This is a genomic window from Pelomicrobium sp. P1, assembly GCF_052805615.1.
In genome coordinates, this window is record NZ_JBRBEM010000013.1 from 1 (window position 1) to 55,122 (window position 55,122).

Genomic DNA, 55,122 nt, shown 5'->3' on the forward strand with positions numbered 1-55,122 from the left:
TCGTCAGCACCCCGAAAGGCCTGTTACCGTTCGACTTGCATGTGTAAGGCATGCCGCCAGCGTTCAATCTGAGCCAGGATCAAACTCTCCAGTTCAATTCCGATCCGCCCGACATCCCCACCCCCCCAACGGGGAGGCGGAAACTGCGGGCCAAGGCTCATCCCACTCAAAGTCCTCGAAAACCCCCCTCTACTCCAACCTCAAAGGAGGCTCCCGTGACAGAACTCCTCGGCATGAGCCCAAGCTTCAGGGTCCTTCAAAGCCGCTGCTCAAAAGCGCACCCCACGACCCCTCTAACCCGTGCCCACACCGATCGGCTGTTCGATTGTTAAAGAGCAATGGTTGCGGGGGAAGGATTTGAACCTACGACCTTCGGGTTATGAGCCCGACGAGCTACCAGACTGCTCCACCCCGCGCCCGAAAGAGAAAAGAATTGTAGCTTGCAGTGGTGGAGAGAGTCAACGCTGCCACGGCAGGGGAAAAATTTAGCCGCTCCCGACCTCCCGCCCCCTTCACAACAATATTTTCTTCAATGAAACAAAAAGATACAAAAAATCTGCGTGCTTTCCGCAAGCTTATCGGAAAAACCGTTCGCTACTACGGCATTCCCTACATCGTGGTGGAAATCCTCGAGGAGGGGCCCGCTCTGGTCCTAGAACCCCAGCAAGGCGGAGAGTCGATCCAGCCGGACAGCTACGGCCGCCCCCGGCGTACGGCCCCGGAACCTGTCGTGGTGGAGCTTTCCGCCGGTTTCTGGACGAAAGGACGGCTACCCGAGGGATTGGAGCTTCCATGAAGCTCCTCCGGAAGCCACAAAATTCCCTTTTATCCATCAATAAAATAAATGCATCAAGCCGTGAGGGGCACCATGCTATTTTCCTCTGGCGAAAAAAACAGAGAAGCTTGGCCAGGAGGCGGAGAAAATGCCCAGGTTGGTGAATCCCCACGGAGGGGGAGGTCTTAAGCCCCTGTTGCTCCCCGACGAGGCTCGCGAGGAAGAACTAAAGCGGGCGCGGAGTTTGCCCGCAGTCCGCCTTTCTTCCCGGGAAAAAGGCGACCTCATCATGCTCGGGATCGGCGGCTTCACGCCCCTGGACGGGTTCATGACGCGGGCCGATTGGGAAGGGGTATGCGACGGCTACAAGACCGCCAGCGGCCTCTTCTGGCCCATTCCCATCACCCTCTCCACCGACGAGGTCACGGCGCAGAGCATCCGAGCTGGCATGGAAATCGCCCTGGTGGACGGGGACGCCGGCGCCATCATGGCGACCATGAAGGTCACCGAGAAGTACACCATCGATAAGGCCCACGAGTGCATGATGGTGTACAAGACCACGGACCCGGAACACCCCGGGGTAAAAATGGTGATGGACCAGGGGCCGGTGAACCTGGCGGGTCCAGTGAGGCTGCTTTCCGAAGGCGACTTCCCGGCCCGGTACCCGGGCATCTACATGACCCCCGCCCAAACCCGGGCGATCTTCGAGAAGAAGGGGTGGGCGACGGTGGCGGCGTTTCAGACCCGCAATCCCATGCACCGTTCTCATGAATATCTGGTGAAGATCGCCATCGAGGTCTGCGACGGCGTCTTGATCCACAGCCTGCTCGGCAACCTCAAGCCGGGAGACATCCCGGCGGAGGTTCGGACGCGGGCGATCGCCGCCCTCATCGATAATTACTTCGTGAAGGACACGGTCGTTCAGGCGGGCTATCCCCTCGATATGCGCTATGCAGGCCCCCGCGAGGCGCTGCTGCATGCCGTCTTCCGTCAGAACTACGGGTGCTCCCATCTCATCGTCGGGCGAGACCACGCCGGGGTCGGAAGCTATTACGGCCCCTTCGATGCCCATCGAATTTTCGACGAGATTCCTCGAGACGCCCTGGAGATCAGGCCGCTCAAGATCGACTGGACTTTCTGGTGTTACCGGTGCGGTGGCATGGCTTCCGCCCGCACCTGCCCCCACGAAGACCGGGATCGGTTGCTGCTGTCGGGCACCAAGCTGCGCAAAGCCCTATCCGAGGGGCTGGAGATTCCGAACGAGTTCAGCCGGCCGGAGGTATTGGCCATCCTCCGCGAATACTATAGCGGCTTGAAAGACGAGGAGCGGGTAGAAGTGAAGCTCAGCGGACACTCGGCGCGCTGAGCGCGTTTTGAACCGAGGGGAGAATCCCTTCCCATAGTTTCATCAACCGGGAGATCGCGATGCCAACCTACGTGCGAACCGACAAGTGCGACGGATGCAAGGGCCAGGACAAGACCGCCTGTATGTACATCTGTCCTCACGATCTGATGCTGCTCGACAAGGACGGCTCCCTGACCGGCCACGCGATGAAGGCCTTCAACCAAGAGCCGGAGCAGTGCTGGGAATGTTATTCCTGCGTGAAGATCTGCCCACAGAACGCGATCGAGGTCCGGCATTACGCGGACGTCGTTCCCTTGGGCGCTTCGGTGCAACCGCTGCGCGGCACCGACTCGATCATGTGGACCATCAAGTTCCGCAACGGTACGGTCAAGCGCTTCAAATTTCCGATCCGCACCACTCCCGAAGGCTCGATCGATCCCTATGCCGGCAAACCCGCGGCCAACATGGCGGAAATCGAGGATCACGGCTCGCTCTTCACCCACGGGACCCACAAGTGCGACATGAGCCAGTTCGTCCATTCCTGATGGAGTGCTGGCGAAAGCAAAAGACGGGACGCGGCTGACCGACCCGGCCGCAGGCGGTCGGGCACAGGGGATTACGAAAAGGCACGGGACACATGGCTAACGAATACGTATTTGGCAATCCGGAAATCATCCAGGAGGAAGTGGACATCCTTATCATCGGCGGCGGCATGGCGGCCTGCGGTTGCGCCGTGGAAATCATGCGCTGGGCCGAGGGGACCGGCCTCAAGATCAAGCTGGTGGACAAGGCGGCGCTGTCGCGTTCCGGCGCGGTGGCCCAAGGGCTGTCCGCCATCAACACTTACGTGGGCGAGAACGACCCGGCGGACTACGTCCGCTACGTGCGCAACGACCTCATGGGCATCATCCGCGAGGACCTGGTGTACGACATCGGCCGGCATGTGGACGACTCCGTGCACCTGTTCGAGGAATGGGGCCTGCCCATCTGGAAGCAGCCTGGCGACGAGGACAAAAAACTCACCGAGGGCGGAAAGCCGGTGCGCTCGGGCCGCTGGCAGATCATGATCAACGGGGAGTCCTACAAGTGGATCGTCGCCGAGGCCGCCAAGAAGGCGCTCGGCATGGAGAACATCCAGGAGCGGGTGTTCATCGTCCGGCTGGTAACCGACAAGAACGATCCCAATCGGGTCGCCGGCGCCGCCGGCTTCTCGGTGCGGGAGCACAAGCTGTACATCTACAAGTTCAAGTGCTGCCTGCTCGCGTGCGGCGGGGCGGTGAACGTGTTCCGGCCGCGCTCCGTGGGCGAAGGGACGGGGCGCGCCTGGTATCCGGTGTGGAACGCGGGATCCACCTACGCCATGGCGGCTGAGTGCGGCGCCGAAATGACGATGATGGAGAACCGCTTCGTGCCGGCGCGCTTCAAGGATGGCTACGGCCCGGTGGGCGCCTGGTTCCTGCTGTTCAAGGCCAAGGTGATGAACGGCCTGGGCGAGGATTACAACACGGCCAACGCGGGCGAGATCAAGGACACCAAGCGCTTCGGCAAATACGGCCAGGGCGTCCCGGGAACCTGCCTGCGCAATCACCTCATGCTCAAGGAGATGCGCGAGGGCCGGGGCCCGATCTTCATGGACACGCCCACGGCCCTGGCAAAGCTCGCCGAGAACATGACGCCTAAAGAAATCAAGCACCTGGAGGCGGAGGCATGGGAGGACTTCCTCGACATGACCATCTCCCAGTGCGGGATTTGGGCGGGCGAGAACATCGAGCCGGATAAAAAGCCCTCCGAGATCATGCCGACCGAGCCGTATCTCCTGGGATCCCACGCCGGCTGCGCCGGTATCTGGGTCTCGGGGCCGACCGATCTGCCCGGGGTTCCGAAGGAATGGTCCTGGGGCTACAACCGCATGACCACGGTGAAGGGACTTTTCACCGCTGGCGACGGCGTCGGAGCTTCCGGCCACAAGTTCTCCTCCGGCTCCTTCACCGAGGGCCGGATAGCCGCCAAGGCGATGGTGAAGTTCGCCCTGGACAACAAGGACTGGAAGCCGGAGCTGTCGCGCAGCGTGGATGAGCTGGTGGAGGAGGTCTACCGGCCGGTGAGAACCTACCTCCAGTACAAGGACTACACCACGGCCATCGACGTCAACCCCCATTACATCACACCCAAGATGTTGCAGTTCCGTCTGCAGAAGATCATGGACGAGTACGTGGGCGGCGTTTCCACCTGGTACCAGACCAACGCCAAGATGCTGGAGGTGGCCGAAGGCAAGCTGGAGATGCTCAAGGAGGACTCCCTCAAAATGCGGGCCAAGGATCTCCACGAGCTGCTGCGGGCGTGGGAGAACTACCATCGCATCATCGCCGCAGAGTGCCACATGAAGCATATCCAGTTCCGCCAGGAGACCCGGTACCCGGGGTACTACTACCGGACCGACTTCAATTACGTAGACGACGACAACTGGAAGTGCTTCGTCAACTCGACGTACGACCGCCAGACTAAGAAGTGGGCCCTTAAAAAGGTGCCCTACGTTCAGTTGATCAAGGACTGACCGCGGTCGTTTCGTGAGCTTCCAGGGGGTCCCGGGGGGTCAGCGTCTCCGGGACCCTTTTGCTTTGATACTTTTCGTGCCATGAGCGAATTCCACGAGCCGCAACCATCGAGCCCCATCGTGCCGGTACAGCTCGGGCTGGACGATAAGTTCCGGTTCCGCTGCCATCGCGGCATCGCCTGTTTCAACAAGTGCTGCGAAAACATCGACATCCTGCTCACGCCTTACGACATCCTGCGCCTCAAGAACCGCCTTGGCCTCACCTCGCGGGAGTTCATCGAGCGCTACACCGTGGATTGCACGCTGGACGCCCACGGCATGCCGGGGTTGAAGCTCAAGACCCGGGAGGCGAGCACTGCCTGCCGGTTCCTGGCGCCCGAGGGCTGCAGCGTGTACGCTGATCGCCCCGCCGCCTGCCGCTACTACGCCCTGGGGCTCATGGCCATGCGCAAGAAGGACTCTCCCGTGGAGGAGGACTCCTATTTCGTGGTCAAGGAGGCCCATTGCCTGGGGCACTTCGAGCCGAAAGTGCAGACCGTCCGCGAATACCGCGTCGAACAAGGGGTCGACGTGTACGACGAGATCAATCGCGAATGGAAAAGCATCATCCTCAAGAAGCGCTCCAGCGGGCCCACCCTCGGGCGTCCCTCCCAGCGCAGCTTCGAGCTCTTCTTCCTCGCGAGCTACGACGTGGACGGATTGCGGGAATTCGTGCAGAGCCCGTCGTTTCAGGAGGTATTCGACATCCCGCCGCAGGAATTGCAGGAGATCGTGGCCGGCGACGTGAAACTGCTGCAGTTTGGCTTCCGCCTGCTGAAACAGGTTCTCTTCGGAGAACGGACCATCGCCATCAAGCCCGCCGCGGTGGAAAAGCGCCGGGAGCGTTACCAGCGCAAGCTCCGGGAACAGGCTGAGCGAAAGGCGCAGCAACTGGCCGAGGAGCAGGATCGGGTTTACGACAGCCTCGATTGAGCCCCGTGCATGCCAATGATTTCGCCGCCGAATCGCTGCTGATCGAGCAAGAGCCCTACTATCAACCGGTCGGCAGCGAAATCGCCCTGTTCGAGGCCGCCTACGCGAGCCAGATCCCCGTATTGCTCAAGGGGCCGACCGGCTGCGGCAAAACCCGCTTCGTGGAGTACATGGCTTGGCGGCTCAAGCGGCCCCTGATCACGGTCTCCTGCCACGACGATCTCACCGCCTCCGACCTGGTCGGACGCTATCTCATCACCAACAACGAGACCGTGTGGATCGACGGCCCCCTCGCCCGGGCGGTGCGCTGCGGCGGCATCTGTTACCTGGACGAGATCGTGGAGGCGCGTAAGGATACTACCGTGGTCATTCATCCCCTCGCCGACGACCGGCGCTGCCTGCCGATCGAGAAACGCGGCGAGGTGCTGAAAGCGCCCAGGGAATTCGTACTGGTGATCTCCTACAATCCGGGTTACCAGAGCGTGCTCAAGGAGCTCAAGCACAGCACCCGCCAGCGGTTCGTGGCCATCGAGTTCGCTTACCCGGAGCCCGAGCTGGAGAAGACGATCCTCATGCGGGAGGCCGGGATCGACGGGCAAACGGCGGAAAAGCTGGTCAAGCTCGCGGCCATGACCCGCAGCCTTAAGGGCAACGGGCTGGACGAGGGGGCGAGCACCCGGCTGCTGGTCCACGCCGGCAAGCTGATCGCCAAGGGTGTGGATCCCCGGGCCGCCTGCCGCGGCGCCGTCGCCCAGGCGCTATCCGACGAGCGCGACATGCTGATCGCAGTCGATGAGCTCATCTCCACCCTCTTCTGAGCCGCTGCCGCGCGCCGCGCTGGAGGAGCGGCTGGAGGAGCAGCTCAACCCGGTTTTGACTTCCCGCCGCACAGCCGCGGGTCTCGCGGCGGCGCTGGCCTCCCTCGGCGTGGAACAGCAGGACTTCGTGCTGCATTGGGTCACCGTGGTCGCTAAATGCAACGCGGAACTCGCCTACCAGTTCGCGGCGCTGGCGCCCCAGGCCCTGGCCCTGCTGGGGCCCGAAGGCACGGAGGAGTGGCTGATCGGCGCCATGGACGTCTACGACAGGCAGGGCTTGTATTCCGCGTCCGCGACGCTGAAAGCGCTCCCCTCCTTCGTCGAACGCCATCGCAGCCGGGAGCGGTGCGCCCGGCTCGAGGAGGTGGCGCCGGTGCTGGAGCTGTTCCTGTGCGGGCTTTCCGGCCGGCGGCTGCGGGTGGCGGCGGCCGAGGTCGCCACCACGGACACAGAAACCGTCTACCTGCCCCCCTTTCTCGCCCGCTTTCCGACCCGAGCGGAGAATTTCCAGCTCTACAAGGCTACTGCGGCCCATCTGTGGGCACAGTCCCGGTTCGGCACCTTCAACCTGCCGCGTAAGGCGTATCCGGCGGGAGAGCATGCCCTGAAACTGCTCAACGTGCTAGAGGCGATCCGCCTGGGGGCCTGCATCACCCGCAGCTTCCCCGGTTTGGGCCGCCTTTTGGAGGCGTTAAGGGCGCGCGAGCCCCTGGCGCCGGTCCCGGGCCTGGAGCGGCTCGCGGTGCCGGGGGCCACCGTGGCCGACAGCCTGGCGCTACTCGCGAGCGCTATCCATCACTTGGACGATCCCGGTTGGTGCTACCTGGGACGGCTTCAACCGGAGCGTGCCTTCGCGGTCCGGGAAGCGCGCCTTGCGCGGGAGCGGAAAGCCTTGCAGCGGGCCCTGGCCCGGCTCGCCTCCGAACAGTCTCCGCCGAGGCCGACGGCCGCCCGCCGGGCCCCGCCCCGATGGTCGGTGCGCATCGAGGATGAAGGGATGAAGTTCGACGCCCGCGTGGAGCTGGACGGGATGCCCGTTAACGTCCCGCCCGAAGTGCACAACCTGATCCAGTCCATCGTCCAGGACCTGGGCGAGCTTCCCCCAGAATACATGGTACCGGCGGGAGATGCCGGGACCCCCAGAGGAGCGCTCCGGCGCTTCGAGGCGGCCGGGAAAGCGCCGGAAGCGGTCCAGGGAGAGAAGGTCTATCTCTACGACGAGTGGGATTTCCGCCGCCGGCACTACCGGCGGGAGTGGTGCACCCTGCGGGAGCTGGACGTGCATCCGGCGACGCCCGAGTTCGCCCAGGCCACCTTGGAAAAATATCGGCACCAGGTCGCCCAGCTTCGACGCACGTTCGAGGCGTTGCGGCAGGAGCAGCGGCGCCTGCGCAAAGAACCCTTCGGGGACGACGTGGACCTCGACGCGCTGGTGGAATCCTTCGTCGATCTGCGCCAGGGGCTGGAGCTGCCGGCGCGGCTGTTCGTGGAGCACCGCCGCGCCGACCGCCATGTGGCGGCGTTGTTCGTCGTGGACATGAGCGGCTCCACCAAAGGCTGGATCAACGACGCGGAGCGGGAGGCCCTGGTCATGCTGTGCGAGGCCCTGGAGGCACTGAGAGACCGCTACGCCATCTACGGCTTCTCCGGCATCACCCGCAAGCGCTGCGAATTCTACCGGGTCAAGCGCTTCGACGAGCCCTACGGCGAGGCGGTCAAGTCCCGCATCGGCGGCATCATTCCCCTGGACTACACCCGCATGGGACCGGCGCTGCGCCACGCCGCCCGCCTGCTGGAAGCAGTGGAAGCCCGAACCAAGCTCCTGATTACCCTCTCCGACGGGAAGCCCGACGATTACAGCGACGAGTACCGGGGGGAGTACGGGATCGAAGACACGCGCCAGGCGCTCCTGGAAGCGAAGCGCTTGGGCATCTATCCCTATTGCATCACCATCGACAGGGAGGCGCGGGACTACCTGCCACATATGTACGGCGAAGTGAACTACACGGTGGTGGACGACCCGGGGAAGCTCCCCCTCAAGGTGGCCGACATCTACCGCCGGCTCACCTTCTGAACCACCTCAGCGGCCCCCGCGCACCCAGTCGATCACCGGCCTCCATTGTTCCGTGTCCCGCTCCGCCAGGTAGCGCGGGAGGTCGAAGACGCTCTGCCCCAGGAACGCGGCGTTGGTATAGATCACCGTGTCCCGGAGGATGGCTAGGATGGGTAGGTCGTACTGCTTGAGGAACGCTTCCAGCGTGGCGGCGGCCCGGGTGCGGGGATCCACCCGCACCCCCACCACTCCCACCGGAAGCCTGCGGCCGCGCATCGCCTTCTCCGAGAGCAACGCGTCCAGAAAGTCCCGGGTCGCCGCCATGTCGAACACCGAGGGCTGGACCGGGATGAGCACCTTGTCGGCCAGCCGCAGGGCGTGCTCCAGATTCTTGCCGTGGAGCCCGGCCGGCGTGTCGATCACCACCCAGCTCCGGTCGCCCGAGTCCCGGTCTTTCGGGTCGCCACCGTCCAGCCGCGCCACCCGGGGCAGATGGTCGGGCCGGATCGACAGCCAGGTCAGGGCCGACTTCTGCCGGTCGATGTCCCAGAGGTAGACCCGCTCCCGGGCGGCGGCGAGACCCGCAGCCAGGTTGGTGGCCACGGTGGTCTTGCCGCTCCCTCCCTTCGGATTGGCCACCAGGATTGCGCGCATGGCCCGTTGCCTTTCAAGCGACCCGCTGCGCCCGCTCGGGGGAGGGGACTTCCTGGGCAAGGGGATCTTCGGCCGGTACTTCTTCCGCGGCTGTTTCTCCGGGTCGAGCCTCGGCCGGGAGAGAATCGGCGCCGCGCTCCACCAGCCCTGCCAGGTCCTCCAACGGCGGCAGCTCCTCCAGGGAGCGCAAGTCCAAGTCGTCGAGAAACGCCTTGGTGGTGCCGAACAGGGCCGGCCGCCCAGGCACGTCCCGATGGCCCACCACCTCGATCCAGCCCCGCGCCTCCAGGGTCTTGATCACCTGGGGCGAGACCGACACGCCCCGGATCTCCTCGATGTCGCCCCGGGTCACCGGCTGCCGGTAAGCGATGATGGCCAGGGTCTCCATCACCGCCCGGGAGTACTTGGGCGGTTTCTGGGGATTGAGCCGGTCGAGATAGCGCTGGTACTCGGGGCGGGAGCGAAAACGCCAGCCGCTCGCCACGCAAGTGAGCTCCACGCCTCGGCCAGCCCAGTCCTGGCGCAACTCTTCCAGCAGCTTGCGGACAAGATCGGCCCCGAGGTCCTCGTCGAAGAGCCTGCGCAGCTCGGAAATCCCGAGGGGTTCGCCCGCCGTGAGCAGCGCCGTCTCGAGGATCTTCTTGATCTCGGCGAGATTAATCGGGGGTGAGGAAGTTGATGGTTCGGACATAGATGTTCCCAAAGGCCTCTCGCTGGGTGACCTCCACCAGGCGCTCCTTGGCCAGCTCCAGCAGGGCCAGGAACGTGACCACCAGCACCGGAACGCCCGCCTGCGGGTCGAACAGCGACTCGAATTCGACGAAATCCCGTCCCGCGAGCTGCCGTAGGATGCGGGTCATGTGCTCCCGTACCGACAACGCCTCCCGGGTCACGCGATGATGCCGGGAGAGCTTCACCCGGTTGAGCAAGGCGAGCCAGGCGTTGCGCAGATCGTCCACGTTCACCTGGGGCAGGCGCTTGACCGCCGCCTGCTCGATCCAGACCTGGACCAGGGCGAAATCGCGCAGCGCCCGCGGGATGCGCTCCAGCCGCTGGGCCGCCAGCTTGATCTGCTCGTACTCCAGGAGCCGGCGCACCAGCTCCGCCCGGGGATCCTCCGCAGCCTCCTCGACCCGGGGCGGGCGCGGCAGCAGCATGCGAGACTTGATCTCGATCAGCATGGCCGCCATGAGCAGGTACTCCGCGGCCAGCTCCAGCTGGGTCGCCCGCATCAACTCCACGTATTCCATGTACTGGCGCGTGAGCTCGGCCATGGGGATGTCGAGCACGTCCACGTTTTGCTTGCGGATCAGGTACAGGAGTAGATCCAAGGGGCCCTCGAAGGCTTCCAGAAAGACTTCCAGCGCGTCCGGCGGAATGTACAGGTCCTTGGGTAGCTCCTGCAGGGCCTCCCCATAGAGCCTGGCGATGGGGCCGCCGTCGATCATCGTGCTCATGGGGTGCCGGCCTGGCGCGGCGCGGTCGCCGCTTGGTCGGATGGCATGGGGGAGTACACGCGTCTACCGTCTTCCCGAGGATGCAGGAGGTGGATTCCCGGAGCGCCCTTCTGCTGTTCGGAGCTGGGCCGGCCGCCCAGGCGACGCTAACTTTCTCACGGATCGTCCCCTGGGGCAACCCGCCCCCTCCCGCCCGGCCCGCTCAAACGTAATCGAGCCCCATGACCTCCCGCACCTCCCGCATGGTCTCCTGGGCCAGCTTGCGGGCTTTTTCGCAGCCGTCCGCGATGATGTTGCGCAGGAGCGTGGGATCCTCCTGGTAGGGCCGGGCGCGCTCCAGCATGGGCTTCTGCTCCGCCAGGATCGCGTCGATGACCGGCTGCTTGCATTCCAGGCAGCCGATCCCGGCTGTCGTGCATCCTTCCTGGACCCATTTGCGCCGTGCGTCGTCCGAATACACGAGATGGAACTGCCACACGGGGCAGCGGGCCGGATTGCCCGGATCCTGGCGCCGCACCCGCGCGGGGTCGGTGGGCATGGTACGGATCTTCTTAGCGATGCTGTCGGCGGCTTCCCGTAGGCCGATGGTGTTGTCGTAGGACTTGGACATCTTCTGCCCGTCCAGGCCCGGCAGGCGGGAGGCCTCGGTGAGGAGCGCTTCGGGCTCCGAGAGGATCATCTTTCCGCCACCCTCCAGGTAGCCGAACAGGCGCTCCCGGTCTCCCAGGCTGAGGTTCTGCGCCTCCTCCAGCAATGCCCGTCCGGCGGCAAGCGCCTCGGTATCGCCCTGCTCCTGGTAGCGGGTGCGCAGCTCCAGGTACAGGCGGGCCTTCTTGGCGCCCAGCTTCTTCACCGCCTTGAGCGCCTTTTCCTCGAAATTGGGCTCGCGCCCGTAGAGATGGTTGAAGCGGCGGGCGATCTCCCGGGTGAACTCGATGTGGGGCACCTGATCCTCCCCCACCGGAACCCGGGTGGCCCGGTAGATGAGTATGTCGGCGCTCTGCAGCAGCGGATAGCCCAGGAACCCGTAGGTGGACAGGTCCCGGTCGGAGAGCTTCTCCTGCTGGTCCTTGTACGTGGGCACCCGTTCCAGCCAGCCTAGGGGCGTCACCATGGAGAGCAGCAAGTGCAGCTCCGCGTGCTCGGGGATGTGGGACTGGATGAACAAGGTCGCCTGGGCCGGATCGACGCCTGCCGCAAGCCAGTCGATCAGCATGTCCCACACGCTGTCGGCGATCACCTGGGGCTCGTCGTAATGGGTGGTCAGGGCATGCCAGTCGGCGACGAAGAACAGGCATTCATACTCGTGCTGGAGCTTCACCCAGTTTTTCAGCACGCCGTGGTAGTGGCCCAGGTGCAGGCTGCCGGTGGGCCGCATGCCGGAGAGGACGCGTTCGGGAAACATGGTCAAGGGCGAGACGGGTTCAGAGGTGGAAAAGCGCGAGGATCGCCCCCCGCGCAGCCTCGTACAAGGGGAACAGGATCGCGCTCAGCAGGGGAATGTTGAACACGCCTTCCAGGACGATGAGCCCGAGCAGCAGGTAGATCCCGTAGGGCTCCAGGGCGGCGTAGCGGTAAGCGAGCTGCCTGGGCAACAGGCTGATGGCGATCTTGCTGCCGTCGAGGGGCGGGACCGGCAGCAGGTTAAGCGCCATGAAGATGATGTTGACCTGAACCCCCGCGAGCCCCATGGCATAGAGAAACTCCGACCAGAAGGCCCCTTCGTTCGCCAGGGCGGCCTTGGCTACCAGGGCCCAACCCAGGGCCATGGCGAAGTTGGCGGCGGGACCGGCGGCGGCGACCCACAGCATGTCCTGCTTCGGCTGGCGCAGGTTGCCGAAATTGACCGGCACCGGCTTCGCCCAGCCGAACATGATGCCGCCCACCGCCAAGGTCACGAGGGGCAGAACGAGGGTGCCGAACGGGTCGATGTGGCGGATCGGATTGAGGCTGACCCGTCCCTGGGCGTAAGCGGTCAGGTCGCCGAAGTGTTTGGCCACGTAGCCATGGGAGGCCTCGTGGAGGGTGATGGCGAAAATCACCGGCAGGGCGTAGACGGCGATCACCTGGATCAGATGAGCTTCCATGGAGACGCCATTCTACCATCGCCCTTCTCCCCGGCCCGGCGACCCCGGCTCAAGGCGTGATGCCTAGCGCTTCGGGAGAGCCCTTCCCCTTGCGCACCACCCTGGGCACTTCGTCGGTCAGGTCCAGCACCGTGGTCATCTCGACGCCGCAGGGGCCACTGTCGATCACCAGATCCACTTGGTGCTCCAGCCGGGCGCGGATGTCCTGGGCGTCGTTCATCGGCAAGTCATCGCCCGGCAGCAGAAGAGTGGAGGAGAGCAGGGGCTCGCCCAGCTCCGCCAGCAGGGCGTTCGCCACCGCATGATCCGGCACGCGCAGGCCGATGGTGTTGCGCTTAGGATGCTGCAGCCGTCGCGGCACTTCCCGCGTCGCTTCCAGGATGAAAGTGTAGCTCCCCGGGGTCGCCGCCTTGAGCAGCCGGAATTGCCGGTTATCCACCCGGGCGTACTGGGCCAGCTCGGCCAGATCGCGGCATACCAGGGTGAGCAGGTGATCGTCGTCGACGCCGCGGATGCGGCAGATGCGGGAGGCCGCTTCCCGGTCGCCCAAGCGGCAGCCCAAGGCATAGCAGGAGTCGGTGGGATAGACGATCACTCCGCCCTGGCGCACAATCTCGGCCGCCTGGCGGATGAGCCGGGGCTGCGGGTTTTTCGGGTGTATTTCGAAATACTGAGCCATTCTTGAGATCCCCTCATCCCAGCCCGAGCGCGCTCCACACCGGCCGGCATCCCTCGGGCAGGGGCGGCAGCGCTCCCAGGTCCAGCCCGCCTTCTTCGGGGCTGTGGAAATCCGAGCCCGCGGAGGCGACGAGCCCGAAGCGGCCGGCCAGGCGGGCGAAGCGCCGGTAATCTTCCGGCGAATGGCTTCCCGAGACCACCTCGATGCCTGCCCCGCCCTGGTCGCGGAACTCGGCGAGCAAGGCTTCCAGCGCTGGGCCCGACAGGCGATAGCGCCCGGGGTGGGCCAGCACCGCGACCCCGCCGCTCGCCCGGATCCAGGCGACGGCCCGGTCCAAGGAGGCCCATTGGTGGCGCACGTAGCCGGGCTTGCCTTGGGCCAAGTAGCGCTGGAACACGCTCTTCACGTCCCCCGCCACCCCCCGCTCCACCAGGAACCGGGCGAAATGGGTGCGCCCGATCAGGTCCGGGTTCCGGGCGTGGGCATAGGCGCCTTCCAGGCTTCCCTGGATACCGCAACGCCCGAGCTCGGCGGCGATCGCCCGGGCCCGCTCCCGGCGCCCGGCCCGCAGGCTGGCCAAACCGGCCGTAAGCTCGGGGTGGGACGGATCGATCCCCAGGCCCACCACGTGGATGGTCTGGGCGCGCCAGGTGACCGACACCTCGACGCCCTCAACCAAGGCGATCCCCCAGGCCCGGGCAGCCTCCCGCGCCGAGGCAAGCCCTCCCAGCTCGTCGTGATCGGTCAACGCCAGCACCTCCACTCCCCGTGCGGCCGCCCGGCGTACCACCTCGGCGGGCGCCAGTACGCCGTCCGAAGCCGTGGAGTGGCAATGGAGATCGACGGGGGACATGGGAACGGGAAGCGCAAGGGTCATCATAACAAAACGGTTCAGGGGCCAAAACCCGCTTTCCCGCCGAGCACCGTGACGCTACGGCCGGGCTCGCGGGCCGATAGGATGCGCCCGCCGGGGTTTTCGTCCAGAATAATGGGCACTGGGACGCCTTCCGGATGTCGTCTCTGCCTTCCCCCATGCCCCGCCTTTCCTGGGCTCGCCCGTCCGGAACCAGCGTCTGGGCTAGGGTAGCCCTGGGGTGTCTGCGGCGGCTTTCGTCCTCTTGGGACGGTCCGCGGGAAATCCCGCCGTTCGGAGACCCGGTGGACTCGCGAGCTTACTGGAGCCCGACCTGGAACTCACCCGGGAGGCGCGAATCAACCCGTTGAGAGAGCAACGATCATGAAACTGGATCGACTGCAACCGTTGAACGAAACCACCTGGACCTTGGCCGGTGCCGATCCGGCCCATTCCCGGGTGAGGTTGTTCGCCACTCGGGCGCTGCTCGAGGCAATGGACGAAAAGGTGCTGGAACAGATCGCCCATGTGGCCCGGCTTCCCGGTCTGGTGGGCGCGGCCATGACCATGCCCGATGCCCATTGGGGTTACGGGTTCCCCATCGGTGGAGTGGCCGCATTCGATCCGGACGAAGGGGGCGTCGTCTCGGCCGGCGGCGTGGGGTTCGACATTTCCTGCGGCATCCGCTGCCTGCGCACCAACCTGACCCTGGAGGCGCTAGCGCCCTCCCTGGAACCCCTGGCCGACGAGCTGTTTCGCGCCATCCCCGCCGGGGTCGGCGAAGAAGGGTCCCTCAAGCTTTCCATTCCCGAGCTGGACCAGGTAATGCGGGGGGGTGCCCGCTGGGCGGTGGAGCGGGGTTTCGGGACGCCCGAGGATTTGGAATATGTGGAAGAGCACGGACGGGTCGAAGGCGCCCATCCGGAGAACGTGTCGGAGCTGGCGAAGAAGCGGCAGCGGGGCGAGATGGGAACCCTGGGCTCCGGAAATCATTACCTGGAAGTGCAGGTGGTGGAGCGCATCTACGACCGGCAGGCGGCCCAGGCCTACGGCCTGGCGGAAGGGCAGATCGTGGTTTCCATCCACTGCGGCTCCCGGGGGCTAGGCCACCAGATCGGGACCGATTACCTGGTCACCCTGGCCAAGGCGGCCGGCCGCCTCGGCATCCCGCTCCCCGACCGGGAGCTCGCCTGTGCCCCGATCCGCTCGCCCGAAGGGCAACAGTACCTGGGGGCCATGAACGCCGCCATCAACTGCGCCCTGGCCAACCGCCAGATCCTGACCCACTTGACCCGGGAGGCGTTTCGGCGGGTCGTGCCCGGCGCGCGGCTGGAAACCCTCTTCGACGTGTCCCACAACACTTGCAAGGTGGAACGGCACCGAGTCAACGGGGGCGAGCGCGGGCTTTATGTCCACCGCAAGGGGGCGACCCGGGCTTTCGGTCCCGGCCACTCCAGCCTCCCACCCCGCTATCGGGAGGTGGGGCAACCAGTAATCGTCGGGGGCAGCATGGGCACGGGCTCTTATGTACTGGCCGGCGTCTCCGACAACCCGGCGTTCAGCTCCGCCAGCCACGGCGCCGGGCGCGCCATGAGCCGGCGGCAGGCGCTGCAGCGGTGGAAAGGACGGGAGCTGATCGACGAGCTGCGGGGCCGGGGCATCCTGATCCGAACCAAGTCCATGCGCGGCGCCGCGGAGGAAGCTCCGGGCGCCTACAAGGACGTGGACACGGTGGCGGAAGTGACCGAAGCCGCCCATCTTGCCCGACGGGTGGCGTTCCTGCGGCCCAAGGTCTGCATAAAAGGCTGATTTTTTATGGCGTTGGAAGGCATTTTTCTTTATCCTTAAGGGGCGGAATGAAGAGGAGATACCGGGTCGAAGCCCTGCCCACCCTCTACCTGGATTTCCTGGTAGCCAAAGCGGAGCGGGTGGAGGAAAGGGCCGCCGACCGTCCCTATGATCAGGCCGGCTTTCACCTGGACCTGACCGCCCAGACCTTCTTCAAGACCACCGACAGCGGAAGGACTTTCTACTATCGCCCGACCGCCGATTGGCGCCAGGGAGGCCCGCTGCTGGAAAAACACCGGATCTCGGTGACCGCAGTGGTGGGTGGCTGGCGGGCTTCCCAGGACGGGATGGCGGTGGCCTATGGCCCCACGCCGTTGATCGCCGCCATGCGCAGCCTGGTCGTTCGGCACTACGGAGAAGAAGTGGAATTCGACGAATAGCGATGCAATTTTCCGATCTAGGTCTCATCCCCGAACTGCTCGAGGCGGTCGCCAGTCAGGGCTACGCCGCGCCCACTCCGGTTCAGGCCCAGGCGATCCCCCTGGTGCTGGCCGGCCGAGACGTCATGGCGGCCGCCCAGACCGGGACCGGTAAAACCGCCGCCTTCACCCTACCCATCCTGCAGTTGCTAAGTCCCCTGGCCAACACCAGCGCTTCCCCCGCCCGCCATCCCGTCCGGACCCTCATCTTGACGCCCACCCGGGAGCTGGCGGCCCAGGTGGAGGAAAGCGTGCGCATCTACGGCGCCCGCCTGCCCTTGCGCTGCACCGTGGTTTACGGGGGCGTGGACATCGATCCCCAGATCGAGGCGCTGCGCCGGGGGGTGGAGATCTTGGTGGCGACCCCGGGACGGCTCCTGGACCACGTCCACCAGCGTACGGTCAATCTCTCCCAGGTGGCTATCCTGGTGCTGGACGAAGCGGACCGGATGCTGGACATGGGTTTCCTACCCGACATCCGCCGCATTCTGGGGCTGTTGCCCCCCCGGCGGCAGAACTTGCTGTTTTCGGCCACCTTCTCCGAGGACGTAGTGCGGCTCGCCTCTTCCTTCCTAACGGATCCGGTGCGGATACAGGTCGCGCCCCGCAACGCCCCCGCCGAGCTGGTGAAACAGGCGGTCATTCCCGTGGCCTCGGCCCACAAGCGGGCGCTGCTCAAGTCCCTCCTGGAGGCCAGGGGCATGCGCCAGGCGCTGGTCTTCGTCAACACCAAGATCGGGGCCAACCGGCTGGCCCGGGCCCTGGAGCGGGAAGGCGTTCAGGCGGTGGCGCTCCATAGCGATCGGACCCAGATCCAGCGGGAACAGGCCCTGGCGGACTTCAAGGCGGGGAAGATCCGGGTGCTGGTCGCCACCGATATCGCCGGCCGGGGGCTCGACATCGAAGAGCTCCCCTACGTGGTGAACTTCGAGCTGCCCCACCACCCAGAGGATTACGTCCACCGCATCGGCCGCACCGGGCGGGCGGGTATGACCGGGGACGCCTACTCCCTGGTGGCGCCGGAAGAGGAAAAATACCTTTCCGCCATCGAGCGCCTCCTCAAACGGCCAATACCCAGAGAAACCCTCCCAGCGTTCGCCCCCGCCGCAGGACGGACGGCACCGGGCGGCCGCCGTCCCCATCGGGAGCGGGAGGTCCACGAGAAGCGGCACGTGGCGCCCTTGACGGAATCCAAGATTCCCCCGCCCCCCGCCTTGGCCGCCGAGGCGCTTCCCGCTAGGGACGCGGGTGGAGCACCTTCCCTTCCCCCGATCCATGGGCACCGGCGACGGCGGTTGGAGCGGCCGGTTCCCGCCTTGCTCGGGGGAATGCCGACCAAGAAGGCTTGAGGGCCGGCGCTCAGGCCGCCAGAGGCTCCAGGACGGTTCGCATGGGCACGGGGATGGGCACCGGCCGCCGGTGGACGCGGTCCACGTACACGTGGACGAAATGGCCCTGGGCGGAAGCCAAGGGCTCGTCGTTGCGGAAGATGCCCACCTCGTAGCGCACGCTGCTCCTGCCCAGATGGGCGACCCGCAGACCGGCGTGGACCGTATCGGGAAACGCCATCGGGCTGAAATAACGGCACTGGCTTTCCACCACCAGTCCGATCACCGGGCCCGAGGTGATGTCCAGCACGCCCGCACCGATTAGGTAGCGGTTCACCGCCGTGTCGAAGTAGGCGTAGTAGATCACGTTGTTCACGTGCCCGTAGGCGTCGTTGTCCATCCAGCGGGTGGTGATTTCCAGGAAGTGCCGGTAATGATCCCGGCTGTGGGGCTCGGTCCGGGTCACGGAATCACCTCCAGGCTCCCGTCGGGGGCAGCCAGGGGAAGCGGCCATCGGTTTACCTGCCGGTCGGGGCGCGAGCCCGGCGGGCGGGATGAGTTCCGAGCGCCCATGGCCTGCCGCCCTTGGCCGGGATCAGGCGAAAACGTCGATCCCCGGCGACCCGGCCTGCAGCCGGCCGATGGTTCGCGCCGCGGCGAAGCCGTCCCGGCGGAAGAGCTCCAGCACCTGTTCTTCCGCCTCTGGACTGCACGCCACCAGAAGACCGCCGCTCGTCTGGGGGTCGGTAAGAAGCTTCTGCCCCCACTCGGGCAAACCCTCGGGCAGCGCGACCGCGCTGCCATAACTCGCCCAGTTGCGGCCGGAAGCGCCGGTGGCATAGCCCTGGCGCAGGAGATCCAGGGCAGTGCCGAGCACCGGCAGGCGGGCGAACTGGACGTGGGCCCGAAGCCGGGAGCCGCGGCAGATCTCCAGCAGGTGGCCCAGCAGCCCGAAACCGGTGACGTCGGTCATGGCGTGCACCTCGGACAGCTCGGCCAGGGCCGCGCCCACCGTGTTCAGGCACGTGGTGGTAGCGATCATTTCCCGATAGCCTTCCGCGGAAAGCTGGCCCTTCTTGAGGGCGGCGCTCAGGATGCCGATTCCCAGGGGCTTGCCCAGGATCAGCACGTCGCCAGCATGGGCGGCGTCGTTGCGTTTCGCTCGTTCGGGATGCACCAGCCCCAAGGCCACGAGCCCATAGATGGGCTCCGGCGCGTCGATGGAGTGCCCCCCCGCGATGGGGATCCCGGCCTCCCGGCACACGGAAGCACCGCCTTCCAGAATGCGCTGGATCACGGCGACCGGGAGCCGGTCGATGGGCATGCCTACCACCGCCAAGGCCAGAACCGGCCGCCCGCCCATGGCGTAGACGTCCGAGAGGGCGTTGGTGGCGGCGATCCGCCCGAAGTCGAAGGGGTCGTCCACGATGGGCATGAAGAAGTCGGTGGTGGCCACCAGCGCCTGTTCGTCGTTCAGGCGATACACGGCCGCGTCGTCGCTCGACTCGGCGCCCACCAGGAGATCGGGATGAGAAATGCCGAGGGGCGAGCGGGACAGGATCTCGGCCAGCACGGCCGGTGCGATCTTGCAGCCGCAGCCGCCGCCGTGGGAGTACTGGGTGAGCCGGATGGAGCCCGGATCGGTCATATCGTTCATGGGTGACAGGGCGTTCGGTTGCGAATCGAAAAACGGTAGACTAGGCGGCCGGCCGCCGCGCATCACCCGCGTCGCGCTCGCCATGCCCGGCCGGCACCGAAATGAGTACCGCGCGTTTGAAGGGGATTACCGTAGCACACCTGGCCGAGTTTGACGAGGTCATCGACGTGCGCTCCCCCGCCGAGTACCGGGAGGACCATGTACCCGACGCTGTCAACCTGCCGGTGCTGGACGACGCGGAGCGGGCCCGCGTCGGCACCCTCTACAAACAGGTCTCCTCTTTCGAGGCGAAGAAGCTGGGCGCCGCGCTGGTCTCCCGCAACGTGGCGCGGCACATCGAGACGGTTCTACTGGATCGTCCCCGCCACTGGCGGCCCCTCGTTTATTGCTGGCGCGGCGGCCAGCGCAGCGCCGCCCTGGTGCATGTGTTACGGGAGATCGGCTGGCGAGCGGAGCAGCTCGAAGGCGGCTACAAAGCCTACCGGCGCCAAGTGCTGGCCGACCTGGAACGCCTGCCCGCCGCTTTCCGCTGGCGCGTGGTGTGTGGCCCCACCGGCTCCGGCAAGACGCGGCTGCTCAAGGCCCTGGCCCGCGCCGGCGCCCAGGTGCTCGACCTGGAAGGGCTCGCCCGGCACCGGGGTTCCGTGCTGGGGGACCGGCCCGACGCACCCCAGCCCTCCCAGAAGATGTTCGAGAGCCAGGTATGGCAGGGGCTCCACCGCCTGGATCCGTCCCAGCCCGTATTCGTCGAAGCGGAAAGCAAGAAAGTGGGCAACCTCAGGGTGCCCGAGGCGCTCATTGCCGCCATGTGGTCCGCCGAGTGCGTGGAGGTGGAAACCGGCATGGCCGACCGCATCGCCCTCCTGCTGGAGGAATACCGCCATTTCCTGGAAGACCGCCAGGCCCTTTGCGCCCGGCTGGATTGCCTGATCCCCCTCCACGGGCGGGAGCGGATCGAGGCGTGGAAGCGGCTGGCCGCGGCGGAGGATTGGCCCGCCTTCGTGGGTGCCCTGCTCGCTGCCCATTACGATCCCGCCTACCGGCGTTCCACCCTGCAGCACTATCCCCGCCTCCCGGCCGCGCTGCGGGTCCGGATCGAGGGCACCAACGAGGGGGATTTCGACCGGGCGGCCCGGGAGCTCCTCGGATGCATCGTCTGAGCGCTTGCCATTCCCTTTTGTTTTTACAACAATGATCTTTTTTCACCCTTTCCCTCGAGCGTCCATGCTCAACCAGCCCGTTCCCGATTTCGAGCTGCCTTCCACCGGCGGAAAAACCTTCCGGCTGTCCGACATGCGGGGTAAACCGCTGGTCATCTATTTTTATCCTAGGGACAATACGCCCGGCTGCACCAGCGAAGGCCAGCAGTTCCGCGACCTCTACCCCAAGTTTCAGTCCCTGGGCTGCGAGATCGTCGGGATCTCCCGCGACAGCCTGAAATCCCACGAAAGCTTCAAAGCCGCCCTGGACCTGCCCTTCGACCTGCTGAGCGACGCCGAGGGAGTGGCGTGCGCGCTGTTCGGCGTCATCAAAACGAAGAACATGTACGGAAAACAGGTGCGCGGCATCGAGCGCAGCACCTTCGTGATCGACCCCCGGGGCGTGCTGCGCAGGGAGTGGCGCGGGATCAAGGTACCCGGCCACGCCCAGGAAGTCCTGGACTTCATCAAGACCCTCCGGTAAATCCACGCCCTCGAAACCCCGACTCCCCATGACGCAGAAAAAGCCGGCGCCGGTCGTGACCCGGCTGTGCTCGCCCAGAAAGCTTTTCGTCCTGGACACCAACGTGCTGATGCACGACCCCACCTGCTTGTTCCGCTTCGAGGAACACGACATTTACATCCCCATGGCGACGCTGGAGGAGCTGGACAACAACAAGAAGGGGATGTCGGAGGTGGCGCGCAACGCCCGCCAGGCGAGCCGCTACCTGGGCGAGATGGTGAGCCGCGCCCAGAACATCGAGGACGGAATCCCCCTGGACGCCACCGGCGCCAAGGAGGCGACCGGACGGCTGTTCCTGCAAACCAACGCCGTCGGCGCGGAGGTTCCGCCCACCCTGGCGAGCGGCAAAGCGGACAACCAGATCCTGGCGGTGGTCATGCACCTGCACCAGCTCCACCCCAAGCGCCAGGTGATTCTGGTGTCCAAGGACATCAACATGCGGATCAAGGCCCGGGCCCTGGGGCTCGCCGCCGAGGATTATTTCAGCGACAAGGTGCTGGAGGACACCGATCTCCTCTTCAGCGGGGTACGGGAGCTGCCGGCAGATTTCTGGGACAAGCACGGGCGGGAGATGGAATCGTGGCAGCAGTCCGGTGTCACCTTCTACCGGGTGCGCGGGCCCCTGTGCTCCACTTTCCTGGTCAACGAGTTCGTCTACCAGGAGCAGGACAAGCCCTTCTACGCCCTGGTGAAGGAGGTCTCCGGCAAGACGGCGGTGCTGCAGACCCTGCGCGACTACAGCCACGCCCGCAACAGCGTATGGGGGATCACCGCCCGCAACCGGGAGCAGAACTTCGCCCTCAACCTGCTCATGAACCCGGAGATCGATTTCGTCACCCTAGTGGGGCAGGCCGGCACCGGCAAGACCCTGCTCACCCTGGCCGCGGGGCTGGCCCAGACCCTGGACGAGAAGCGCTACAGCGAGATCATCATGACCCGGGTCACGGTGCCGGTGGGGGAGGACATCGGCTTCCTGCCCGGCACCGAGGAGGAGAAGATGACGCCCTGGATGGGGGCCCTGGAGGACAACCTGGACGTCCTGGACAAGACGGACGAGGACGCCGGCGACTGGGGACGGGCCGCCACCCGGGACCTGATCCGCTCCCGCATCCGCATCAAGTCCCTCAATTTCATGCGCGGCCGCACCTTCATCAACAAGTTCCTGATCATCGACGAGGCCCAGAACCTGACGCCCAAGCAGATGAAGACCCTCATCACCCGGGCCGGCCCCGGCACCAAGGTGGTATGCCTGGGCAACATCTCCCAGATCGACACCCCTTACTTGACCGAGGGAAGCTCCGGCCTCACCTATGTGGTGGACCGCTTCAAGGGCTGGCCCCACAGCGGCCACGTGACCCTGCAACGGGGGGAGCGTTCCCGGCTGGCCGACTACGCCGGGGAAGTCCTTTGATCGCGATTTTTCCCACAAGGGCCCCTTCTCCCACGAACGGGGCCTTCGGCGAAGTTTAAGCTTCGGCATAACCTGCTGTGCAGGTTAGCCTGCGCAGGAACTGTGCGGCTCCGTCAATAACGAGACGGATCCGCAAAGTTCTCAAACCGGGTGAATTCTTTGAGGAAGGTGAGCTCGACGGTGCCGATGGGGCCGTTGCGCTGCTTGCCGACGATGATCTCGGCGATCCCGGCCTTGGGGGTGTCCTTGTTGTAGACCTCCTCCCGGTAAATGAAGAGGATCAGGTCCGCGTCCTGCTCGATGGCGCCGGATTCACGCAGGTCCGACATGAGGGGCCGCTTGTCGGTACGCGACTCCAGGCTGCGGTTCAATTGGGACAGGGCCACCACGGGGACATTGAGCTCCTTGGCGAGGCCCTTGAGGGCCCGGGAGATCTCCGAGATCTCGGTGGCCCGGTTTTCGGAGCGGGACGCCGAGTGGGCCGCCATGAGCTGCAGATAGTCGATCACCACCAGTCCGAGCCCCCCGTGCTGCCGGTGCAGGCGCCGGGCCCGGGCGCGCACTTCCAGGGCGTTGAGCCCCGGGGTCTCGTCGATGTAGAGCGGCGCTTCGTTGAGCTTGCCCAAGGCATGGGTGAGTTTGGGCCAGTCGTCGTCCTGGAGCCGGCCGGTGCGCACCTTGTGTTGATCCAGCCGTCCCACCGAACCGAGCAGACGCAAGGCGAGCTGGGTGCCGCCCATCTCCATGCTGAAGACCGCCACCGCCTTCTTGAGCTCCAGGGCCACGTGCTCGGCGATGTTGAGGGCGAAGGAGGTTTTCCCCATGCTGGGGCGGCCCGCGATGATCACCAGGTCCCCGGGCTGCAGGCCTGAAGTCATGCGGTCGAGATCGGTGAAGCCGGTGGCGATGCCGGTGACGTCGGTCGGATTGCTGTAAAGCAGCTCGATGCGCTCCACCACCTGCTTGAGCAGCGGCTGCATGTCCAGGAAGCCCTGGCGTCCCCGCGCCCCCGCCTCGGCGATGACGAAAACCTTCTGCTCGGCGGCGTCCAGCAGCTCGGGAGCGGAGCGTCCCATGGGGTTGTAGGCGGACTCGGCGATCTCCACCCCCACCTCCGCGAGCTTTCTCAGGATGGAGCGCTCGCGCACGATCTCGGCGTAGCGCCGGATGTTGGCGGCCGAGGGCGTGTTCTGGGCGAGGGACACCAAGTAGGGAAGTCCGCCCACCGCGTCCAGCTCCCCCACGCTCTTGAGGGATTCGGCCACGGTGATCACGTCGGCGGGCTTGCCCGCCTCGATCAGCAATCCCGCGTGGCGAAAGATGAGCCGGTGGTCCTGGCGGTAGAAGTCGTTCTCGGTGACCAGGTCAGCGATCTTGTCCCAGGCCGTGTTGTCCAGGAGGATGCCTCCCAATACCGACTGCTCCGCCTCTAGGGAATGGGGAGGGAGCTTGATCAGATCGACTTTGGCGTCGTGGGCGATGGTCGGTGAGGCCTGGGCCATGAGGGGTCAACGCAAGGTCGACGGGATGAGGCTCGACAAGGGTTGCCGGGGATTTTACTCCCGGCGGCGCCGAAAAGAAAAAAGGGCTGCGAGCAGCCCTTTTTCCGGCGCGACGGACGCTCAGGTTTCGGGAACCACCGACACCGTGATGTGGGCCGCCACGTCGGAGTGCATCACCACCGTGACGGGATGATCGCCGGTCTGCTTGATGGGCCCGTGGGGCATGCGGATCGCGGCCTTGGGCACGTCGAACCCTTTCGCCTTGAGGGCGTCGCGCACGTCCACGTTGGTGACGGAGCCGAACAGCTTGCCGTCCACCCCGGCCTTCTGGGCGACCACGAGCTGCAAACCTTCGAGCCGGGCGGCCTGCTCCTGGGCCTTGGCCAGGGCCTCGGCCTGGATCCGTTCCAGCTCCGCCCGGCGCGCCTCGAACTCCTTGAGGTTTTCCGGCGTCGCCCGCTTCGCCTTGCCCGAGGGAATAAGGTAGTTGCGGGCGTAGCCGTTTTTCACTTTGACCACGTCGCCCAATCCCCCCAGGTTCGCCACCTTTTCCATCAGGATCACTTGCATGGGGCGGCCTCCTCAGCTCAGTGCAGATCGGTATAGGGCAGCAGCGCCAGGAAGCGGGCCCGCTTGATGGCCACCGACAACTGGCGCTGGTAGCGAGCCTTGGTCCCGGTGATCCGGGCGGGGATGATCTTGCCCGTGTCGCTGATGAAATCCTTCAGTGTCTCGATGTCCTTGTAATCGATTTCTTTGACGCCTTCCGCCGTGAAACGGCAGAACTTGCGCCGGCGGAATAGCGCCCGGGAGCCTTCCCGGCGCGAGCCGCCCTTGCCTTTTCCTGTACGCGTGAAACGTGCCATGGCTTCAATCCTTCAACAATTCGAATTCAGTGACATGCAACGCGATCTGGGGGCTGCCCGGCCGGCGCCGGGCGAGAAACCCGGCGAACCGCGCCTCTCGCCCCTGCCCCGCGGCGGCGATCCTTTCTGCCAGGGACCCCACGCACACCGCCTCCACCTCGACCTCCACCCGGCGCGGATGGCCCGCTTCCATCTGCTCGGAACCGTGGCGAATGCGGAAGTCGAGGACCGGAATCCCTGCGGGCGTGCGCCGCAGGGGCGACAGGGCGGCGGCCCACCCCGACAGCACCACTTGATTCACCGCCCCTCAGCCCGCGCCCTCTTGGGCGTGGGCCGGCTTGTCCTCCTCCCGGACCGGGGCCACGGCGCGGGCTTTTTCCTCCTTCATCATGGGAGAAGGGGTCGTGACCGCTTCTCGCATCTTCACCACCAGATGGCGCAGCACCGCGTCGCTGAACTTGAAGCTGTGCACCAGCTCGTCCAGCGCCTTCTGGTCGCACTCTACGTTCATGAGGACGTAGTGGGCTTTGTGCACCTTCTCGATGGGATAAGCGAGTTGCCGCCGTCCCCAGTCCTCCAGGCGGTGGATCTTTCCGCCCCGGGAGGTCACCATGCTCTTGTACCGCTCGATCATGGCGGGCACCTGCTCGCTCTGATCGGGGTGGACGATGAACACGATCTCGTAATGCCGCATTGAGACTCCTTATGGGTTAAGCCCCCCGGCAATGCGAAACCGGTGGGGCAAGGTGATAAGGGCGAAGCATTATACGGATGTTTTTTCCATCGATCAAGGCGTTAGCTGCGCCTTGGCGAGCCCCGCGCGGCGCATGCGAGACTCGTACAGGCAGATCCCCGCCGCCACCGCCACGTTGAGGCTCTCCACTTGACCGCGCATGGGGATGCGCACCAAGGCATCGCACCTTTCCCGGGTGAGTCGCCGCAGCCCCTGACCCTCCGCTCCGAGCACCCAGGCCGCGCCCGCCTCCAACGGTAGCTCGGAGGGGAGGCGCTCTCCCGCGGAATCCGCGCCCCAGACCCATACCCGCCGTGCTTTGAGGGTCTCCAGGGTGCGGGCCAGATTGGTCACCGTCACGAAGGGAACCGTCTCGGCGGCCCCGCTCGCCACCTTGCGTACCGCGGGCGTCAATCCCACGGCCCGGTCCTTGGGCGCCACGATGGCGTGGACGCCGAAGGCGTCGGCCACCCGAAAGCAGGCCCCCAGGTTGTGGGGATCCTGCAGCCCGTCCAGCACCAGAAGGAGAGGAGGCTCGGCGAGCTTTTCCAGCAGCTCTTCCAAGGAAGCCGTCGCCCGCCAGGACGCCACCTGGGCCACCACTCCCTGATGCGCCGCGCGCCCGGTCAGGCCGTCCAGACGGCCCCGTTCCACGCGCAGCACCCGCACCCCGGCCGCTTCCGCCGCAGTCAGCAGCTCCCGCATCCGCCGGTCGTCGCGCCCCGCCTCCGCGTACAGGGTGCGCACGCTCTGGGGGTCCTGGCGCAGGCGGGCGAGCACTGCGTGGAAACCGTAGACCAGCGTCTGCCCCATCGTCTCAGGTCCGGCGGCCGCGCCGGGCGGGCTCTCTCCTTCGGCGCTGCTCGGGCACGTCCTCGGCCAGGACGAAGTCGATGCGGCTCGTCTCCAGGTCCACCTGGGCCACCCGCACCCGTACCCGGTCCGCCAGCCGGAACCGCCGCCCCGTGCGCTCTCCCAGCAGTTGGTGCCGCGCCGGGTCGTACTGGAAGTAGTCGTTGCCCAGCTCGGAGATGTGTACCAGACCTTCCACATAGACGTTGTCCAGCGAAACGAACAGCCCGAAGCTGGTCACCGCGCTCACCGTGCCTTCGAAGACCTCGCCCACCCGGTCCTTCATGTAGTAGCACTTGAGCCAGTTCTCCACGTCCCGGGTGGCCTCGTCCGCTCGCCGCTCGGTGAAGGAGACATGGCGGCCGATCTCCTCCCAGTTGCCCGGGGAGTAGCGTCTTCCCTTGAGCGCCGCTTTGATGGCGCGATGGATGAGCAGGTCGGCGTAGCGCCGGATCGGCGAGGTGAAATGGGTGTAGCGCTCGTAGGCGAGGCCGAAATGCCCCGCATTCTTGGGGCTATAGACCGCCTGCTGGAGGGAGCGCAGCATCACCGTCTGCAGCAGGCCCGCGTCGGGCCGGCCGTGGATCTTCTGCAGCAGCCGGGCGTAATCCTTGGCCGTCGGCGCGTCGCCTCCGCCCAGGGAGAGCCCGAACTCCCGCAGGAAATCCCGCAACGCCTCCAGTTTCTCCGGCGTCGGTCCCTCGTGTACCCGATACAGCATGGGATGGCCATGGCGGTCGAGGAAGTCGGAGGCGCACACGTTGGCCGCCAGCATGCACTCCTCGATCAGCCGGTGGGCGTCGTTCCTCTGCTCGGGCACGATGCGCTCGATGCGCCCTTCCTCGTTGAAGACGATGCGGGTCTCGATGGTCTCGAAATCAATAGCGCCCCGCCGGAGCCGGGCCGCCGCCAGAACCTTGTACAGGCGGTGGAGATCCTGGAGATGGGGCAACAGGGGCTCGAGCGCTCGCGCCTCTTCGCCCCCGGGATCGGCCAGGGCGGCAGCCGCCGCCGTGTAGGTTAGCCGGCCATGGGAGTGCATGACCGCCGGGTAGAAAGCATATTCGGCGATTTCGCCGCGGGCGTCCACCTGCATCTCGCAGGCGACGCACAAGCGGTCCACCCGGGGATTGAGGGAGCACAGGTGATTGGACAGCACTTCCGGCAACATGGGGATCACCCGCCGGGGAAAATAGACCGAGTTGCCCCGCTTGCGGGCTTCCAGGTCCAGGGGATCGCCGTGCCGCACGTAGTGGCTCACGTCGGCGATGGCCACCCACAGCCGGAAGCCTTTGCCCTCCCGCCGGCAATACACCGCGTCGTCGAAATCCCGGGCCGTCTCCCCGTCGATGGTGACCAGAGGCAGGGATCGCAGGTCTTTCCGGCCGCGCAGCTCCCGCCGCTCCACGTCCGGGGGAAATCCCTTGGTCGCCTCCTCTACCTCGGGCGGGAACACGTGGGGCAGGTGATACTTGCGCACCGCGATCTCGATCTCGATGCCGGGATCGAGGGCATGGCCGAGCACCTCCACCACCCGCCCGATGGGCTGGGTGTACTCGCTCGGCTGCTCCAGGATCTCCACCACCACGATCTGGCCGGGACGCGCCCCCAGGTCGTCGCCTTCGGGAATCAGGATGTCCTGGCTGATGCGCCGGTCCTCCGGCACGGCGTAGCGCACGCCCCGCTCGACGTGGAGCCGAGCCACCACCTCCCGGTTGGCCCGCTCCAGGACCTCCACCACCGTGGCCTCCCGCCGGCCGCGCCGATCGACCCCGGCCTCGCGCACCATCACCCGGTCGCCATGGAGCACCTTGCGCATCTCCCGGGGGCTCAGGAACAGGTCGCCCCCGCCCTCGTCGGGGATCACGAAGCCGTAGCCGTCGGGGTGCCCTTCGACCGTGCCCTTGATGAGGCCCAGCTTGCCGGCGACGCAGATGGCGTTCTTGCGATTGCGGATGATCTGGCCGTCGCGCTCCATGGCGGCGAGGCGTCGCTCGAACCCCTCTCGCTCGTGGGGTTTGATGTCGAGACGGGCGGCGAGCCGATCCAGGGGCATCGGCACCCCCTCTTCCGTCAATAGCCGGAGGATCAATGCCCGGCTCGGAACAGGATGGGCGTATTTCTTTTTCTCCTCCTCGAGCTGGGGATCAAGTGCGCGGATGGAGGCTGGTTTCGTTGACAATGACCGATGTTCCTTTAAAATTAAAACCTTTCAGTAGTGCTGCCAGCCGTGCCGAGATGGCGGAATTGGTAGACGCACTAGGTTCAGGTCCTAGCGGGGGCAACCCCATGGAGGTTCGAGTCCTCTTCTCGGCACCACCCTATTTCTCCTGGGGCGAATCTCGAACCGACGTGGTCTGCTGCCCGGCCGGTCCCGCGAACTCCGCGTAGCCCGCTTCTTCGATCGCCTTCACGGACGATCCCTGTTCTTCCCTCCCCCATCGCGGCGCCACGGGCCCGTTTCGGTCGGCAGCGGGTGTGCGCATGATACCCGCCTCGCCGCGGAAGAAGAAGTCTCGGGCAATCTCCTGTGCTCGCGGGAAACCCTGTCATGCTATGACAAGGAGCATGGATGCTGCCCGCTTCAAGCCCCTCAGGAGAGACCGCCTCGCGAAGGGACCACAAGCTCAGGAATCAATCAAGCCCGGGGGCCCGGTTCCTTCGGCGCCGAGGGCGACGAGAGCAGGAAGTGGCAGACACGGCCCCCCCGCACCATGCATTCCAGGTGCTCGACGCTCTGGACCGCCCCCAAGCCTTCCAGCAGCGCGTAATCGAAATGGCAGACTTCGGGAAAGGCGCGGGCCAGTTCGTGATAGACGCAGTTGGTGGCGACGATCTCGACGGCCTCGCTTGATCCTCCGGCGAGTCGGGCGTCGTAGCCAAGCTCGTTCATGATGCGCACCACCGCCTCGGCGCGCTCCGGTGGCGAGAGCCCGGCGAGCCGGGGCGAGATCTGCTCGATCACTCGGTAGGCGAGCCGACGCAGCCACTCGATCAGCCCCTCCTGCCCCATGTCCTGCTTGAGGGATTCCAGCAGCAGGGCCGAAAACCAGTGATATTGCTTCGGGAACAGATAATCACCCGCCGCGGTGAGCGCGTAAACGTGGCGCGGGCGACCGACGGATCGCCGCAGCACCTGCCTGTGGACGTAGCCGTCCCGCTCGAGCGCCGCGAGGTGCTGGCGTACGGCGGTGCGCGTGACCGACAGGCGCCCGGCGATGTCATCCACCGTGAGGCCGTCCTTTTCCCTCTGCAACAGCCACAGCAGCCCCTGCTGGGGCTCCGACAGGGCCTGAAGCGGGGCTGTCCCAGCGGTTGAGGGAGCCACGGTCAGCGGGGGCATGCCGGCCCTCCCGATGAGCTGAGACGAATCATCGACGAAGCGGGAAAGCCGCGCTGGGTTGGAACCAATCGACGTATATATCAGCCAGACGCCTAGCGCTATTGTAATGGCCAAAACGGCCCGCCGTGGCGAACCGATCCGACTAGGGGTGCGGCATGCAGAGAGACTCGTCCACCCCAGCGCTGGGAGGAAACGATTCGCGCCGAGATCTTCGGGTCCGGCGCGGCAGGCCCCGCCGGACCGCACCCATCACTGCTGCATGCGCTTGCGCTCTTCCGCCTTGTCAATCAGCCACAGGGTGATGTGGTAGTGGGGTTCCTCGACCCCCGGATGCCCGGGGTTGTAGTTCACGTCCACGTGGTTCACCTTCAGCGGCGGCAGCGACGCGCCCAGGTTCTCGTGGGCCTTGTACCCCTGAAAGTCCGTCATGGGGATCATGTAGACCACGTTGACCAGGTTCCCCTGCTTGTCGTACCCGAGAAAGGGGCCGACCGGAAGCGTCGCGGGATCCACGTAGAGGGTGCCGAGCCCGGGAATGAAGTCGGGCAGCTTCACCAGGGTGCTCACCTTTTTGAAATTCCCGGGGGGCTGACGATGGATGTCGGCGGCCCATCCCGGCCCGGCTGCCAGCATCGATGCCGTGACCAACGCCAACAAGAAGCGTGATGTGCGAGTCATGAACGGATCCTCCTTTTCACTGAAACTGAGTTGAAATCTTTGGGTTATGTGCACACCCGCAGGCATATTACCAGATATAAAAACATTTTGGAAAGTTTTATATGTTTTAACTTTCCATCGCTGTTCTCGAATCCCTCAGGAAGGCGAGCTCAGGCAGCATCCGCCGAAGCCTGGGGAGATTTTTCCAGCCGGATTCATCCGACCTTCGAAGTAATACATAAAAAGAATAAAAAAATAAATCTCTATTCTTTGAAATTATATAACTTGCGGTTATCCTGATCTCCGCCCGAGCGTGCGTCGAGCCCCTTTTGCTGCGTCTCCGAACAAATCGAGCATGAGCCGACTGGATGATCTGACCCTTCCCCTGAGCCGGGAGAAAGCCGAGCTCCTCCGTCGGCTTGTGGAAGGGCTTTCCCCGGAGCAAACCGCATGGGTGAGCGGCTACCTGGCCGGGTTATACGCTGGCCATCGGCCTGCCGCCGCGCCAGCGCTGGCGACCGAGGCCCAGCCGGAGGTGACGATCCTGTTTGGCTCCCAGACCGGCAACGCTAGGCAGTTGGCCCGGCGCTTGCAGGAGAAGCTGGCCCAGGCGGGCCTGCGGGCCAAGGTGGAAGACTTGGGCGTCTACAAGAAAAACCGGCTCAAGGCCGAGCGGCGCCTGCTGATCGTGACCAGCACCTACGGGGAAGGGGAACCTCCGGACAACGCCAAGGACTTCCACGAATTCCTGTTGAGCGGCCGGGCCCCCCGTCTGGAAGGCTTGCAATACGCGGTGCTCGCCCTGGGCGATCGGGGCTATGAGCGTTTCTGCCAGACGGGCCGGGATTTCGACGCCCGCCTGGAGGCCCTGGGGGCGCGGCGGCTGCACTCCCTCGCCGAGTGCGACGTGGACTTCGAGGAGACGGCCTCCGCCTGGATCGAGGCCGTGGTCGGGCGCCTCGCCGAGGAAGCGGGTCCGGTGCCGGCGCAAGTCCCGGCGCTTTCCTGGCCGGCGTTTCAGCCGGCGCTGAAGGGCGAACCCATTTACACGCGAAAGAATCCTTACCCGGCGCGACTCGCGGAAAACATCAAGATCACCGGCCGGGGTTCCACCAAGGACGTGCGCCACCTGGAGCTGGCGATCGAAGGCTCGGGGCTCGTCTTCGAGCCCGGTGATGCCTTGGGAGTGGTCCCCCGCAACTGCCCAGCGCTGGTGGAGGAAATCCTGGCGACGCTGGGGCTCGACGGGGCCGAGCCGGTCGCGCTACTCAAGGGGGACGAGACGAGCCTGGCGGAGGCGCTCGCTCGCGACTACGAGATCACCACCCTCACCCGTCCCTTCCTCGAACGCTGGGCCACCCTCTCCGGTGCAGCCGACCTGGCGGCGCTCGCCCGGGAGGAAAACCGGGACCGGCTGCGGGCGTTCCTGGCCGGGCGCGAGATCATCGACGTACTCCAGGCCTACCCGGTGCGAGGCTTGAAAGGGAGCGACTTTCTGAGCGCCCTGCGGCCCCTGCAGCCGCGGCTCTACTCCATCGCCTCCAGCTACGAGGCCGATCCCGACACGGTGCATCTCACCGTGGGCGTGGTGCGCTATGAAAGCCACGGGCGGACCCGCAAGGGCGTGGCGTCCACCTTCCTGGCGGAGCGGGTCGCCGAGACGGGCACCGTGCCGGTCTACGTCCACGCCAACGACAACTTTCGCCTGCCGGCCGACCCCGATGCGCCCATCATCATGGTGGGGGCGGGCACCGGCATCGCCCCGTTCCGGGCCTTCGTCGAGACTCGCCAGGCGAGGGGCGCCCGGGGCCGCAACTGGCTGATCTTCGGCGACCGCCATTTCCGCACCGACTTCCTCTACCAGCGGGAGTGGCTGGACTACCGCCGCCAAGGCTTCCTCCAGATCGACGTGGCCTTCTCGCGGGACGGCGCCACCAAGGACTACGTGCAGCACCGCCTGCTGGATCGAAGCCGGGCGCTCTACGCCTGGCTCGAGGAGGGCGCCCACTTCTACGTGTGCGGGGATGCGAGCCGCATGGCCCCTGACGTGCACGAAGCCCTGATCGAGGCGGTGCGCAGGGAAAGCGGCCGCAGCCGGGAAGACGCCGTCGCCTACGTGAAGGAGCTTCAGGCGGCGGGCCGCTACCAGCGGGACGTGTACTGATGGGCGAACCCTCGGCCCTCGGCCTCAAGCTCGCCGCCGAGGAGGCGCTCAAGGCCGCGAGCAACTTCCTGCGGGGCACCATCGCCATCGGCCTGGAGGACCCGGTCACCGGGGCGCTGGCCGAGGAGGACGCCAAGCTCCTCAAGTTCCACGGCAGCTACCAGCAGGACGACCGCGACCTGCGCCTGGAGCGCCAGCGCCAGAAGCTGGAGCCCGCCTATTGCTTCATGGTGCGGGTCAGGATGCCGGGAGGCGTGTGCACGCCGGCCCAGTGGCTGGCACTGGACGCTCTTGCCCGTGCCTACGCCAACGGCACGCTGCGCATCACCACGCGCCAGACTTTCCAGTTCCATGGCGTGCCGAAGCGCCATCTGAAACCCCTGATCGCCGGCATCAACCGGGCACTGCTCAACACCATCGCAGCTTGCGGCGACGTCAACCGCAACGTCATCTGCCACAACAACCCCTACCTCACGCCGGTGCACGGGGAGGTCCACCGCGTCGCCCAGGCCATCAGCGATCGCCTGCTGCCCCGTACCCGGGCCTACCGGGAAATCTGGCTGGACGAGAAGCCCCGGCCCGATGCACCGCCCGATGACGAGCCCCTGTACGGGCCGACCTACCTGCCGCGGAAGTTCAAGATCGGGCTCGCCGTGCCCCCGGTCAACGACGTAGACGTGTTCGCCCAGGACCTGGGCTTCATCGCCATCGCCGAGGGCGAAGGGCTTCTCGGCTTTAACGTCGCCGTGGGCGGGGGCATGGGCATGAGCCATGGAGAGCCGACCACCTACCCCCGGCTCGGGGACGTGATCGGCTTCTGCCCGCCGGAGAAGGCGGTGGAGGTGGCCGAGGAGGTGGTCAAGGTCCAGCGGGACTACGGGGACCGGACCAACCGCAAGCACGCCCGACTCAAGTATACCCTCGACGACCGGGGGCTCGACTGGTTCCGGGAGGAACTGGAGAAGCGGCTCGGCTGGCGCCTGGGGGCGCCCCGCCCGTTCCGCTTCGACTCGACCGGCGATCCCTTCGGCTGGTTCCAGGATCGGGAAGGAAACTGGCATCTCACCCTGTTCGTGATGAGCGGGCGCGTCCAAGACACCGAGGAAGCGCGGCTCATGACCGCCTTGCGGGAGATCGCCCGGCGGCACGACGGGGACTTCCGCCTCACCGCCAACCAGAACGTGACGGTGACCCACGTCAAGCCCGCCGACAAGGACGCCATCGACCGGATCTTGCGGGCCCATGGCGTGGAGCTTCCGGAAGGCATGAGCGCTCTGCGGCTCAATGCCCTGTCCTGCGTCGCCCTGCCCACCTGCGGGCTCGCCATGGCGGAAGCCGAGCGGTGGCTCCCGGCCCTGGTGGGACGCCTCGAAGGCGTGCTGGAGAACCTGGGCCTTCAGGAGACGCCCATCCTGCTGCGGGTGACGGGATGCCCCAACGGTTGCGCCCGGCCGTATCTCGCCGAGATCGGGCTCGTGGGCAAAAGCCTCGGTCGCTACAACCTGTACCTGGGGGCGAGTTTCACCGGAGAGCGGCTCAACCGGCTGTACCGGGAAAACCTGTCGGAAGACGAAGTGGTGGAGGTCCTCGCCCCTGTCCTCGAGCACTACGCTGCGAACCGCAACCCCGGCGAGCGCTTCGGCGACTTCGCCGTGCGCGCCGGCTACGTGAAGCCCGCACGCGCCGGCAGGGAATTCCACGACCCAAGCTGAGCATCCTGCGCCGGCGATGCTCCGCCATCGAACCCAAAGGAGAAGCGAATGGCCAACTACCTGCTGATCGAATCGCGGGATCCTTTCGATAGCAACGACGTCTCCAATTACTACCAGCTCGCCCGAGACCTCGCGCGGGAAGGCAACCAGGTCACCCTGTTCCTCGTTCAGAACGGCGTGCTGCCGGCCCGCCGCGGAGCGCGCTACCTGGGTCTTGCTGAGACGGCCCGCGCAGGAGTGACAGTGCTCGCCGACGAGTTCTCCCTGCGGGAGCGGGGCATCCCTGTAGACCGCCTGGTGGAGGGCGTGGCGGCCGCGGACCTGGAGGTGGTGGTGGACCAGCTCGCCGCCGGCACCAAGACCCTCTGGCATTGAAAGGAGAAAAACCATGGCGACCCGCAAAACCCTGACCTTCGCCTTGATGGATCCCCCTTACGAGAACGCCCGCAGCACCACGGCGCTGCGGCTCATCGCCATCGCAGCCCGGCGCGGCTATCGGATCAACGTGTTTGCCTACGAAGGCGCGGTCTGTCTGCCGTTCGCCAAACAGGCGCCCCACGCCAACGCCGTGCACGGGCGGGACGTGGAGGAGGAGAACCACCCGTTGCCGCGCAAGTGGATCGCGGCCCTGATGAAGGAGGCCAAGGAAAACGGCGGCAGCCTCGACTGGGTGAACTGCGGGCTGTGCGTCGATGAGCGGGGCGTCGGCGAGGCCATCGAGGGGGTGCGCCGGGGGAGCCCGGCCGACTTCTGGAAAATGGCCGAGTCCTCCGATAACACCCTGGTCATCCCGACGAAGTAAGGAGGAAGGCGATGAAGGTGCTCAACGTCATCGAAACGGCCTACCGCGCAACCCTTGAAGAGCAGGACGACACCATCGTGTGGCTGACCCACGCGATGAAGGGCGCCGGCGCCGATCTGGACGTGCTGTTGCGGGGAAACGCAGTGAGCTACGGCTTGAAAAACCAGGACGCCTCGGGGCTCGCCTTCGGCGCGGAGGTCCAGACCCAGCCGCCCCGCATCGCCGAGGACCTGGGCAAGCTGGTGGCGAAAGGGGTCCACGTCTACATCGTGTCCGAGGATCTGGCCGAGCGGGGGATCGATCGAGCAGATCTGATCGAAGGCTTGACGCCCATCCCCCGCGCCGGCATCGCCGGCCTGCTCGGGAAGTACGACCAGATCTGGCACTGGTAACCGCCCCGCCGGCCGGGCGATACCTGGATCGAGGGCCGATCAGGCGGCCGCCTCGAACGGGTGCCGCAGCACGATGGTCTCTTCCCGCTCGGGCCCGGTGGAGATGAGATCCACCGGCACGCCGCAGATGGCCTCGATCCGGGCCAGGTAGTTGCGTGCCGCCTTCGGCAGATCCTCCAGGCGCTTCAGCCCCACGGTGCTCTCCTTCCAGCCCGGCACCTCCTCGTAGACGGGCTCGCATTCCGCCAGGGCGTCCGCGCCGGCCGGCAGCAGGTCGTAGCGGCGCTCGCCGACGCGGTAGCCCACGGCGAGCCGTAGCCTCTCCACCCCATCCAGCACGTCCAGCTTGGTCACGCATAGCCCCGATACGCCGTTGATCTGGATCGAGCGCTTGAGCGCCGCCGCGTCGAACCAGCCGCAGCGCCGGGGACGGCCGGTGGTAGCGCCGAACTCGTTGCCCCGGGCCGCCAGATACCGCCCCGTGTCGTCGATCAGCTCGGTGGGAAAGGGACCGCCGCCCACCCGGGTGGTGTACGCTTTCGTGATCCCGAGGATGTAATGCAAGGCGTTGGGCCCCACGCCGGCCCCGGCTGCAGCCGCGCCGGCCACGCAGTTGGACGAGGTGACGTAGGGATAGGTGCCATGATCGATGTCCAGCAGGGTTCCCTGGGCGCCTTCGAACAGCAGGTTCTTGCCGCTGCGGTTGGCTTCGTAGAGCAGCCGCGGCACGTCCGCCACCAGGGGCTTGATGCGCTCGGCGAGGGACAGGGTCGTGTCCACCGTTTCCTGGAAATCCACCGTGGGAGCGCGGAAATAATGGGCCAGCATGAAGTTGTGATAATCCAGAATCTCCCCCAGCTTGGCGGCGAAGCGGTCCCGGTGGAACAGGTCCTGCAGCCGCACCGCCCGGCGCGCCACCTTGTCCTCGTAGGCCGGACCGATACCGCGGCCGGTAGTGCCGATCTTGGCCTCCCCCTTGGCCGCTTCCCGGGCCCGGTCCAGGGCTACGTGGCAAGGCAGGATCAGAGGGCAGGCTTCGCTTACCCGCAGCCGGCCGCGCACGTCGACCCCCGCCGCCTCCAGCATGTCGATCTCCTCCACCAGGGCCTGGGGGGAGACCACCACCCCGTTGCCGATGAAACATTCCACCCCGTCGCGCAGGATGCCCGAGGGGATGAGGTGCAGGACGGTCTTTTGACCGTCGATCACCAGGGTGTGGCCGGCGTTGTGCCCGCCCTGGAAGCGCACCACCCCCTGGGCGTGATCGGTGAGCCAGTCCACCACCTTGCCCTTGCCCTCGTCGCCCCACTGGGTACCCACCACCACAACGTTCCTCGACATGGTCTTCATCCTGACTGCGGATTGATCACGAACCGCGCCTCGGCACCACCTGCCAGCGCCCGTCCAACCGCTTGAGCTCCCGGTCGCAACCGAGCTCGTTCCGGAACGCCTCGTGGCCCGGGAGATCGACGATCACCACCTCCCCCCGGGAGCGCAGCGCCTCGATCGCCTGGGCCAGGCCCGGATCCTGGGAGCACGGGGCCAGGATGCGCGAACGGGCCGGAGCCTGAGGAAGATACGGCGAGAGTTGTCGCAAGTCCAGGCTGAAGCCGGTGGCCGGCCGCGCGCGTCCGAAGGCGCTGCCCACCTCGTCGTAGCGCCCGCCCTGGGCGATGGCGCTGGGGCACCCCGGTCCGTAGGCGGCGAAAACGGCGCCGCTGTGGTAGTAGTAGCCCCGGAGTTCGGCCAGATCGAAGCATAGTTCCCCCACCATGGGCGCGAGGGCCGAGGCGATGGATTCCAGGTCGTCCAGCGCCCGCCGGATCTCCGGCAGCGCCGGAAGCCTGCGCCGCGCTTCGTCGAGCACCTCCGGTCCTCCGTACAGCTCTGGCAGCAGGCGCAAGGCGGCGGCGATGGGCGCCGGCGCGCCCGCGGCCAGCGCCTCCACCTGGGGAACGTCTTTCGCTTGCAGCGCCTTGAACAAGTCCGATTCCAGGGCGTCCGTGAGCCCTCCCTCCCGGGCGAGGGCCCGGTACACGCCCACGTGCCCCAGATCCAGGTGCACCGGAGGCGCCCCCAGCAGGCGCAGAGCCTTGAGCATCAACTGCTGGATTTCCACGTCGCTCTCCGGCCCCGGGTGGCCATAGATCTCGGCGCCCACTTGCAGGGGCTCCCGAGTGCCGGTGAGGTTCGACGGCAGGGCCCGCAACACGCTCCCCGCGTAGCACAGCCGGGCCACCCCCTGGCGGTTCAGGAGATGGGCGTCGATGCGGGAGACCTGGGGCGTGGTGTCCGCCCGCACCCCCATCAGGCGCCCGGACAACTGGTCCACCACCTTCAGCAACTGCAGGTCCAGGTCGCTTCCAGTACCGGAGAGCAACGACTCCACGTACTCCACCAGAGGCGGCATGACCAGCTCGTAGCCGTGCACCTCGAACAGGTCCAGCAGCATGCGCCGCGCCCGCTCCAGCCGCGCCGCTTCGGGGGGCAGGATGTCCTGAATGAATTCGGGGAGAATCCAACTGCGCATCGTTCGCAAGCTCAACTGTGCCGCTAAGAGCCCATGAGGGCGAGGAGCAGCAGGCCGCACAGCATGGAGGACAGCCCGATGAAGCGGATCTGTCCGTCGCTCATCTCGGTGAGCTTCCTGAACGCCTCGCGCCAGAGATTCGGCGCGAGAAAGGGAAGAATGCCCTCGAGCACCAGCATGAGACCCACGGCAAGCAGCAGGTTACTGAGCACGACGTCCCTCCCCGCGGCGGCGGTGCGCACCGCCGCCGCGGGCTATTTCCTGCCCCGGTTGGGATTGTTCAGGTACTTGAAGAAGTCCGAGTTCGGTTCGAGCAGCAGTACGTCGCTCTTACTGCGCAGGCTCTGGCGGTACGCCTCCATGCTCCGGTAGAAGGCATAGAATTCGGGATCTTTCTCTAGAGCGCGGGCGTAGATGGCGGTCGCCTTCGCATCGCCGTCACCCTTGATGCGCTGGGCGTCCCGATACGCCTCGGCGATGATCACCTCCCGCTGCCGGTCGGCGTCCGCCCGGATGCGCTCGGCTTCCGCTGCGCCGGTGGCGCGCAGCTCGTTCGCCACCCGTTTGCGCTCCGCTTCCATGCGCCGATACACCGCCTCGCTCACCTCCTGGGGAAGGTCCACGCGTTTCAACCGTACGTCCACCACCTGGATGCCGATCTTGCGCGCGTCCTGGTCGGCCCGCTCCCGCTGGATTTCCATGATCTTGTCCCGCTCGCCGGAGACCACCTCGTGCACCGAGCGCTTGCCGAACTCGGCGCGCAGCCCGTCGTTGATGGTCTGCTGCAGGCGCGTCTGGGCCCGCAGCTCGTCGCCCGCGACCGATACGTAATACTGCTTGGGATCGACGATGCGCCACTTGACGAAGTAGTCCACCAGCACGTTTTTCTTCTCGGACGTGAGGAAGCGCTCCGGGTCCGGCGTGTCGAAAGTGAGAATACGGGTATCGAAGTAACGCACGTTCTGCACCAGCGGCAGCTTGAAGTACAACCCCGGCTCCTTGGTGACCTTGACCACCTCCCCGAGCTGGAAGACCAGGGCGTCTTGCCGCTCGTCCACCGTGTAGACGCACAGGCTTCCGACGATCAGCGCTACGACGACGCCGACGGCCAGGGTTCCGAGGTTTTTCACGGCCGCGTCTCCCTGTCACGGCTGCGGAAGGCGTCGCGGGACCGTCCGCCAGTCGCGTCCGTGCCGTAGTCCTGCGTGGCCGGCGCTCGGCCCGCGGCCACGGCGTCCGCTGCGGCGCCCGCGCCGGCCGCCTGCAGCAACTGGTCCAGGGGCAGCATCAACAGATTGCCCCCCGTCTTCTGGTCGATGAGAACTTTCGAGGTGTTGGCCAGCACCTGCTGCATCGTCTCCAGGTACAGGCGCTCCCGGGTCACCGCGGGGGCTTTCGCATACTCGGCCTGCAACTGGCGGAAGCGGCTGGCGTCGCCCTCCGCTCGGGCGATGACTTGCGCCCGATACGCTTCCGCCTCCTCCATCAACCGCGCCGCGGTCCCGCGCGCCCTCGGAATCACGTCATTGGCGTACGCCTGGCCCTCGTTAATCAGCCGCTCCCGGTCTTGGCCCGCCTTCACCGCATCGTCGAAGGCGGCCTGCACCTGCTCCGGCGGCTGGGCGTTCTGCAGGTTGACCTTGCTCACCTGGATGCCGGTGCCGTAGCGATCCAGGATGTCCTGCATCAGCTTGTGGGCCCGGGCCGCCACTTCCTCGCGGCCCTCGTAGAGAACGAAGTCCATCTTGCTCTTGCCCACCACTTCCCGGAAGGCGGTTTCGGCGGCCTGGCGCACCGCCTCATCCGGGCCGCGGTTGTTGAACAGGTAGTCCTCGGGACTCTTCAGGATGTATTGCACGGCGAACTGGATGTCGACGATGTTCTCGTCGTCGGTGAGCATGAGGGCTTCTTTCAGCACCTTGCTGCGCACGTCGTTGCGGTAGCCGACCTCCACCGTACGTACCTGGGACAGGTTCACGATCTCCACCGTCTCGATGGGATAGGGAAGGTGCCAGCGGGGACCGGGCAGGGTGGTTTCCGCGTATTTGCCGAAGCGCAGAACCACGCCGCGCTGGCTCGCGTCCACGATGTAGAAGCCGCTGGCGAGCCACACCAGCAGGACCAGCCCGAACAGGAAACCGAATCCGCCCTTGACCGGTCCGGAGGGCGGGCCGCCGCCATCGTCGGGACGGCGGCGCCCGCCGAAAAGCCCGGCGAGCTTCTGCTGCACGGAGCGCCACAGCTCGTCCAGGTCCGGCGGGCCCTGGCGGCCCCGTCGCCCCCATTGGGGATCATTCATGAGAGAGGGTTCCCGAAATCGCGATGCTAAGGAATCAAAGGCCGTGTAAAGCGCTGGAGCGGCGATCGGCCGGCTCCGGCGGTTGCATCTCGACGCCCGCGTCCTGGGGGAAGCGTTCGGCCACGGCCGCCCGTACGAGATCCAGGCCGGCGCCCGTCAGTGCACTCGCGCGAACGCGCGCAATCTTACCATATTCATCCCGCTCCACCCCCGCGGGAAGCCCGACGAGATCGGTCTTGTTGAGCACCACGATCTGGGGAATCGCGTCGGCGCCGATTTCCGCCAGCACCTTGTTCACCTGAGCGATGTGGGTTTCCCGCTCGGGGCTAGAAGCATCCACCACGTGCAGCAGGAGGGAGGCCCGCGCCGTCTCCTCCAGGGTGGCGCGGAAAGCGGCGATCAAGGTGTGGGGCAGATCGCGGATGAATCCCACCGTGTCCGAGAGCACCACCGGCGGGCAATCCGGAAGGAACAGGCGCCTCGTGGTGGTGTCCAGGGTGGCAAAGAGCTGATCGGCGGCGTAGGCATGGCCGTCGGCCAGGGCGTTGAACAGGGTCGATTTGCCGGCGTTGGTATAGCCCACCAGGGAGACCGGGATCACCCGAGCCCGCTCTCGGGAGCGCCGCTGCACCGCCCGCTGCTGGCCAAGCCGGGCGAGCTTGTCCTTGAGCACCTTGACCCGCCGAGCCACCAGCCGCCGGTCGGTCTCCAATTGGGTCTCCCCCGGGCCCCGCAGCCCGATGCCGCCTTTCTGCCGCTCCAAGTGGGTCCAGCCTCGCACCAGCCGGGTCGAGAGGCGCTCGAGCTGGGCGAGCTCCACCTGCAGCTTTCCTTCGTGGCTGCGGGCGCGTTGGGCGAAGATGTCGAGGATCAAGGCGGTGCGGTCCACCACGCGGCACTGGAGCGCCCGCTCCAGGTTGCGCTCCTGGACGGGCGAGAGGTCGTGGTTGAGCACTACCAGGGAAGCCCCCAGGCGCGCCACCAGGTCCCGCACCTCGGCCACCTTGCCGCTCCCGGCGTAGGTGGCCGGGTCGGGCCGCTCGCGGCGGCCCGAGACCACCGCAGCCACCGCGAGGCCGGCGCTCGTGGCGAGGAGCTTCAATTCTTCGAGGGAGTCCCGAAAGCCGGGATCGCCCGGATCGATGCCGACGAGGACCGCCCGATCCCCATCGGCCGGCCGATCAAGCATCAGATGCGGAGCCTTGGTCGTAAGGAATGCTGACAGGGCGAGAGGGCACCACGGTGGAAATGGCGTGCTTGTACACCATTTGGGTCACCGTGTTCTTGAGCAGCACCACGTACTGGTCGAACGAATCGATCTGCCCCTGGAGCTTGATCCCGTTCACCAGATAAATGGAAACGGGGATGTGCTCCTTGCGCAGAATGTTCAAAAAGGGGTCTTGTAACGTTTGCCCTTTCGAGCTCATGGGTTCTCCGATTTTTCTGGTCTTGCAAGCCCTTACTCTATCCCAATTGCCCGCTCAAATAAACCCAGCGCGCAAGCCATCCCGAAATTCGACTGCGGCGCAGAATAGGGGTTCAACGCCGGGCCCTCGGCGCGTAGGGATTGGGGCCCACCCGGAACACGACCCGCAGGGGCGTGCCCTCGAGCTGGAACTCCCGGCGGAAACTGTTCTCCAGGTAGCGCCGATAGCTCTCCGGCAATCGCTCCAAGGCGTTGCCGTGGATCACGATGAGGGGCGGATTGCTGCCCCCTTGATGGGCATAGCGGAGCTTGGGCCGCACGATGCCCGCCCGGGGCGGCGGCTGCTTCGCCGCCAGCGCCTGCAGCAGCCGGGTGAGCTTGGGGGTGGAAAGCTTGGCCATGGCGGAGCGGTAGGCCTCGTCCACCGAGCGCATGAGGGCACCCACCCCTGTTCCCTCCCGGGCCGAGATGTAGTGGAAGCGGGCGAAACTCAAGAACTCCAGCTTGCGCTCGATCTCCTTCTTGACCTCATCCCGCCGTTCGGCCGGGAGCCCGTCCCATTTGTTGACCGCCACCACCAAGGCCCGGCCCGCCTCCAGGACAAACCCGGCGATGTGGGCGTCCTGCTCGGCCACCTCGCTACGGGCGTCCAGCACCAGGATCACCACGTGGGCGGCCTCGATGGCCTGGAGGGTCTTCACCACGGAAAACTTTTCCGCGGGCTCCTCGATCCGGCCCCGGCGCCGCAGGCCCGCGGTGTCAACCAGGGTATAGGTGCGCCCGTCCCGCTGGAACTCCACGGCGATGGCGTCTCGGGTGGTACCCGGCTGGTCGTAGACCACCAGGCGCTCTTCGCCCAGGAGGCAGTTCACCAGGGTCGACTTGCCCACGTTGGGGCGCCCCACCACCGCGATGCGCGGGTGTTCGGCGGCGGGCTCCTCCGGAGCCTCGCAAGGAAAGTCGGCCAGGGCCTGCTCCACCAGCTCCACTACCCCGTCCCCGTGGGCCGCGGAGATGGGAATGGGCTCGCCCAGGCCCAGCTCGAAGAATTCCGCCCGGGCGATCTCGGGGGGGAGCCCTTCCGCCTTGTTGACGGCGACGAGGGTCCTGCGGCCCCGCCGCCGCAGCTCCTCCGCGATGGCCCGGTCCTGGAGCGTCAACCCCTCGCGTGCGTCCGTAAGGAACACCACCACGTCCGCCTCGTCCACGGCGAGGCGCGCCTGCCGGGCCATTTCCGCCAGGATGCCTTCCTGGGCGTCGGGCGCGAGGCCTCCCGTGTCTACCACCAGAAAAGGCTTCGCCCCGAGCCGGCCGTGGCCGTAATGCCGGTCTCGGGTGAGCCCCGGCAGGTCCGCCACCAGGGCCTCCCGGGATCGCGTCAGGCGATTGAACAGGGTGGACTTTCCCACGTTGGGTCGCCCGACCAGGACCAGGGTGGGTTTCATGGGTCCGTCATTGCCGTAGTCGGGGGCGCTTTTTACTGGATGCGCAGCAGCACCAGGGCACCGCCAGTGGTCTGCACCAGCAGTCCGCCCTCCACCCGCGTGGGCGGGGCGGCGATGGGGCTTCCGTCCGTCGCAACGCGGGCGGCAAAGCCACCGTCGTCCGCGTTGAGCAGATGCACGTAGCCCTCCAAGTCTCCCACCGCCACGTAAGGACCCAGGCTGGTGGGCCGGGTGAGCCGGCGGCCGGTGAGCTTCTCCTGGCGCCAGAGGGTGGCGCCCCGGCCAAGCTCCAGGCCTATGACCTCGCTGCGGTCGGTGGTGACGTAAAGCCCCCGGCCGTCCACGTCCAGGCCGGCGTAGCTGGAGATGTCCCGGGCCCACAAGAGGTTTCCGTTGCGCACGTCGAAGCAGGCGGTCCGTCCCTGGAACGCGGCGGCGCACACTTCGGCGGCCGCCACCTCGGGGGTGCTGGCCACGTCGGCGATGCGCTCCAGCTCGGTGGCGCCCCGGGGCTGGGCCACGGTGGCTTCCCAGCCCACCAGGCCATCGGCGAGGCGCAGGGCCACGAGCTTCCCTCCGGGAAAGCCCGCGAACACGGCGCCCCGCTCCACCGCCACCCCGGCGAAGCTGCGCACGCTCAGGGCGGGAGGCGTCCGCTGATACACCCAGCGGCGCTTGCCCGAGTCCGCCTCCAGGGCGAAGACCCGCCCGTCGGCCCCCCGCACCACCGCGATGCCCTCGGCCACCTGGGGCGGGCTCAGGATCACGGTGCCGATGGCCGCGGTCCAGTGGGGCTTGCCGTCTTGCCCGTAGGCCAGCACTTCCCCGTCCCGGGTCCCCACCAGCACCAGGTCCCCCCCGGCGCCGACCCCGCCGGTGAGCGGCTTTCCGGTGTCCACCCGCCACACGGTTTGCCCACTGTCGGCGGCGAAGCGGGTCAGCGTCCCGTCGGCGGATGCGCCATAGACGGCACCGCCCACGGCGGCCGGGGCCAGGGCGAGCTGGGGCGAGCGGCCCACGGCGGCGCGCCAGACCACTTCCAGCCGGGCGCTCGCCTGAATCGGGGTCAGGGGGCTGGGTTTGATGGCCGGCTCCGAGCGTCCGAACCAGCCCACCACGGTAGAACAGCCGGTGAGAAGAAGCCCTGCCAGGAACCATCCTGCAAGCGCGCGCCTCATGCCCCCTCCAGGGCGTCCAGCTTGAGCTCGATCAGGTTGCGCAGCGGCTCGCCCGGCCCGCTCTTTTCCAGGGCCCGCTGGTACGCTTTGCGCGCCTCTTCCCTTTTGCCCTGGGCGGCCAGCACGTCGCCGCGCAAGTCGTCGTAGAGCCGGGCATAGGGGGTCGTGTCCTCGGCGGGAAGCAGCGCCAGGGCCTGGTCGAACTTCCCCTCTTCCAAGAGGATGCGGGCGAGGCGCAGGCGCGCCGTGGCCCGCAGCGCCTCTTCCCTGGCCTGCTCCATCACCCAGGTGAGCTTCCCCTTGGCGGATTCCAGGTCCCCGCGCTCGTAACTCGCCTTGGCCGCCGCCAGCGCCGCCCGCGCCGCGTAAGGGGAGCGGGGATAGCGGCTGCGCAGCTCGGCCGCTCCCGCCTGGAGCTTTTCGGCGTCGTTGGCGAGGATCGCTGGCTCCAGGGTGGCGTAAGCCTGGGCGGCGGCCAGGGACTGCTGGGTCTGGTAGTAGCGCCAGCCGTAGATCCCCCCTACGGTGGCGACGAGCACCACCACCGCCAAGATCACCAGCCGGCCGTTGTCCTTCCACCACGCCGCCAGCCGGGCCAGTTGCTCCTGTTCCTCGAAATCGTAAACGCTCATCCGTCGCCTTTTTTCGTTCCGGTCAAACCTGGTTGAGGGCCGCGCTGGGTGACTTCCAGACCTCTTCCCGCAGCCATTGGGCCACCCCGGCGATCGGTACCCGCACCTGGGGCTGGGGGATGCGCAAGGGCTTCACGCTCACTTCGCCCGCCTGGAGCTCGTCTTCGCCGAGGATCACTGCCACCTGGGCGCCGCTCGCGTCGGCCTTTTTCATCTGGGACTTGAAACCGCCGCCACCGCAGTGGAGCACCACCCGAAGGCCCGCGTCGCGTAAGGCCTCGGCCACTCGGGGCGCCAGGTCGCTCGCCCGCTCCCCTTGGTGGACCAGGTACACGTCCACCGGAGCCGGGGCAGGCTCCTCCTTCTCCGCCAGCAACGCCAGCAACCGCTCCACCCCCATGGCGAAGCCGCAGGCGGGCGTGGGCTTGCCGCCCAACTGCTCCACCAGGCCGTCGTAACGCCCGCCGGCGCACACCGTCCCCTGGGCCCCGAGCCGGTCCGTCACCCACTCGTAGACCGTGCGGTTGTAGTAATCCAGCCCGCGCACCAGCCGGGGGTTCACCCGGAATTCCACGTCCAGGGTCCGGAGCATGGACTGGAGCGTCTCGAAGTGCTCGAGGGATTTCTCGTCCAAGTCGTCCATCAGCCGGGGCGCCCCTTCGATCAGGGACTGCATGGCGGGATTCTTGCTGTCCAGGATGCGCAAGGGATTGGTGCGCAGCCGCCGGCGGGAATCCTGGTCGAGCGCGTCCAGGTGGGCCTCGAAGTAGCGGGTGAGGCGATCCCGGTAGCGGGCGCGGGCCTCGCTGGAGCCCAGGGTGGAGAGCTCCAGGCGGATGCCTTCCAGGCCCAACATGCGCCAGAGCCTGCGGGCCATGACGATGTGCTCGGCGTCGATGTCGGGCCCTTCGAAGCCCAGCGCTTCCACCCCCACCTGGTGGAACTGGCGGTAGCGCCCCTTTTGCGGCCGTTCGTGGCGGAACATGGGGCCGCTGTAGTATAGCCGCTGGGGTCCCGCGTAGAGCAGGTTGTGCTCCAGCACCGCCCGCACGCAGGAGGCGGTGCCCTCCGGCCGCAGGGTGAGGCTTTCCCCGTTGAGGGCGTCGACGAAGGTGTACATCTCCTTCTCGACGATGTCGGTCACCTCGCCGATGGAGCGCACGAATAGCTCCGTGCGCTCCACCAGGGGCATGCGGATCGGGCGGTAGCCGTAGCGCCGCAGCCAGTCGCGCACCGTGTCCTCGAAGCGCTCCCAGGCGAGGGCTTCCTCGGGCAGGATGTCGTTCATCCCGCGAATCGCCTGGATATGGGTGCTCATGGGATCGGCCTCGAATCGATCGGCGCCGCCGCGGGGCGGCGTCCTGCTGGAACGGGGCTCAGCGCGGGGCTCCCGCCGGTTCGCCCGCGGGCGCCGCCTCCGCCGCCGGGGCCGCCGGAGAACCGTAGCGGGTCGCCACGTACTGGTCGATGATCGCCTGGAACTCTTCGGCGATGCGTTCGCCCTTCAAGGTCACCGTCTTCACCCCGTCCACGTAGACCGGAGCCACCGGAACTTCCCCCGTGCCGGGCAGCGAGATGCCGATGTTGGCGTGCTTGCTCTCCCCGGGCCCGTTCACCACGCACCCCATCACTGCCACGGTCAGGCTCTCCACCCCCGGATAGCGGGCACGCCAGGCCGGCATCTGGGCGCGCACGTAGCGCTGGACGCTCTGGGCCAGGCTCTGGAAGAAGGTGCTGGTGGTGCGGCCGCAGCCGGGGCAGGCCACCACCAGGGGAGCGAAGGCCCGCAGGCCCATGGTCTGCAGCAGCTCTTGGGCCACCACCACCTCCTGGGTGCGGTCGCCGCCCGGCTCCGGGGTGAGGGAGATGCGGATGGTGTCGCCGATGCCCTCCTGCAAGAGCACCGCCAAGGCGGCGCTAGAGGCCACGACTCCCTTGGTGCCCATGCCCGCCTCGGTCAGCCCCAGGTGCAGGGGGTAGTCGCAGCGGCGGGCGAGCTCTCGGTAGACGGCGATGAGATCCTGCACCCCGCTCACCTTGCAGGAGAGGACGATGCGGTCCCGGGGCAGCCCCAGGCGCACCGCCTGCCCGGCGCTCTCCAGGGCGGAGGCGACCAGGGCCTCCCGGGTCACGGCCGCCGCCGACAGGGGCTCCTGGCGCTTCGCGTTTTCGTCCATCAGCCGCGCGAGGAGCTGGGGATCCAGGCTGCCCCAGTTGACGCCGATGCGCACCGGCTTTCCGTACCGGCAGGCGGTCTCGATCATGACGGCAAACTGGCTGTCCCGCCTGGAACCGTGCCCCACGTTGCCGGGATTGATGCGGTATTTCGCCAGCGCCTCCGCGCAGGCCGGGAACTGGGTGAGAAGCTTGTGGCCGTTAAAGTGGAAATCCCCCACCAGGGGCACGGGGCAGCCCCACCGGTCCAGGCGCTCCCGGATGCGGGGCACTTCTCGCGCCGCCTCGGCGGTGTTCACCGTGATGCGCACCAGCTCCGAGCCCGCCCGGGCCAAAGCCAGAACCTGCCGGGCCGTAGCCTCCCCGTCCGCCGTGTCCGTATTGGTCATGGATTGAACCACGATGGGGGCGCCCCCGCCGATCACCACCCGGTCTACGCGGACGGGCAGGCTTTTCCGCCGTTCATCGACACCGTAGCGCATAAAACCCTTCTTACTCCAGGACAAGGCGCGCCACTTCGGCGCGGGTGTAAGGGGCAAGATCCACTGGCTTGCCGTTGTATTCCACGGCTACCTGGGTCGCGTTGCCCACCACCAGGGAAAGGGGCGGCGTGCCCTCCACCCTTTGCTCGGTCCCGGCCGGGTTGATCCGGGAGAGCAGTACTTGGCCGTCCCGGTCTCGAATCTCCACCCAGGCCTCCTTTTTGAACACGAGCCGCACGGAGCCCGGGGCCGGAGAAGGCGCCGGTTCCTGGGGAGCGGGCGCTTGCGCCTCGGCACCGGCCGCGGCCAGCGGAGCGGCGCCGGCCGCGGAGGCAACCGGGTCTGGAGGGGAAGCGGGAGCGTTTCCGGAGGAACTTGCTCCGGCGAAGACCCCCGGCTCGACCGCCGTGGGCGGAGGTACGGGAGGAGCCACTTCCGGTGTCGGGGGTGGCGCTAGGGGCTGCTGGCGGTAGGTCTCGTACAGCAGCCAAGGGATCACCAGCAGCATCAGTCCGGCGAGCAGCAGGTAACGGTGCCAGCTTCCTTCCTTGCCGCTGGCGAACGGAATGTTCTCGATGGGCGGAAGGATGGCCGAGGGGCGCTCTTCGGGCAGCCGTTCTTCCAGCTCCGCCAGCAGGGGCTCGGGATCCAGGTGCAGCGCCTTGGCGTAGTTGCGTATGAAGCCGCGCACGAAGGTGTTACCCGGAAGCCGTTCATAGTCGTCGGCCTCCAGCGCTTCCACCTGCCTGGGCGTCAGCTTGAGCTGGCGCCCGAGGTCGGCCACGGACAAGCCCTGGCGCCGTCGCTCCTCCGCCAGCCGGCGGCCGGGGCCTGGCTTCTCGAGGGTATCCCTGTCCTGGTAACGATCCATGGCTTACAAATCGCCCGACTCCAACGCCCGGGCCTCCTTCGACTGGGGGAAGCGGTTGCGCAACTGGGCCGCGTAGCTCGCCTCCGCCTGGCGATCTCCCCGCCGGCGCTCGATCCGCACGCCCAAGGCCAGGCTTTCCGCATCCGGCTGGGCGATCTGCAGGTAGCGGGTGAGATAGGCGTGGGCGTCGTCGAAACGGCCGTTTCCGTAGGCGATCTCCGCCATCGCCCGCAGGGCCTGGGGCTGGGACGGCTGGACCTGCAAGGCTTTCTCGAAAAATTCCTGGGCGCGCTTGCGGTCCCCCATCCGCTGGGCGCAATCCCCCGCGTTCACATAGGCCAGCTCCGGCGTGCGGTACAGGGGATTGCGCAGGGCCTGCAGAAGGTGGCCGATGCCCTCCTCCCCCCGGTTGCGCTGGCACAAGAACAGGCCGTAGTTGTTGCGCGCTTCGGAGTCGTTGGGATTAAGGGCGAGGGCCCGGAGGAAGTTCTGCTCGGCGAGCTTGGGCTCCCCCAGGGCCGCGTAGACCAGTCCCAGGACGTTGTACGCCGGTCCGTAGTTGGGGTCCGCCGCGAAGGCCGCGTTCAGCTCCTCCAGCGCCACGCCGAGCTGGCCGCGGCTGTAATAGCCGGCGCCCAGTTGAGTGTGGATTTCCGCCCGGTAGCGGGACTGGGTCTGAGCCTGCTCGGGGGCGTGCTGCACTGGGGGCGGCAAAGCGCAGGCGGCGAGGATAAAGGCGGCGAGGGCCACCGGGATTCCGGGCTTCACGGGGTCGCCTCCAGGGCGCGCCGCAGCCGGCGGCGGGTGCGGTCCTGCACCCGTCCCGCCAATTGACCGCAGGCCGCGTCGATCCTCTCGCCCCGGGTTTTGCGAATGGTAGCCACCCGGCCGGCGGCGAGCAGCCGGTCGCGGAAGGTGGCGATCACCGAGGCGGGGGAAGTCTCGAACCCGGCGTTCGGGAACGGATTGAACGGGATCAGGTTGAACTTGCACGGCACGTCCCGGGTGAGCTCGATCAGGGCTTCGGCGTGGGCGAGGCGATCGTTGACCCCCGCCAGCATCACGTACTCGAAGGTGACGAAATCCCGGGGCGAGCCGAGCCGCCGCCACTTGCGGCCGGCGAGGACCGGCTCGCCCCGGCTCGCCCTCTCCCCCGCTTCCACATAGCGGCGGCACGCCGCCATCAGCTCCTTCAGGGGGTACTTGCGGTTGATCGGCACCAGGTAGCTGCGCAGATCGTCGTCGGGCGCGTGAAGGGACACGGCCAGCGCCACCGGACAGCGCTCCCGCAACCGGTCGATGGCGGGCACGATGCCCGAGGTGGACAGGGTCACCCGGCGCCGGGATAGGCCGTAGGCGTCGTCGTCCAGCATGAGGTCCAGCGCCCGCACCACGTGGTCGAAGTTGAGCAGCGGCTCTCCCATTCCCATCAGCACCACGTTGGTCACCGGCCGCTCGGCCAGCCCTTGCCGTGCCAGCACCTTGCGGGCCCACCACAACTGGGCGATGATCTCGGCGGTGGTGAGGTTGCGGTTGAAGCCTTGGCGCCCTGTGGCGCAGAAGCGGCACTCCAGGGCGCAACCCACCTGGCTAGAAACGCACAGAGTGCCCCGATGGGCATCGGGGATGAACACCGTCTCGATGGCGTTGTCGCCCCCCACCCGGAGCAGCCACTTGATGGTGCCATCCGGCGAACGCTGCTCGCTCACCGCTTCCGGTGCCCGGATCTCCGCCACCTGGGCCAAGCGCTCCCGCAGCCCCTTGGCCAGATCGGTCATGGCGTCGAAGCGCTCTTCCCCCCGCTGGTGGATCCAGCGCAAAAGCTGCCGGGCGCGGAAAGGTTTCTCTTCCAGACTGGCGAGGAAGGCCTCAAGTTCCTCGGGATTGAGACCCAGCAGGTTGACCGCCATGGACGAGCAAACCACCCCTATCGGGAATAGATTTCCGAGCTGGGGAAAAAGTACGCGATCTCCATCGCCGCGGTCTCCGGGCCGTCGGAGCCGTGAACCGCGTTGGCGTCGATGGTGGAGGCGAAATCGGCCCGGATGGTGCCGGGAGCCGCTTTTTTCGGGTCGGTCGCCCCCATCAGCTCCCGGTTTTTCGCGATGGCGTCCTCCCCCTCCAGCACCTGAATCATGACCGGTCCGGAAGTCATGAATTTCACCAGATCCCGAAAAAAAGGCCGCTCCCGGTGCACGGCGTAAAAGCCTTCCGCTTCCCGCTCCGATAAATAGGCCATCTTGGCCGCCACGATCTTGAGTCCCGCGGCTTCGAAGCGGGAATAGATCTTGCCGATGATGTTCTTCTCGACTGCGTCGGGTTTGATGATCGACAACGTGCGTTCAATAGCCATCCAAAACCCCAAAAAATAAAGGAGTTAACAAGGTGCGGAAAAGGTTGCGGAAGGTATAAGTTTAATGATTGATTCTAACAGGGTTTCTTCCCCGTGTCCCGGGCTTGGAGGGTGTGCGGGTGCTCAGCTCCGACCCAGTGGGGGATGAGGCCTGGTTGGCCGGGTGGACAGCGGTAACCCCAGTCCACGCCCAGGCCAGGAACCCACACCACCTCGCCGCCGCAGGTGAGCAGGGGCAGCGCCTCCCGCTCCCACGGGGGCACCCGCGCTTCCTGGAGCAGGTTCTTAAGGGTGCGCCGGGGGCGCCCCCCGTCCGGCTGGAAGCGCTCGCCCCCTCGCCTGAGTCGCACCGCCACCGGCCCCTGCTTGAGCCGGGCCGCGTCGATCCCCGCCCCGGTGGTGGGCTCGAACTCGATCGTCCCGCCCCAGGGGAGGGCAAGCTTCGCCTCTCCGCGCCATTCGATCCCGATCCGGGCATTCTCGGGGAGGTCGGTGGGAGCCACGAGCCAGGCCGAGTCCAGGTAGCGGCGGAGCACCCGCCCTCCCAGGGGGATCGCCACCTCCGCGTCCCGGCGGGCCTGTAGCAGTTGCCGCAGCGCTTCTTCCAGGCGCCGAGTCCCGGGCGGCGGCTGCACTCCCCCCTCGATCAGAAACCAGCGCAGGAGGTTGCGGGCCCGCTCCGGTGGCAGCGCCCTCAGGCGCTCTAGGCGCAGCCGGACGCCTTCCACGGCGCCCTCCCCGTCCATGCGGGCGAGGGTTTCGAGCAGCGCCGCCGCTTCTCCCTGGAGCCCGGCGGCCCGGGCCAGGGTCTCTCCTGCGGCCGGAAAGCGCTCCCGGAGCAGGGGCAGCACCCGATGGCGGAGGAAGTTGCGATCCCGCTTCAGGTCCGCGTTGCTCTCGTCCTCGACCCACGCCAAGCCGCGGGCCCGGGCGTAGTCCTCCAGCACCCGTCTCGGCACGGCGAGAAGCGGTCGCAACAGCCTCGTTTCACTGCCCGGCTTCGGGGCGCTCGCCACGGGCATGGCGGCGAGCCCCGCGGGACCCGCCCCCCTTAGGAGCTGCAAGAGGAGCGTCTCGGCCTGATCGTCCCGATGGTGGGCCAACACCACCCAGTCCGCATCGGCCTGGGCGAACACCCGGTACCTCGCTGCCCGCGCTGCCGCCTCCAGGCCCTGCCCCGAGGCCCGGTCCACGGTCACGGGGACGACGGTCAGCTTGATCCCCCGAACCCGGCAAAGCTCGGCGCAAAACCGGGCCCAAGCATCCGCCCGGGGGCTCAAGCCGTGATGGACATGGAGCGCCGAAAGGCGAAAGCCGAGGGAGGTGGAGAGCCCCCAGAGAATGTCCAGCAGAACCACAGAATCCAGGCCGCCGCTCAAGCCCAGAGTAAGGCGCACAGCCGGTGCCGTGTGGCGGACGAGGGCAGCCCGCACCGCCTCGACGGGATCAGGGCTGCGCTTCCTTGAATTTGCCATAGCCCATGAGGCGCTCGTAGCGGGCCTGGAGGAGGTCGTCTAGGGCTCGATTCTGCAGTTGGCGCAGGGTGTCCTGCAGCACCCGCTTCAACGCCTGGATCGCCGCCTGAGGATCCCGGTGGGCGCCGCCCAAGGGCTCGGTCACGACTCGATCGATGAGCCCCAGGGTTTTCAGCCGTGCGGCGGTGATGCCCAGGGCTTCGGCCGCCTCCGGCGCCTTCTCGGCGCTTTTCCACAGGATCGAGGCGCAACCCTCAGGGGAGATCACCGAGTAGATTGCATACTGCAGCATCAGCACCGCGTCGCCCACCGCGATGCCCAACGCCCCGCCCGAGCCGCCTTCCCCGATAATGGTGCAGATGATAGGGGTTTTCAACCGGGCCATGACGTAGATATTGCGGCCGATGGCCTCCGACTGCCCCCGCTCCTCGGCGCCGATGCCCGGGTATGCTCCCGGCGTGTCGACGAAAGTAAACACCGGCAGGCCGAATTTCTCGGCAAGAAGCATGAGCCGCAGCGCTTTACGGTAGCCTTCCGGCCGCGGCATGCCGAAGTTGCGATGGATCTTCTCCTTGGTGTCGCGCCCCTTCTGGTGCCCGATCACCACCACCGACTGGCCGCCGAAGCGGGCGAGCCCACCCACGATGGCCGGATCGTCGGCGAACGCCCGGTCGCCGTGCAGCTCCACGAAGTCGGTGAACAGTCCCTGGATGTAGTCGAGCGTGTAAGGGCGCTGAGGGTGACGCGCCACCTGGACGATCTGCCAGGCCGTGAGCTTGGAATAGATCTCCTTGGTGAGCCGCTGGCTCTTCTCCTGCAGCCGGCGGATTTCTTCCGAGATGTCGAGAGCCGAATCGTCCTGCACGAAACGCAGCTCCTCGATGCGGGCCTCCAGCTCGGCGATGGGCTGCTCGAAATCGAGAAACGTCTGTTTCATTCTCCTCCCTCTGCGCCCCCGGGCGCGGGCGCCCAGGGGCCGCCGATTGCGGTAGCCGCGTATGATACTGCATCCTCCCTCAGTACCAGGCCCTTCCCCCCACCCCCCGCGGGTCGCTCGCCGCCACCGCTTCCCCGGTGGCGCGGTTCACGAAGACCGCCTGCATGTTCCCCCAGGGACGGGACGCCTCGTGCAGCGTGTGCCCCTTCGCCTCCAGCGCCGCGCGCCAGGCGGCGGAAAAAGCGCCGGGCTCGATCTCGATCCGGTCCGGCAGGTACTGGTGGTGGTAGCGCGGCGCCGCCACGATGCGCGCGGGATCCCCTTCTTCCTCGCCCAGATAGTGGAGGAGGGCGAGCAGCACCATACTGATGATGCGCGAGCCGCCCGGCGTGCCCACGACCAGGACGCCCTTCCCGTCCTCCACGAAGGTGGGCGACATGCTGGAAAGCGATCGCTTGCCCGGGGCGATGGCGTTGGCGCGGCTCGCCGCCAGCCCGTACACGTTGGGCACACCGGGCGCCACGGCGAAATCGTCCATCTCGTTGTTGAGGAGCACGCCGGTCGGACCCGCGACGAATCCGGAGCCGAACAGCGTGTTGATGGTGAGGGTGGCGGCGACCCGGTTCCCCTCCCGGTCCACGATGGAGAAGTGGGTCGTATGGACTCCCTCGCCCACTTCCAGACCCGGAAGCGCGGCGCTCGGGGTCGCTCGATGGAGACGGATGGAGCGGGCGCGCTCCAGGGCGTAATCGCGGCTCTTCAGCCGCTCCCAGGGTCCGGCAACGAAGTCGGGATCGCCCATGAAGCGGGCCCGGTCCTGGTAGGCGCGGCGCAGCGCCTCTACCACCACATGGGCCCGGTCCGGTTCGGCTAGGCGCTCCAAGGGAAAGTGCTCCAGGATCTGGAGCGCCTGGGCCAGGGTGAGCCCGCCGGCGGAAGGCAGCGCCGCGGTGGTGACGGTCGCCCCCCGGTAGCGGATGCGCACCGGTTCCCGTTCCACCACCCGGTAGCGGCGCAGGTCTTCCAGGGTCCACAGGCCGCCGCCCGCGCGCACCGCTTTCACTAAGGCTTCCGCCACCGGACCGGCGTAGAAGCCGTCGTGACCGTCGCGGGCGATGCGCTCGAGCGTGGCGGCGAGCGCCGGCTGTGCGAGGCGCTCCCCCGAGCGCGGGGCGGTCCCATCCCGGAGAAAGATGCTGGCGGCAGTCGGGTCTGCCCGCAGCCACTCGGCTTTCTCGGCAGCGATGCGGGCGAAACGCTCGTCCACGGGAAAGCCCTCTTCGGCGTAGCGGATGGCCGCTTCCAGGGCGCGGGGCAGAGGCAGCCGGCCGTAACGCTCCGCCACCCAGACGAGGGCGGCCGGCGTGCCGGGAATGGCCGCGGCCCGGGGCCCCTTCAGGGAGGCGCCGGGAACGGGCTTCCCGCCCGCATCCAGGTACATGTCCTCCCGGGCGGCCAGAGGCGCGGTCTCCCGGGCGTCCACCATCACCGTGTGCCCGTCCCGGGCGCGATGGAGCAGCCAGAACCCGCCGCCCCCGAGGCCCGAGGAATAGGGTTCCACCACCGCCAGGGCGGCGGCGACGGCCACCGCCGCGTCGAAGGCGTTTCCTCCTTGGGCGAGCACCGCCCGCCCGGCCTCCGTCGCCAGCGGATGGGCGCTCGCC

The 55,122-nt window shown here is 66.9% G+C and carries 54 protein-coding genes, 2 tRNA genes, 1 rRNA gene and 1 pseudogene (1 of these 58 only partly in view); 19 read left to right on the forward strand and 39 right to left on the reverse strand.

All coding sequences use genetic code 11. From position 1 onward, the window contains the following. Together ACUVYZ_RS12825 and ACUVYZ_RS12830 are read right to left on the reverse strand one after the other, a co-directional pair. Positions 1–95: ribosomal RNA gene (locus tag ACUVYZ_RS12825) — 16S ribosomal RNA — on the reverse strand; the annotation flags it as partial. Positions 96–339: 244 nt separating this feature from the next. Further along, a tRNA-Met gene (locus ACUVYZ_RS12830) sits at positions 340–416 on the reverse strand. A 32-nt stretch (positions 417–448) separates the two neighbouring features. Between ACUVYZ_RS12830 and ACUVYZ_RS12835 the strand changes: the two genes are divergently transcribed. The 7 genes from ACUVYZ_RS12835 (at position 449) to ACUVYZ_RS12865 (ending at position 8,538) form a co-directional block, all read left to right on the forward strand. Further along, the gene (locus ACUVYZ_RS12835) at positions 449–796 is read left to right on the forward strand and encodes a hypothetical protein (RefSeq protein WP_439934938.1); all 348 of its coding nucleotides are present in this window, start codon (positions 449–451) and stop codon (positions 794–796) included. Between the two features lie 127 nt (positions 797–923). Further along, positions 924–2,141 carry a sulfate adenylyltransferase gene (gene sat, locus ACUVYZ_RS12840; RefSeq protein WP_439934937.1) on the forward strand — a complete coding sequence of 406 codons (1,218 nt, stop codon included), beginning with the start codon at positions 924–926 and terminating at the stop codon, positions 2,139–2,141. 59 nt (positions 2,142–2,200) lie between these two features. Continuing rightward, entirely contained in the window at positions 2,201–2,665 is a 465-nt protein-coding gene (gene aprB, locus ACUVYZ_RS12845) for an adenylyl-sulfate reductase subunit beta (RefSeq protein WP_439934936.1), read from the forward strand. A 92-nt stretch (positions 2,666–2,757) separates the two neighbouring features. After that, complete coding sequence (aprA, locus tag ACUVYZ_RS12850) at positions 2,758–4,674, forward strand: adenylyl-sulfate reductase subunit alpha (RefSeq protein WP_439934935.1); 1,917 nt, start codon at positions 2,758–2,760, stop codon at positions 4,672–4,674. Between the two features lie 81 nt (positions 4,675–4,755). Next, entirely contained in the window at positions 4,756–5,646 is an 891-nt protein-coding gene (locus ACUVYZ_RS12855; RefSeq protein ID WP_439934934.1) for a YkgJ family cysteine cluster protein, read from the forward strand. Positions 5,647–5,651: 5 nt separating this feature from the next. After that, the gene (locus ACUVYZ_RS12860; protein WP_439934933.1) at positions 5,652–6,464 is read left to right on the forward strand and encodes a CbbQ/NirQ/NorQ/GpvN family protein; all 813 of its coding nucleotides are present in this window, start codon (positions 5,652–5,654) and stop codon (positions 6,462–6,464) included. Then, entirely contained in the window at positions 6,439–8,538 is a 2,100-nt protein-coding gene (locus tag ACUVYZ_RS12865) for a nitric oxide reductase activation protein NorD (protein WP_439934932.1), read from the forward strand. Before ACUVYZ_RS12860 ends, ACUVYZ_RS12865 begins: the two co-directional genes overlap by 26 nt. Before the next feature lie 6 nt (positions 8,539–8,544). Here the strand turns inward: ACUVYZ_RS12865 and ACUVYZ_RS12870 are convergent, their stop codons facing one another. From ACUVYZ_RS12870 to ACUVYZ_RS12900, 7 genes and pseudogenes are all read right to left on the reverse strand, one after another. Next, entirely contained in the window at positions 8,545–9,171 is a 627-nt protein-coding gene (locus ACUVYZ_RS12870) for an AAA family ATPase (RefSeq protein ID WP_439934931.1), read from the reverse strand. Positions 9,172–9,211: 40 nt separating this feature from the next. Then, a pseudogene (scpB, locus tag ACUVYZ_RS12875) lies at positions 9,212–9,832 on the reverse strand (SMC-Scp complex subunit ScpB); the annotation flags it as partial. Continuing rightward, complete coding sequence (locus ACUVYZ_RS12880; protein WP_439934930.1) at positions 9,828–10,628, reverse strand: segregation and condensation protein A; 801 nt, start codon at positions 10,626–10,628, stop codon at positions 9,828–9,830. The pseudogene scpB and the gene ACUVYZ_RS12880, both read right to left, overlap by 5 nt. A gap of 202 nt (positions 10,629–10,830) precedes the next feature. Then, complete coding sequence (locus tag ACUVYZ_RS12885; RefSeq protein ID WP_439934929.1) at positions 10,831–12,033, reverse strand: tryptophan--tRNA ligase; 1,203 nt, start codon at positions 12,031–12,033, stop codon at positions 10,831–10,833. Between the two features lie 19 nt (positions 12,034–12,052). Next, on the reverse strand, positions 12,053–12,715 hold the full coding sequence (locus tag ACUVYZ_RS12890) for a site-2 protease family protein (protein WP_439934928.1): 663 nt from the start codon (positions 12,713–12,715) through the stop codon (positions 12,053–12,055). 49 nt (positions 12,716–12,764) lie between these two features. Further along, on the reverse strand, positions 12,765–13,394 hold the full coding sequence (locus ACUVYZ_RS12895) for an L-threonylcarbamoyladenylate synthase (protein ID WP_439934927.1): 630 nt from the start codon (positions 13,392–13,394) through the stop codon (positions 12,765–12,767). Between the two features lie 13 nt (positions 13,395–13,407). Further along, a complete protein-coding gene (locus ACUVYZ_RS12900) occupies positions 13,408–14,271 on the reverse strand; it encodes a 3',5'-nucleoside bisphosphate phosphatase (RefSeq protein WP_439934941.1) in 864 nt (287 codons plus the stop codon). A 360-nt stretch (positions 14,272–14,631) separates the two neighbouring features. Between ACUVYZ_RS12900 and ACUVYZ_RS12905 the strand changes: the two genes are divergently transcribed. From ACUVYZ_RS12905 to ACUVYZ_RS12915, 3 genes are read left to right on the forward strand one after another with little or no spacing between them, the layout of a single operon-like run. Beyond that, positions 14,632–16,056 carry an RtcB family protein gene (locus ACUVYZ_RS12905; protein ID WP_439934926.1) on the forward strand — a complete coding sequence of 475 codons (1,425 nt, stop codon included), beginning with the start codon at positions 14,632–14,634 and terminating at the stop codon, positions 16,054–16,056. 47 nt (positions 16,057–16,103) lie between these two features. Continuing rightward, positions 16,104–16,475: a phage protein NinX family protein gene (locus ACUVYZ_RS12910; RefSeq protein WP_439934925.1), complete on the forward strand. Its 372-nt coding sequence runs from the start codon at positions 16,104–16,106 to the stop codon at positions 16,473–16,475. Between the two features lie 2 nt (positions 16,476–16,477). Continuing rightward, positions 16,478–17,863 carry a DEAD/DEAH box helicase gene (locus ACUVYZ_RS12915; RefSeq protein ID WP_439934924.1) on the forward strand — a complete coding sequence of 462 codons (1,386 nt, stop codon included), beginning with the start codon at positions 16,478–16,480 and terminating at the stop codon, positions 17,861–17,863. A 10-nt stretch (positions 17,864–17,873) separates the two neighbouring features. On the opposite strand, the gene ACUVYZ_RS12920 is transcribed toward ACUVYZ_RS12915, so the two are convergent. Together ACUVYZ_RS12920 and selD are read right to left on the reverse strand one after the other, a co-directional pair. Next, a complete protein-coding gene (locus tag ACUVYZ_RS12920; protein WP_439934923.1) occupies positions 17,874–18,356 on the reverse strand; it encodes an acyl-CoA thioesterase in 483 nt (160 codons plus the stop codon). Between the two features lie 81 nt (positions 18,357–18,437). Then, positions 18,438–19,499 carry a selenide, water dikinase SelD gene (gene selD / locus ACUVYZ_RS12925; RefSeq protein ID WP_439934922.1) on the reverse strand — a complete coding sequence of 354 codons (1,062 nt, stop codon included), beginning with the start codon at positions 19,497–19,499 and terminating at the stop codon, positions 18,438–18,440. Between the two features lie 101 nt (positions 19,500–19,600). Between selD and mnmH the strand changes: the two genes are divergently transcribed. The 3 genes from mnmH (at position 19,601) to ACUVYZ_RS12940 (ending at position 22,632) form a co-directional block, all read left to right on the forward strand. After that, the gene (gene mnmH / locus ACUVYZ_RS12930; RefSeq protein ID WP_439934921.1) at positions 19,601–20,659 is read left to right on the forward strand and encodes a tRNA 2-selenouridine(34) synthase MnmH; all 1,059 of its coding nucleotides are present in this window, start codon (positions 19,601–19,603) and stop codon (positions 20,657–20,659) included. A gap of 64 nt (positions 20,660–20,723) precedes the next feature. Beyond that, on the forward strand, positions 20,724–21,182 hold the full coding sequence (locus ACUVYZ_RS12935; RefSeq protein ID WP_439934920.1) for a peroxiredoxin: 459 nt from the start codon (positions 20,724–20,726) through the stop codon (positions 21,180–21,182). A gap of 28 nt (positions 21,183–21,210) precedes the next feature. Beyond that, positions 21,211–22,632 (forward strand): PhoH family protein, encoded by a 1,422-nt coding sequence (locus tag ACUVYZ_RS12940; protein WP_439934919.1) that lies wholly within the window; start codon positions 21,211–21,213, stop codon positions 22,630–22,632. A gap of 113 nt (positions 22,633–22,745) precedes the next feature. On the opposite strand, the gene dnaB is transcribed toward ACUVYZ_RS12940, so the two are convergent. The 7 genes from dnaB to rnr form a co-directional block, all read right to left on the reverse strand. Next, a complete protein-coding gene (gene dnaB / locus ACUVYZ_RS12945; protein ID WP_439934918.1) occupies positions 22,746–24,134 on the reverse strand; it encodes a replicative DNA helicase in 1,389 nt (462 codons plus the stop codon). Between the two features lie 120 nt (positions 24,135–24,254). Further along, positions 24,255–24,704, reverse strand: coding sequence for a 50S ribosomal protein L9 (gene rplI / locus ACUVYZ_RS12950; protein ID WP_439934917.1), 450 nt, complete (start codon positions 24,702–24,704; stop codon positions 24,255–24,257). A 17-nt stretch (positions 24,705–24,721) separates the two neighbouring features. Next, complete coding sequence (gene rpsR / locus ACUVYZ_RS12955; RefSeq protein WP_439934916.1) at positions 24,722–25,000, reverse strand: 30S ribosomal protein S18; 279 nt, start codon at positions 24,998–25,000, stop codon at positions 24,722–24,724. A 4-nt stretch (positions 25,001–25,004) separates the two neighbouring features. Next, positions 25,005–25,301, reverse strand: a complete 297-nt coding sequence (gene priB / locus ACUVYZ_RS12960; protein WP_439934915.1) for a primosomal replication protein N — start codon at positions 25,299–25,301, stop codon at positions 25,005–25,007. A gap of 6 nt (positions 25,302–25,307) precedes the next feature. Beyond that, positions 25,308–25,694, reverse strand: a complete 387-nt coding sequence (rpsF, locus tag ACUVYZ_RS12965; RefSeq protein WP_439934914.1) for a 30S ribosomal protein S6 — start codon at positions 25,692–25,694, stop codon at positions 25,308–25,310. 93 nt (positions 25,695–25,787) lie between these two features. Then, the gene (rlmB, locus tag ACUVYZ_RS12970; RefSeq protein ID WP_439934913.1) at positions 25,788–26,546 is read right to left on the reverse strand and encodes a 23S rRNA (guanosine(2251)-2'-O)-methyltransferase RlmB; all 759 of its coding nucleotides are present in this window, start codon (positions 26,544–26,546) and stop codon (positions 25,788–25,790) included. A 4-nt stretch (positions 26,547–26,550) separates the two neighbouring features. Then, positions 26,551–28,767 (reverse strand): ribonuclease R, encoded by a 2,217-nt coding sequence (gene rnr / locus ACUVYZ_RS12975; protein ID WP_439934912.1) that lies wholly within the window; start codon positions 28,765–28,767, stop codon positions 26,551–26,553. Positions 28,768–28,817: 50 nt separating this feature from the next. Here rnr and ACUVYZ_RS12980 point away from each other — a divergent pair. Next, positions 28,818–28,904, forward strand: a tRNA-Leu gene (locus tag ACUVYZ_RS12980). A gap of 319 nt (positions 28,905–29,223) precedes the next feature. Here the strand turns inward: ACUVYZ_RS12980 and ACUVYZ_RS12985 are convergent. Then, on the reverse strand, positions 29,224–29,928 hold the full coding sequence (locus ACUVYZ_RS12985; RefSeq protein ID WP_439934911.1) for a helix-turn-helix transcriptional regulator: 705 nt from the start codon (positions 29,926–29,928) through the stop codon (positions 29,224–29,226). Between the two features lie 249 nt (positions 29,929–30,177). Then, positions 30,178–30,606, reverse strand: coding sequence for a hypothetical protein (locus ACUVYZ_RS12990; RefSeq protein WP_439934910.1), 429 nt, complete (start codon positions 30,604–30,606; stop codon positions 30,178–30,180). Between the two features lie 334 nt (positions 30,607–30,940). Between ACUVYZ_RS12990 and ACUVYZ_RS12995 the strand changes: the two genes are divergently transcribed. The 5 genes from ACUVYZ_RS12995 to ACUVYZ_RS13015 are packed head-to-tail and all read left to right on the forward strand — an operon-like array spanning position 30,941 to position 35,655. Continuing rightward, the gene (locus ACUVYZ_RS12995) at positions 30,941–32,749 is read left to right on the forward strand and encodes an assimilatory sulfite reductase (NADPH) flavoprotein subunit (RefSeq protein ID WP_439934909.1); all 1,809 of its coding nucleotides are present in this window, start codon (positions 30,941–30,943) and stop codon (positions 32,747–32,749) included. After that, positions 32,749–34,461, forward strand: a complete 1,713-nt coding sequence (locus ACUVYZ_RS13000) for an NADPH-dependent assimilatory sulfite reductase hemoprotein subunit (protein ID WP_439934908.1) — start codon at positions 32,749–32,751, stop codon at positions 34,459–34,461. Before ACUVYZ_RS12995 ends, ACUVYZ_RS13000 begins: the two co-directional genes overlap by 1 nt. A 48-nt stretch (positions 34,462–34,509) precedes the next feature. After that, on the forward strand, positions 34,510–34,836 hold the full coding sequence (locus tag ACUVYZ_RS13005; RefSeq protein WP_439934907.1) for a sulfur reduction protein DsrE: 327 nt from the start codon (positions 34,510–34,512) through the stop codon (positions 34,834–34,836). Between the two features lie 13 nt (positions 34,837–34,849). Beyond that, complete coding sequence (locus ACUVYZ_RS13010) at positions 34,850–35,263, forward strand: DsrE/DsrF/TusD sulfur relay family protein (RefSeq protein WP_439934906.1); 414 nt, start codon at positions 34,850–34,852, stop codon at positions 35,261–35,263. Positions 35,264–35,274: 11 nt separating this feature from the next. Next, positions 35,275–35,655 carry a DsrE family protein gene (locus ACUVYZ_RS13015; RefSeq protein ID WP_439934905.1) on the forward strand — a complete coding sequence of 127 codons (381 nt, stop codon included), beginning with the start codon at positions 35,275–35,277 and terminating at the stop codon, positions 35,653–35,655. A gap of 39 nt (positions 35,656–35,694) precedes the next feature. On the opposite strand, the gene ACUVYZ_RS13020 is transcribed toward ACUVYZ_RS13015, so the two are convergent. From ACUVYZ_RS13020 to ggt, 19 genes are all read right to left on the reverse strand, one after another. Continuing rightward, positions 35,695–36,996, reverse strand: a complete 1,302-nt coding sequence (locus tag ACUVYZ_RS13020; RefSeq protein ID WP_439934904.1) for an adenylosuccinate synthase — start codon at positions 36,994–36,996, stop codon at positions 35,695–35,697. A gap of 25 nt (positions 36,997–37,021) precedes the next feature. Beyond that, entirely contained in the window at positions 37,022–38,185 is a 1,164-nt protein-coding gene (locus ACUVYZ_RS13025; protein ID WP_439934903.1) for an ATP phosphoribosyltransferase regulatory subunit, read from the reverse strand. 23 nt (positions 38,186–38,208) lie between these two features. Beyond that, positions 38,209–38,397: a DUF2065 domain-containing protein gene (locus tag ACUVYZ_RS13030; protein WP_439934902.1), complete on the reverse strand. Its 189-nt coding sequence runs from the start codon at positions 38,395–38,397 to the stop codon at positions 38,209–38,211. A gap of 42 nt (positions 38,398–38,439) precedes the next feature. Then, positions 38,440–39,315, reverse strand: coding sequence for a protease modulator HflC (gene hflC, locus ACUVYZ_RS13035; RefSeq protein WP_439934901.1), 876 nt, complete (start codon positions 39,313–39,315; stop codon positions 38,440–38,442). After that, entirely contained in the window at positions 39,312–40,484 is a 1,173-nt protein-coding gene (hflK, locus tag ACUVYZ_RS13040; protein ID WP_439934900.1) for an FtsH protease activity modulator HflK, read from the reverse strand. Before hflK ends, hflC begins: the two co-directional genes overlap by 4 nt. A 34-nt stretch (positions 40,485–40,518) precedes the next feature. Then, entirely contained in the window at positions 40,519–41,673 is a 1,155-nt protein-coding gene (gene hflX / locus ACUVYZ_RS13045; protein WP_439934899.1) for a GTPase HflX, read from the reverse strand. Next, positions 41,666–41,911, reverse strand: a complete 246-nt coding sequence (gene hfq / locus ACUVYZ_RS13050; RefSeq protein ID WP_333844496.1) for an RNA chaperone Hfq — start codon at positions 41,909–41,911, stop codon at positions 41,666–41,668. Before hfq ends, hflX begins: the two co-directional genes overlap by 8 nt. Positions 41,912–42,023: 112 nt before the next feature. Beyond that, a complete protein-coding gene (gene der, locus ACUVYZ_RS13055; protein WP_439934898.1) occupies positions 42,024–43,355 on the reverse strand; it encodes a ribosome biogenesis GTPase Der in 1,332 nt (443 codons plus the stop codon). A gap of 32 nt (positions 43,356–43,387) precedes the next feature. Further along, on the reverse strand, positions 43,388–44,533 hold the full coding sequence (gene bamB, locus ACUVYZ_RS13060; protein WP_439934897.1) for an outer membrane protein assembly factor BamB: 1,146 nt from the start codon (positions 44,531–44,533) through the stop codon (positions 43,388–43,390). Beyond that, the gene (locus ACUVYZ_RS13065; protein WP_439934896.1) at positions 44,530–45,165 is read right to left on the reverse strand and encodes a YfgM family protein; all 636 of its coding nucleotides are present in this window, start codon (positions 45,163–45,165) and stop codon (positions 44,530–44,532) included. Before ACUVYZ_RS13065 ends, bamB begins: the two co-directional genes overlap by 4 nt. A 22-nt stretch (positions 45,166–45,187) precedes the next feature. Further along, positions 45,188–46,483 carry a histidine--tRNA ligase gene (gene hisS / locus ACUVYZ_RS13070; RefSeq protein WP_439934895.1) on the reverse strand — a complete coding sequence of 432 codons (1,296 nt, stop codon included), beginning with the start codon at positions 46,481–46,483 and terminating at the stop codon, positions 45,188–45,190. Positions 46,484–46,541: 58 nt separating this feature from the next. Then, positions 46,542–47,822, reverse strand: coding sequence for a flavodoxin-dependent (E)-4-hydroxy-3-methylbut-2-enyl-diphosphate synthase (gene ispG, locus ACUVYZ_RS13075; RefSeq protein ID WP_439934894.1), 1,281 nt, complete (start codon positions 47,820–47,822; stop codon positions 46,542–46,544). Between the two features lie 10 nt (positions 47,823–47,832). Further along, positions 47,833–48,693, reverse strand: coding sequence for a helix-turn-helix domain-containing protein (locus tag ACUVYZ_RS13080; protein WP_439934893.1), 861 nt, complete (start codon positions 48,691–48,693; stop codon positions 47,833–47,835). 3 nt (positions 48,694–48,696) lie between these two features. After that, the gene (gene pilW / locus ACUVYZ_RS13085) at positions 48,697–49,461 is read right to left on the reverse strand and encodes a type IV pilus biogenesis/stability protein PilW (protein WP_439934892.1); all 765 of its coding nucleotides are present in this window, start codon (positions 49,459–49,461) and stop codon (positions 48,697–48,699) included. Then, a complete protein-coding gene (gene rlmN / locus ACUVYZ_RS13090) occupies positions 49,458–50,603 on the reverse strand; it encodes a 23S rRNA (adenine(2503)-C(2))-methyltransferase RlmN (protein ID WP_439934891.1) in 1,146 nt (381 codons plus the stop codon). Before rlmN ends, pilW begins: the two co-directional genes overlap by 4 nt. A 17-nt stretch (positions 50,604–50,620) precedes the next feature. After that, the gene (ndk, locus tag ACUVYZ_RS13095) at positions 50,621–51,046 is read right to left on the reverse strand and encodes a nucleoside-diphosphate kinase (RefSeq protein WP_439934890.1); all 426 of its coding nucleotides are present in this window, start codon (positions 51,044–51,046) and stop codon (positions 50,621–50,623) included. 74 nt (positions 51,047–51,120) lie between these two features. Further along, positions 51,121–52,521 (reverse strand): tRNA lysidine(34) synthetase TilS, encoded by a 1,401-nt coding sequence (tilS, locus tag ACUVYZ_RS13100; protein WP_439934889.1) that lies wholly within the window; start codon positions 52,519–52,521, stop codon positions 51,121–51,123. Further along, positions 52,493–53,458 (reverse strand): acetyl-CoA carboxylase carboxyltransferase subunit alpha, encoded by a 966-nt coding sequence (locus tag ACUVYZ_RS13105; protein WP_439934888.1) that lies wholly within the window; start codon positions 53,456–53,458, stop codon positions 52,493–52,495. Before ACUVYZ_RS13105 ends, tilS begins: the two co-directional genes overlap by 29 nt. A gap of 79 nt (positions 53,459–53,537) precedes the next feature. Then, positions 53,538–55,122, reverse strand: the 3' portion of a protein-coding gene (gene ggt / locus ACUVYZ_RS13110; RefSeq protein ID WP_439934887.1) for a gamma-glutamyltransferase. The gene runs 74 nt beyond the window's last position; only the last 1,585 of its 1,659 coding nucleotides appear in the window; the start codon falls outside the window, past its right edge; it ends in the stop codon at positions 53,538–53,540.

Excerpts from the sequence above, each read along its gene's own strand:
- sat (WP_439934937.1), top strand. The coding sequence starts at position 924 with ATGCCCAGGTTGGTGAATCCCCACGGAGGGGGAGGTCTTAAGCCCCTG.
- aprB (WP_439934936.1), top strand. The coding sequence starts at position 2,201 with ATGCCAACCTACGTGCGAACCGACAAGTGCGACGGATGCAAGGGCCAG.
- aprA (WP_439934935.1), top strand. The coding sequence starts at position 2,758 with ATGGCTAACGAATACGTATTTGGCAATCCGGAAATCATCCAGGAGGAA.
- ACUVYZ_RS12855 (WP_439934934.1), top strand. The coding sequence starts at position 4,756 with ATGAGCGAATTCCACGAGCCGCAACCATCGAGCCCCATCGTGCCGGTA.
- ACUVYZ_RS12865 (WP_439934932.1), top strand. The coding sequence starts at position 6,439 with ATGAGCTCATCTCCACCCTCTTCTGAGCCGCTGCCGCGCGCCGCGCTG.
- ACUVYZ_RS12870 (WP_439934931.1), bottom strand. The coding sequence starts at position 9,171 with ATGCGCGCAATCCTGGTGGCCAATCCGAAGGGAGGGAGCGGCAAGACC.
- ACUVYZ_RS12880 (WP_439934930.1), bottom strand. The coding sequence starts at position 10,628 with ATGAGCACGATGATCGACGGCGGCCCCATCGCCAGGCTCTATGGGGAG.
- ACUVYZ_RS12885 (WP_439934929.1), bottom strand. The coding sequence starts at position 12,033 with ATGTTTCCCGAACGCGTCCTCTCCGGCATGCGGCCCACCGGCAGCCTG.
- ACUVYZ_RS12890 (WP_439934928.1), bottom strand. The coding sequence starts at position 12,715 with ATGGAAGCTCATCTGATCCAGGTGATCGCCGTCTACGCCCTGCCGGTG.
- ACUVYZ_RS12895 (WP_439934927.1), bottom strand. The coding sequence starts at position 13,394 with ATGGCTCAGTATTTCGAAATACACCCGAAAAACCCGCAGCCCCGGCTC.
- ACUVYZ_RS12900 (WP_439934941.1), bottom strand. The coding sequence starts at position 14,271 with ATGACCCTTGCGCTTCCCGTTCCCATGTCCCCCGTCGATCTCCATTGC.
- ACUVYZ_RS12905 (WP_439934926.1), top strand. The coding sequence starts at position 14,632 with ATGAAACTGGATCGACTGCAACCGTTGAACGAAACCACCTGGACCTTG.
- ACUVYZ_RS12910 (WP_439934925.1), top strand. The coding sequence starts at position 16,104 with ATGAAGAGGAGATACCGGGTCGAAGCCCTGCCCACCCTCTACCTGGAT.
- ACUVYZ_RS12915 (WP_439934924.1), top strand. The coding sequence starts at position 16,478 with ATGCAATTTTCCGATCTAGGTCTCATCCCCGAACTGCTCGAGGCGGTC.
- ACUVYZ_RS12920 (WP_439934923.1), bottom strand. The coding sequence starts at position 18,356 with ATGGCCGCTTCCCCTGGCTGCCCCCGACGGGAGCCTGGAGGTGATTCC.
- selD (WP_439934922.1), bottom strand. The coding sequence starts at position 19,499 with ATGAACGATATGACCGATCCGGGCTCCATCCGGCTCACCCAGTACTCC.
- mnmH (WP_439934921.1), top strand. The coding sequence starts at position 19,601 with ATGAGTACCGCGCGTTTGAAGGGGATTACCGTAGCACACCTGGCCGAG.
- ACUVYZ_RS12935 (WP_439934920.1), top strand. The coding sequence starts at position 20,724 with ATGCTCAACCAGCCCGTTCCCGATTTCGAGCTGCCTTCCACCGGCGGA.
- ACUVYZ_RS12940 (WP_439934919.1), top strand. The coding sequence starts at position 21,211 with ATGACGCAGAAAAAGCCGGCGCCGGTCGTGACCCGGCTGTGCTCGCCC.
- dnaB (WP_439934918.1), bottom strand. The coding sequence starts at position 24,134 with ATGGCCCAGGCCTCACCGACCATCGCCCACGACGCCAAAGTCGATCTG.
- rplI (WP_439934917.1), bottom strand. The coding sequence starts at position 24,704 with ATGCAAGTGATCCTGATGGAAAAGGTGGCGAACCTGGGGGGATTGGGC.
- rpsR (WP_439934916.1), bottom strand. The coding sequence starts at position 25,000 with ATGGCACGTTTCACGCGTACAGGAAAAGGCAAGGGCGGCTCGCGCCGG.
- rpsF (WP_439934914.1), bottom strand. The coding sequence starts at position 25,694 with ATGCGGCATTACGAGATCGTGTTCATCGTCCACCCCGATCAGAGCGAG.
- rlmB (WP_439934913.1), bottom strand. The coding sequence starts at position 26,546 with ATGGGGCAGACGCTGGTCTACGGTTTCCACGCAGTGCTCGCCCGCCTG.
- ACUVYZ_RS12985 (WP_439934911.1), bottom strand. The coding sequence starts at position 29,928 with ATGCCCCCGCTGACCGTGGCTCCCTCAACCGCTGGGACAGCCCCGCTT.
- ACUVYZ_RS12990 (WP_439934910.1), bottom strand. The coding sequence starts at position 30,606 with ATGACTCGCACATCACGCTTCTTGTTGGCGTTGGTCACGGCATCGATG.
- ACUVYZ_RS12995 (WP_439934909.1), top strand. The coding sequence starts at position 30,941 with ATGAGCCGACTGGATGATCTGACCCTTCCCCTGAGCCGGGAGAAAGCC.
- ACUVYZ_RS13000 (WP_439934908.1), top strand. The coding sequence starts at position 32,749 with ATGGGCGAACCCTCGGCCCTCGGCCTCAAGCTCGCCGCCGAGGAGGCG.
- ACUVYZ_RS13005 (WP_439934907.1), top strand. The coding sequence starts at position 34,510 with ATGGCCAACTACCTGCTGATCGAATCGCGGGATCCTTTCGATAGCAAC.
- ACUVYZ_RS13010 (WP_439934906.1), top strand. The coding sequence starts at position 34,850 with ATGGCGACCCGCAAAACCCTGACCTTCGCCTTGATGGATCCCCCTTAC.
- ACUVYZ_RS13015 (WP_439934905.1), top strand. The coding sequence starts at position 35,275 with ATGAAGGTGCTCAACGTCATCGAAACGGCCTACCGCGCAACCCTTGAA.
- ACUVYZ_RS13020 (WP_439934904.1), bottom strand. The coding sequence starts at position 36,996 with ATGTCGAGGAACGTTGTGGTGGTGGGTACCCAGTGGGGCGACGAGGGC.
- ACUVYZ_RS13025 (WP_439934903.1), bottom strand. The coding sequence starts at position 38,185 with ATGCGCAGTTGGATTCTCCCCGAATTCATTCAGGACATCCTGCCCCCC.
- hflK (WP_439934900.1), bottom strand. The coding sequence starts at position 40,484 with ATGAATGATCCCCAATGGGGGCGACGGGGCCGCCAGGGCCCGCCGGAC.
- hflX (WP_439934899.1), bottom strand. The coding sequence starts at position 41,673 with ATGCTTGATCGGCCGGCCGATGGGGATCGGGCGGTCCTCGTCGGCATC.
- hfq (WP_333844496.1), bottom strand. The coding sequence starts at position 41,911 with ATGAGCTCGAAAGGGCAAACGTTACAAGACCCCTTTTTGAACATTCTG.
- der (WP_439934898.1), bottom strand. The coding sequence starts at position 43,355 with ATGAAACCCACCCTGGTCCTGGTCGGGCGACCCAACGTGGGAAAGTCC.
- bamB (WP_439934897.1), bottom strand. The coding sequence starts at position 44,533 with ATGAGGCGCGCGCTTGCAGGATGGTTCCTGGCAGGGCTTCTTCTCACC.
- ACUVYZ_RS13065 (WP_439934896.1), bottom strand. The coding sequence starts at position 45,165 with ATGAGCGTTTACGATTTCGAGGAACAGGAGCAACTGGCCCGGCTGGCG.
- hisS (WP_439934895.1), bottom strand. The coding sequence starts at position 46,483 with ATGAGCACCCATATCCAGGCGATTCGCGGGATGAACGACATCCTGCCC.
- ispG (WP_439934894.1), bottom strand. The coding sequence starts at position 47,822 with ATGCGCTACGGTGTCGATGAACGGCGGAAAAGCCTGCCCGTCCGCGTA.
- ACUVYZ_RS13080 (WP_439934893.1), bottom strand. The coding sequence starts at position 48,693 with ATGGATCGTTACCAGGACAGGGATACCCTCGAGAAGCCAGGCCCCGGC.
- rlmN (WP_439934891.1), bottom strand. The coding sequence starts at position 50,603 with ATGGCGGTCAACCTGCTGGGTCTCAATCCCGAGGAACTTGAGGCCTTC.
- ndk (WP_439934890.1), bottom strand. The coding sequence starts at position 51,046 with ATGGCTATTGAACGCACGTTGTCGATCATCAAACCCGACGCAGTCGAG.
- tilS (WP_439934889.1), bottom strand. The coding sequence starts at position 52,521 with ATGGCAAATTCAAGGAAGCGCAGCCCTGATCCCGTCGAGGCGGTGCGG.
- ACUVYZ_RS13105 (WP_439934888.1), bottom strand. The coding sequence starts at position 53,458 with ATGAAACAGACGTTTCTCGATTTCGAGCAGCCCATCGCCGAGCTGGAG.